Below are 56,668 nucleotides of genomic sequence, written 5' to 3'. Positions count from 1 at the left end.
CGCAGTCTGCCATAGTCCGCGGCGCGATTAAAGGCTTGCTCGGCCGCATCGTAGTTACCCATGTTGAAGTGCGCCATCCCCGCGAGGATGTTCGCGTTGCCCCGCTGCGACTCGGTCAGGTCGCCCTTTTCGAGGGCGCGGGTCGCGGCGGCGAGCGCCTCGGGCCACTCTTCCCGGTTCGTCAGGATGGACGCGCGCTGGAAATCGATCTTGCCGCTATCGGAGAGTTCGCCGGCGCGATCGTAGGCCGCCAGGGCCCTGTCCATCTCCCGCGCTTCGTACCAGGCACCCGCCGTCATTTCCCAATTCTGTGACGTGGCTTCGACCAGGCCCTTGCCGAGCCCGTCCTCGAGGACTTCGGCCGCCTGGCGCGGAGAGTCCATCTGCTGCAGGAGCCCGGCCAGCTGGACGTATTCGCTACCCCGATCCAGGATGCCGCGCCGCCAGGCAAGGCGCAACGCCGCCATTGCCTCGGCGTCGTCACCGAGCTCGATGTACGACCCCGACAGCTGGATCCAGTAGGCCTTGCGGTCCGGGTTCATCTGGATGAGGATCTTCAGAACGTCCGTCGCCGGCCGCCACTCCTCCAGCTCCATGTGCATGCCGAGCTTGACGCGGTACCAGCTTTCGGGCGGATCGTCGCGTAGCTCGATGGCCGTGTCGATCGACTCCAGCGCCATCCGGAACTCGTCACGCTGCATATGCAGATTGGCCTTCAGCAGCCAGACCGACGCCTGCTTCTTGGCATCTTCCGTGGACACGCAGAACCACAGATCCAGCTGCTCCAGCGCGCGGTCGTACTGTTCGATCGCGTTGTAGAGCTGAGCGATCTGCAGGATCATTTCGAAGTGCTGGTCGTTCGGCATCGCATTGATGCGGATCGCCTCCTCGAAGTGACCGATGGCGCGGCGATAATCTTCCTGCTGCGCGGCCGCGAAACCCATGGCCTGTTCGACCGACGCACGTTCGTAATCGGACAGGCGGCGGTCGCGCATGTCGTTCAGATCGCTGTAGGCCTCGGTGAACAGCTCTTCGCCGAACTTCTCGAAGATGTCGTTCAGGCGACGGTAGATCGGTTCCGACAGCATGCCGGCATCCACCTCGCGCTCGACGCCGCAAGTCACGGTGTCTTCGGCTTGGGCACTGGCCGTCATGGGCGCACTCAGCGCGATCATGGCGGCGACCAGAGCGGCGACGGGGGCCGTTGCGATGGACGAGATCGACGCGACCGGGGTGGCAGCACGGGAAAGGCACGCTTGGGGATCGGCGGCGACGGTCGTCGGGGAGGTCTGACTACGGTTCATGGTCCGTTCCGTTTCAAGTCTTTGGTGGGGTGACGGATCGATGCTGCGGCTCGGTTCGTCCGGGCCTCGTCCGGTCACGGTTCGCCGGGCGAGGGACGCCCGGCGATCGGGATCAGCTACCGTCGAGATTGAAGTCGATGGTCTGGGTCGCCGTACGGGCAACGGCCACGCCATCGACGATGCGCGGCTTGAACTTCCACCGGAGGATCGCCCGCAGGGCAGCCCGGTCGAACACCCTCGGCGGTTCGGCGTCGATCACCCGCGGATTGGTCACGGCCCCGGTTTCGGTGATCGTGAACTGAACCCGCACGTAGCCTTCGATCTGGTTCATGGCCGCATCGCGCGGATACTGCGGCTGGATCCGCACCAGCGGCACGACATCGCCTTCTGCGTTGCGGTTGGTGTTGAAGTTGCCGAGCACCGGGTTTCCGCCCGTCGGCGAAAAATTCAGGTCCGGAAGGTCGAGCTGAGGCATGTTCACCGGCGTCTGTTCGACCTGGGCGATCTCCAGGTCCGGCGGCGGCGGGGGCTCTTCGGGCGGCGGCGGCGGCTCGGGTCGCTTGCGCGATTCCTTGGTGATCGTGTCGTCGATCTCCACCGGCCCGAAGCGGATGCCCGGTGGCGGCTCGAGCACCTCGTTGTCGCCGCCGGCGTTGGAAATCAGCTTGTGCATGAAGTAGAACGCGGCCAGCGTGACCACCACGGCCAGCACCAGAGAGATGAGATAGCGAAGTCCTGAACCCATGCTGTTACCCCCCGCCTTCTTGTTCGGCGGAAATAGCCATACGAGTTACGCCGGCCGCCTGGACCTGGTCCATGACGTCGACCAGCGTTCCGGTTCGAGACCCCTTGTCGGAGATCAGGATCACCGACCCTTCGGGGTTCTCGGAACGTGCACGTGAAACCAGGGTGCGCACGTCACTGAGCTCGATCATGCTGCCGTTCATCCAGATGTCGTCGTTGACATCGATACCGATTAGGACATTGCCTTGCGGGCGTGGTTCCGACGTGAGCGCGGTGGGCTTGTCGACCTCGACGCCGGTTTCGCGAACGAAGGTCGTGGTGACGATGAAGAAGATCAACATGATGAACACGATGTCCAGCATCGGCGTGATGTTGATCTCCGGCTCGTCCTTTGCAGCGTGTCTGCGTGGCATGAAAAGTCGTCCTCAGATTCGGTCAGTCGTGCTGCAGCAGGTCTTCGAGCTTCTCGGCCTCGATATCCGCCTTGCGGTCGAGATAGGAGGCGAAGTACACCCCGGACAGCGCAGCGACCATGCCGGCCATGGTCGGAACCGTTGCCTTCGAGACCCCGGCGGCCATGGCGCGGACGTTACCGGTACCGAAGTAGGCCATGACGTCGAACACCGCGACCATCCCGGTCACCGTGCCGAGCAGACCCAGCAGCGGGCAGATCGCGACCAGCGTCTGGATGTTCCGGACGTTGGTCTCCAGGTTGCCCTTGAGCCGGCTGATCATCTCTTCCTTGACGCGGTGGGCGTGCCAGGACCGGTGATCGCTGCGCTCGTTCCACTGCTCGATCAGCGCCCGGCGCTCTCCCGGGAGGACCCGGAAGAGGTACCAGTACCGCTCGATGATCAGCGTCCACATCACCAGCAGGACGGCCATGATCGCCCACAGGACGTCGCCGCCGAGCTCGATGAAGCCGCGGATCGACTCGAGAAGGTTATACAGAGTGACCATGGCGCTCTTCCGCAGTGCGCGCGATGATGCCGGCGGCCTGCTCCTCGAGGATCTGGACCAGCTGACGGCTGCGCGACTGCAGGACGCTGTGGATCAGGGTCAGCGGGATGGCCACGACCAGACCGAGCACGGTGGTGATCAGCGCCATCGAGATACCGCCGGCCATCATGCGGGGGTCACCCGTGCCGAACAGCGTGATCTGCTGGAAAGTCTGGATCATGCCGACCACGGTACCCAGCAGACCGATCAGCGGCGCAACCACGTACAGCACCTTGATGAACGGCAGCCCCGATTCCAGCGGTGCGGTTTCGCGCAGGATGGCTTCGTCGAGCTTGAGCTCGAGGGTTTCCACGTCCGCGTCCGGGTTCTCTTCGTAAACGGCCAGGACGCGACCCAGGGCGTTGCCCTTGTCGGCCGAATCCCGCTTGACCTGGCGCTTGATGGCGTTTCCGCGGATGAACAGCATCACGCCCTTCCACAGCGCGAACAGCAAGCCGAGCACGCCGAGTGCGACGATGACCAGGCCGACGGGTCCACCCTGGCGCAGCCGCTCGCGGTAGGTCGGCGACTGGACCACGGATTGCAGGATGGTGCCGCGGGTGAAGTCCACCGCCATTTCTTCGACGGTGCCCGGAGCGGCGTTCTGGAAATCCTCGGCCATGGCCTGGTAGCGGCTGGCCGGCTGCCGGGGCAGCTCGACCAGGCGATCGCGGACCGAGTCCCAGCGCAGGAAGTTTCCGTCGGACACGGCGTTGAACACGCCGAGGCGCGCGACCGAGCGTCCCGTTTCCAGGTCGCCGTCCGCATTGGTGACGTCGGCCGTGAATTCCACGGTCTTGCCCGAGGCAGCGATCTCGCGAACGATCGCGGTCCACATTTCACGCAATTCTTCGACCCGGGGCAGGCGATCGCGCTGCGCGAGGTCGGACAGGAACTGCGAGCGACCCGGGTACTGCGCCGAGGTCATCGAGTCATCGAGGGTGGACGCGAAGTCCCCGGCGACCTGTCGAACGACGCCGAACAGTTCGCCGAGGTTGCCCTGGCGTTCGGCCAGGGTGGTTTCCAGGTCGGCCAGTTCGCGTTCGTTGTTGTCGAACTCGGTGTTGAGCCGGTCGGAACGCTGCTGCTGCGCCCGCAGTTCGGCCCGCGCCTCTTCGAGCAGCTGCTGCTGCCGGTTTCGTTCCGAGCGGAATTCCTGCAGACGCTGCTGGTCGATGCGCGCTTCTTCCGAAGCCGCCTGCTCGACCTGCTGGAGCAGTTCGTCGAGCGTCTCCTGAGCGGCGCCGCTGACCGGAAGCAGCAGGCAGGCGCTAGCCAGTAGAAGGGTCAGTCGATTCATCATTCACTCTCCGGTGCGGGCACGGGAAGACGCACCAGATCCGGTGCAACCTGATTCTGCGCGATCGCCAGGCCGTCGCTGACGGGCAGGCGGTAGTTGTCGTCGAGCTGTTCGAACTGGCGTGTGTTCGGATTCCACCAGCCGGTTTCGGTACCGTCCAGCGACTGATAGAACAGCAGCGTTCGGCCGATCCGCAGGAAATTCACTTCCTGGCCGTTCGGCAGGCTGGCACCGTAGGCTTCGGTGGTCCGGCCGAGCTCGACTTCATCGAGGTAGGCCTCGAGGATGCGGCGGTACTTTTCCGAGGTCGTCACGTCGGCCATGTCCAGCGCGTCGACGAGGTTCTCGGCCCGGCCCAGTCGTTCGTCGAGCCGGAACGGCACGTCGGCGCGGATCAGACGCGGCAGCGTCTCGGCCATCTCGATCATCAGCGGCACCACGTCGCGGTTGGTCGCCTCGAGGTTCTCGAGGTCGTCGTTGATCTGGACGATCTCCTCCTCCTGGCTCTGCACCACGCGCTGCAGCTGGTCGTTGTAGATCCGCAGGCTCTGGATCTCGTTGAGCAGCGCCCGGTACTCGCTGACGATGTCCTCGGTCTGGTCGGCCACCTGGTTGATCTGGGCCTGGACCTGGGCGGCGTTGCGCGTGATCCGGTTCTCGGTATCGATGCTGCGGTCGAGCACCTGGGCGCTGGCCGTCACGGCGAACGCGAGGCCCGCGCCGACGACCAGAGCCGCCGGCAGCGCGCGACGGGTGGGGTGATGTTTCGACATAGTTGAATTTCCGGTGTCTTTAAGGTTCGGATTCATCGGTCGGCGGCGCACATCCGGCGTCGCCATGGAGCCACGCGGAAAGAATACCGCGCCCTCCGGCGTTTGCAAAGCAGCCGTGTTCACCGGCCATGGCCACCGCCGGCCCGGCACGCCGGTCGAGAACGACCATCGAGCTGGGCGAACGATGCCCCCGCGAGCCCGGCCGTGATTCGAACGGTCGGGCCGGCGGATCGCGCGCGGGTTTCCGTTCATCGAATCCGCAGGTTCCCACTGCAGGATCCTGTTCCGGAACGCGGCGCGCGCGACGCATCGACCTGCCGGAGCAGGTCAAGTTTTCTACTATGCCACAATCACCACAGCGATCCAAACCACCGCACCCTTTGCCATGAACCCCGCTGACCATCGCCCCTGCTCGTTGACGAGACGCTTCGCCGCGATCGGCTACGACGGCCTGATCCTGGTCGGCCTGTGGATGATCGGTGCGGCATTGGTCGTGATTCCCAGCGGCGGTGCCGTCGATTCGGGCCAGCCGTTGTTCCAGCTCTATCTGCTCGCACTGGCCTATGCCTACCTGGCCGGCAGCTGGCGTATCGCCGGTCGCACCGTCGGCATGGGCGCGTGGCGGATCCAGCTGGTCTCGGTCGACGGCACGCACGGGCCGTCACCGACGCTCGGCCAGTTGACGACGCGATTCCTGGTCTCGCTGGCGTCGCTGGCGGTGCTGGGCGCCGGCTTCTGGTCCGCCCTGCTGCGCGCCGACGGCGCAACCTGGCACGACCGCGCCAGCCGGACACGGCTGCACGTCGTCGACTGAGGCGCCGGGCCCGGGCCCGGCATGCGGGGTGAGCGCGGTCAGCCCCGACGAAGGATGACGATGCCGACCGCACCGAACAACAGCGCCGGCAGCGCGTGGGTCAGTCCCAGCGGGAGCGGCAGCACGGGTGCCAGGCCCAGGCTGATTCGCTGTACGACGACGAAGCCGACGCCGAGCGCGACGCCGGCGAACACGTGCGTTGCCGTCGATGCGCTCCGGCCGGGACGGAACAGCAGCGGCAAGCCGACCAGGATCATCGCCAGCAGGTTGGCCGGGTACAGCGCGCGTCGCCAGAACGCTTCCCGGTAGGTCCGCGTGTCCAGCCCGTTGCGATCGAGGTAGTCCTCGATGCGCAGGATGTCGGCCATCGGCAGAAGGCGCGGTCGGGTGGCGAGGGCATCGAACACGTCGGGGTCGAGGCGCGAGTCCAGCGCGAGGTGGTCGAGGCGTTCCATGGCCCCGTCGGTGAGTCCAACCCGTAGGACCCGCCGCAGCTGCCACCGGCCACCGTCGTGGCGCGCCGATCGGGCGCGGATCAATTGGCCACCGTCGCCTTCCGGGTGGAAGGCGTAGATATCCAGGTCGGTCAGGTCCACCGTATCGTCCGGCCCCCAGGTCACCAGGCCCACGCGGACCATGCGCGGCCCGTCACGCAACCAGAGGCCTTCGCCGGACGCCGCACCGACGCTTCCGCTGCGGGCCTGTTCGCGAGCGACCCTGGCTTCGGTCTCCAGCCCCGGCACGGCCAGCTCGGCCATCGCGACCACGGCCAGCGTGGCCAGCAGCGCCCCGGCGACGACACGCGATGCGATGCCGCCGCGATCGAAGCCCGCCGCGCGCATCGCCACGAGTTCCCGGCCCGACGCCAGCCGGCCCAGCCCGACCAGGACCCCGATCAGTGCGGCGAAGGGGAAGATGTCGTAGACCCGGGTCGGCAGGGTCCGGGCGATGAACACCAGCATCTCGGGCACGCCGTAGTCCTGCTGAAGATCGCCGGCTTCGCGGACCACGTCGATCCCGGCGTACAACCCGACGAGCAGAGCGCTGACCGAGAGCACGCCACCCAGCGTGGCGGTGAGCAGGTAGCGAGTCAGCCGGGGCGCCGGCGGCGCGGCTACCACCTGGACCTCCACCACAACGCCGCAGCGATCGCGACCACGCCGACCGAACCATGCACCGCCCAGGCGACGGCCGGATCCAGGTCGGCACGGCCCAGGACCAGGTTCAGCGCGTTGGTGTAGACCAGATAGACCACCAGTGCCGGCACCACGACCCCGGAACGGCCGCCGCGCGGCGGCGAAACGGCCACGGGCAGCACCAGGAGCGCGAGCAGCAGCGCCGCAACCGGGGGCGCCAGCCGCCAGTGCAATTCACGCCTGGCCTCGTCGTCGCGTGCGACGAGCGCATCATCGAGCAGATCGATCGTCGATCGCTGTCGGATCGGGTCGTCGTCGCGCTGGCGCGTCGGCAGCGGCACTTCGAACTGGTTCCGGGCGAACTCGATGCGGCGCAGCGGGAGCCCGCTGCCGGAGGACGGATGGGTCAGGTGCACTCCGTCGAACAGGGACAGCAGCCGAACGCCGCTTCGCTCGTCGACGGTCAGCTCGCCACGGGCGGCGCGAATGACCTCGATCCGGTCCTCGCCGGCGCGATGGATGAAGACGCCGGTCAGTGCGGCGGTGCGCGGATCGGCGGTTTCGACGAACACGTTCAGCGCCCCGCCGCCCAGGGTCTGGAACTGGCCCGGCCGAATTCCGGACAGCAGGATTTCTTCGGCCAGCCGCTGGTCCAGCCGGGCCGCTTCGCGCGCGGTCCACGGCGCCGCCCACCCGGCGACGAGAAGCAGCAACGCCGCCCACAGCGCGGTCAGGACAACCAATGGCGTCAGCAAGCGGCCGGGCGGCAGACCGGAGGCCCTCATCACGCCAAGCTCACCGCCGGCGGCCGATTGGGCCAGCGTCATCAGCAGACCCAGCATCAGCGCCAGGGGACCGACCAGCTGCAGCGCCTCCGGGACACGCAGCGCCAGCAGGACGAAGACCGTGCGTGAAGCCGCCTCGCCGTCGGCCACCTGGCCGAGCAGTTCGGCCAGGAACAGCGCCAGCGTCACCCCGAGCAGGACCGCAAGGGTCGCCAGGGCCGCGCCGGCACTCATCCGCAGCAGGTAGCGCGACAGCGTCGGTGACGAGCCGACCGGGAGCGTCGAACCGGGCGCCAAGGAGGCCATTCAGCGCGGTAACGGCACGATCGGCAGGACGATCGACGGGACCGTCGATCGCAGGATCATCCGAACGGCCACCGATCCGTACATCGAGATGGGCTTCGTGATGAACATCGGGGCTCGGACCTGCGCGATGGGATGCCGACAGCGGGCACGGCCCTCAAGGGTACAATGGCCGCTTGTCCCGCGTGCGCAGCCGGACGCCGCCCGACGCATCGCTCCGGTGCAGCGCAGCCGTCGTTCCGGCGCACCGGCCGCGCCGGCCGCACGACGATCCGGTCGCGATCGCTCGCGCTCCGCACGCCCCGAACGTCAAAAAGGATTCCACGCATGACTTCCAATCGTATCCAGTTTTCGTCGACCGACGCCGACGCCGTCACCCTCGAGACCGACGCGCTCGTCATCGGCCTGTTCGCGAAGCAGGCGCTCCCGGGCTGGGCCACGCCGATCGACGACGCGACCGGCGGACTGCTCGAACGGCTGCGCAAGGCCGAGGAACTGCCGCCGGTGCCAGGCCGGAGCCTGGTGCTGCACGAACCGGCCGGACTGGGCGCGAAGCGTCTGGTCGTGATCGGCCTCGGCAAGCACGACAAGTGGAGCGAGAGCGGTTTCGCAGCGGTTGCCCGGGCCGCCGGGCAAGCCCTGCGCAGCACGCACGCCCGGAGTGCGCATTGCCTGCTTCCGTGGGTCGAGGTGGACGGCCGCGATGCGGCGTGGAAAAGCCAGCAGGTCGCGCTGGGTCTCGACAACGGCGACTACATCTATACCCAGACCCGCAAGCCGAAGCCCGAGGACGCGCCACCGACCGAACGCGTCTCGCTGCCCGAAGCCGACGGTGTCACCGACGCGCTCGAGCGCGCCGACGCGATCAATGCCGGCGTCCGGACGGCGCGCCACCTCGGCGACCTGCCGCCGAACATCTGCACACCCGCCTATCTCGCCGAGCACGCCGAATCGCTGGCCGACGAGATCGACGGACTCGAGGTCGAGGTGCTCGACGAGCACCGCATGACCGAGCTCGGCATGCACGCCCTGATGGCCGTGGGCAAGGGCAGCGCCAATCGTCCGCGCCTGATCCGGTTGCGCTGGCGTGGCGGCGAGGGCAAGCCCTACGCCCTGGTCGGCAAGGGGGTGACCTTCGACACGGGCGGCATCTCGATCAAGCCGCGCGACCTGATGGAGCAGATGAAGTTCGACATGTGCGGCGCGGCGACCACCATCGGCGCGCTGGAAGCGGTCGCCCGCATGAAGCTGCCGCTGAACGTCGACGGCGTGGTCGCGGCGGTGGAGAACATGCCCGACGGCGCGGCCTACCGGCCGGGCGACGTGATCACCACGATGTCGGGGCAGACCGTCGAGGTCCACAACACGGACGCGGAAGGTCGGATGATCCTGGCCGATGCCCTGACCTGGACGGCGCGGAACAGCGAACCGGTCGCGATGGTCGACATCGCCACCCTGACCGGTGCCTGCGTGGTCGCGCTGGGCCATCACGCCAGCGGCATCATGACCCAGGACGACGAGCTGGCCGAAGAATTGCTGGCGGCCGGCATCGAGGCGGCCGACCGCGGCTGGCGACTTCCGCTGTGGGACGAATACCAGAAGCAGATCGAGACGCCGTTCGCCGACATGAAGAACGTCGGCGGCATGCCGGCCGGGTCGATCACGGCCGGCTGCTTCCTGTCGCGCTTCACCGAGGGAACGCGCTGGGCCCATATCGACATCGCCGGTTCGGCCTGGCAGTGGGGCAAACCGGAATCGGCGACCGGCCGGCCGGTCGGCCTGCTGACCCGCTGGTTGATGGACCGCGCCGGCTGATCGAGCGCCGGGCGTCCCGATGCGCGTCGATTTCTACGAGCTGTCCGGCCGCTTCCAGGATCCGCTGGACGTGGCCGCGGTGCTGGTCGGCAAGGCCTGGCCCGCGCTGAATGACATCGCCGTCGTCGGCCCGCGCAGGGCCCTGGCGGAACTCGACGAGCGGCTGTGGCAGAAGCCGCGCGGACGCTTCCTGCCGCACGGCCTCGACGATCCGCAGGCGCCGATCCGGCTGGTCGAACAGGCGCCCGAACGCGCCGCGCTGCTGATCAACCTGGATCCGGCAGCTCCCCTGCCTAAGGGCCGGTACGAGCGTGTGCTCGAACTGGTCCCCGCCGACGAGGACGCCCGACCACGCCTGCGCCGGCGCTGGAAGGACTGGCAGCGTGCAGGTGCCGATCTGCACCACCACGTGCTGAAGTAGAGCGCCGCGGCCGGCGCGGCTCGAAGCGGCGGATCGCGGGCCGCTCCGGGCCTCCCGGGCGCCCGCCCGGGCGCCGCTCGCAGTACCATGGGCGCCCTGCTCATCGACCGGACCCGAACCGGGATCGCTGGCCGTCCGTCGGCCCGGTTCCGACGCAATGCGCCATGGACAAGACCTACGACCCCGACAGAATCGAATCCCGCTGGTACCCGACCTGGGAAGACGCCGGCTGCTTCCGGCCGTCCGGCGAAGGCGCGCCGTACACCATCCTGCTGCCGCCGCCGAACGTCACCGGCACCCTGCACATGGGGCACGCCTTCCAGCACACGCTGATGGACTGCCTGATCCGCGTCCATCGCATGAAGGGCTTCGACACGCTCTGGCAGGTCGGCGTCGATCATGCCGGCATCGCCACGGAGATGGTGGTGACCCGCCAGATCGAGGCCGAGGGCGGCAAGCGCGACGACTACAGCCGCCAGCAGTTCATCGACCGGGTCTGGCAGTGGAAGCAGGAATCGGGTTCGACGATTACCGGCCAGATGCGTCGGCTCGGCGCCTCGGCCGACTGGTCGCGAGAACGTTTCACGATGGACGACGACCTGTCCGAAGCGGTCATCGAGACCTTCGTCCGGCTGCACGACGAGGGTCTGATCTACCGGGGGCCGCGACTCGTCAACTGGGACCCGGTGCTGAAGACCGCGATCTCGGATCTCGAGGTGGTCAACAGCGACGAGCAGGGCAAGCTGTGGTCCATCCGCTACCCGCGGACCGACGGCCAGGGCGACGTGATCGTGGCGACGACGCGCCCGGAAACCATGCTCGGCGACGTCTGCGTCGCGGTCCACCCCGACGACGAGCGCTACACGGACCTGGTCGGCAAGACCGTCAGACTGCCGCTGACCGAGCGCGAGATTCCGGTGGTGGCCGACGACTACGTCGACCCGGAGTTCGGTACCGGTTGCGTCAAGATCACGCCGGCCCACGATTTCAACGACTGGGACGTCGGCGCGCGTCACGACTTCGAGCCGATCAACATCTTCACCCCGGAGGCCCGGATCAACGACCACGCGCCGGAGGTCTATCGGGGGCTCGATCGCTTCGACGCACGCAAGCGCATCGTCGATGATCTCAGGACCCGCGGCTTGCTGGTCGAGGAGAAGCCGCACGCCATGGTCGTCCCACGCGGTGATCGATCCGGGCAGGTCATCGAGCCCTACCTGACCGACCAGTGGTTCGTGAAGATGGACTCGCTCGGCAAGCTCGGCCTGGACACGGTCGAACGCGGCGACGTCGAGTTCGTGCCCGGCAACTGGATCAACACCTATCGCCACTGGATGGAGAACCTCCAGGACTGGTGCATCTCGCGGCAGTTGTGGTGGGGCCACCGCATTCCGGCCTGGCACGACGAGCACGGCAACGTCTACGTCGGTCGCAGCGAAGCGGAGGTGCGCGAGAAGCACGGTATCGCCGACGGCGTGGCGCTGTCCCAGGACCCGGACGTGCTCGAGACCTGGTTCTCGTCGGCGCTGTGGGCGCACTCGACGCTGGGCTGGCCGGACGCGGAACGGATGGCGTCCGAGGGCTACGACCGCTACCTGCCGAGCTCGGTGCTGGTCACCGGCTTCGACATCATCTTCTTCTGGGTGGCCCGGATGATCATGATGACCGGTCACTTCACCGGCAAGGTGCCGTTCGAGCAGGTCTACATCACCGGGCTGATCCGCGACCGCGACGGCCAGAAGATGTCGAAGTCGAAGGGCAACGTACTCGATCCCATCGACCTGATCGACGGCATCGGTCTCGACGACCTGGTCGCCAAGCGCACCGCCGCGCTGATGCAGCCGCAGATGAAGAAGGCGATCGAGAAGCACACGCGCGAGGAATTCCCGGACGGCATTCCCGCCTTCGGCGCCGATGCGCTGCGTTTCACCTTCGCCGCGCTGGCCGGCCACGGCCGCGACATCAAGTTCGACCTGTCGCGCTGCGAGGGGTACCGCAACTTCCTCAACAAGCTCTGGAACGCCTCGCGCTTCGTTTTCATGAACATCGGCGACGACGCCCTGCCCGACGCACCTGCCGACGACGTGATCTCGCGCTGGATCCGCTCCAGCCTGGCGCGCACGATCGAACAGGTCGATCGCGCTCTCGACGATTACCGCTTCGATCTCACCGCCCAGGCGCTCTACGAATTCACCTGGCACCAGTTCTGCGACTGGTACCTGGAACTGGCCAAGCCGGCGCTGGCCGACGATGCCGACCCGGCGACCGCCGCCGGCACGCGGCGGACGCTGGCCGAGGTGCTCGACGCCCTGCTCCGCCTGCTCCACCCCTTCGTGCCGTTCGTTACCGAGGAGATCTGGCAGAAGCTGCGCGGGCCGCTCGCCATCGACGAGGCGTTTCTCGCCGGCGCGGCCTGGCCCTCGGCGGGCGCCGTGGACGAAGCCGCCGAGGCCGACGCCGAGTGGCTCAAGCAGGCGGTCGGTGCGGTTCGCTCGGCGCGCACCGAGCTGGGCCTGGCGGCCGGCAAGCCGATGCCGCTGCTGGTCCAGAACGCGACCGACGCGGACCTCGACCGGATCGAGCGGTTCGACGGCCTGATCCGCAGGCTCGCGCGGCTGGAGACGATCGATGCGGTGAGCGACGATCGCGATACCGCCGACTGCGCCGTGCAGCTGGCCGGCGAGATGCGCCTGCTCATCCCACTGGCGGGCCTGGTCGACATGGGCGAAGAGATCGCACGTCTGGAAAAGCAGCTCGAGCGGGAGAGGAAGGGCCTGCAGGTCGCCGAGAAGAAGCTGGCCAACGAACGCTTTGTCGGCAACGCGCCGGCCGAGGTCGTCGACAAGGAGCGCCAGCGCCTCGCCGATCATGGCCAGAAGGTGGCCGAACTCGAAGCCCAGATCGAGAAACTCCGGGCGCTCGCCTGACGCCTTGACGCGCCGGCCGGGGTCGGCACACACTGATCGCGAGGGCATTCCGGCGGTCAGGTGCAATGAGCGAGAGACAAAGCGGCAGACCTTCGGACACGGCACGCGACAGCGACCCGCCCGCCGGCGCCGGGCGGCATCCGTCCGCGATCGAGCTCGAGACCGTCTACGAGGCGTTGCGCTCGATCGCCCGGCGCGAACGCGGTCGCAACCCCAGCCGCACCCTGAACACCACGGTCCTGGTCCACGAGGCGTGGCTCAAGCTCGGCGGCGACCGCGCCTGGAACGACACCCGCCAGTGCCTGGGCACCTACGCCATGGCCATCCGCCAGGTCCTCGTCGACTACATCCGGAACCGGACGGCGGCGAAGCGCACGCCGGACCCGGACTTCGAACACTTCCATCTCGAGCAACTCGGCACTCGAACCGCCGAGGAACTGCTGGAGATCGATCGCGCTCTCGACCGCCTCGAATCGCTGGACCCGCGACTGGCCCGGCTGGTCGAGCTGCGTTTCTTCGCCGGGCTGAGCGTGCCGGAGGCCGCGGCGAGTCTGGGCGTTTCCGAGCGCACGGCCACGCGGGACTGGCAGCGTGCACGGGCCTTCCTGCAGGCCGTGCGCGACGACGGGAGGCCCGGCCATGGCGCTGACTGAAGACGACTGGTCGCAGGTCACCGACTGGTTCGATCGCCTGGCCGAACTCGACCCGGCCGCCCGCCGGGACACGCTGGCCGGGCAGGAGCTGGCGCCCGACGTGCGCGAGTGGCTGGACCGCCTGCTCGCCGCGCACGATACGCCCGAACCCCTGCTGGTCGACCGCACGATCGACGCGGTTGCAGCCGAACTGGCGCGGGGCGACGGGCCCCCACCGCCGAGGGACTGGACCGGCCAGCGAATCGATGCCTGGCGGATCGTCGGGGAGATCGAGCGCGGCGGCATGGCCACGGTGGTGCTGGCCGAACGCGACGACGGTCGGTACGAGCGTCGGGTCGCGCTCAAGGTGCTGCATGCCGCCGTCGACGGGCCGGCCCATCGCAGCAGCCTGGAACGCGAGATCCGGCTTCTGGCCGGGCTGTCCCACCACGGCATCGTCCACCTGATCGACGGCGGGCTCAGCGAACAGGGCTGGCCCTACATCGCGATGGAGTACGTCGAAGGCGAGCCCATCGATGCCTGGTGCGACCGAACCGAAGCCAGTCTGGAAGTGCGGGTCGAGCTGCTGCGCCAGGTCGCCGAGGCGGTGGCCTACGCCCATTCGAGACTGGTCGTCCACGCAGACCTCAAGCCGGGCAACGTGCTGGTCGACGGCCGTGGGCGCGCTCGCCTGGTCGACTTCGGCATCGGGCGGCTGCTCGACTCGGACGCGCGCTCGCCGCGCCCGACGTTCCTGCGCTGTTCACCGGCCTGGGCGTCACCGGAGCAGCTCGCCGGCGAGGCGGCGGGCGTGGCCAGCGACGTGCACGGCCTCGGTCTCCTGATGGTTCGCCTGCTGACCGGGCGCAACCCGCGCACCGGCGGAGAAGTGACGCGGCTGCTGGCCGGACTGGCACCGCCGCGGGAAATCGCCCCCCTGTCGGCAGGGCCCGAGGTGCCCTATCCGTCCGCTCGCCTGCGCGGCGATCTCGAGGCGATCTGCGCCCGTGCCACCGCCGTCGACCCCGCACGGCGGTACCGGTCCGCCGAAGCCCTCGAACGCGACCTGGCGGCGTGGCAGCACGACCGCCCGGTCGACGCAAGAAACGGCGGAACCGGCTACCGGATCGGCCGCTGGCTGGCGCGCAACCGGCTGGCCGCGGCAGCCAGCGGCCTCGCGCTGGCCGCGATCCTCGCCGGATCGGGGGTGGCCACGTGGCAGGCGGTCCGGGCGCAGGCCGAGGCAGTCCGAGCGTCGGCCGAAGCGGCCCGTGCCGAGACCATCAAGGAGTTCCTGCTGACGATGTTCACCGCCGCCGACCCCTGGCTGGCCGGCGGCGCGGAGCTCGACCTCCGCGACGTGCTCGCCCAGGGAAGCCGACAGCTCGAGACCGACGAGTCGCTCGATCCCGGAACGCGGGTCGAACTGCTGACGACCCTCGGCGACGTCGAAGTCGCTCTGGGCTGGCACGAGCAGGCCGATGCCATGTTCGAGCGGGCGTCCCGGCTGCTCGACCGCCATCCCGATCTTCCCGATGTCCAGCGTGCCCGTCTGGGGTTGGAGCGCGCCGTTCTGGCCAGTATCCAGGGCGATTATCAAGCTCAGGAGGCCGCGCTGGGACGCGTGCTGGGCCTGCTGCCCGAGGCCCGCGACGCCGACGCGATCCGGCTGCACGCCCGGACCTGGGGTCTGTATGCGTCGCTCTACGCGCGTCAGAATCGAGCCGCGGACGCGGAGCGGGCGTTCGAACGTCTCGAGGCCCTGCTGGCCGCCGCCGACGATCCGATGACGGATCTCCGGATCAACCTGTTGTCGAGCCGCGCCGTACTTGCCTACAACCGCGGCGACATGGATTCCGCCTACCGGGCCATGCAGGCCGAGCGCGAACTGCAGCTGGCGCACTTCGGCGGTGGCGACCCGAAGATGGTCCGCACCCTGTCCAACCTGGCAGCCGTCGCCGCGCAGCTCGGTCGGCTCGACGAGGCCCTTGCTCACGATCAGGAGGCCGTGCGCCTGGCCCGTGACGTGTACCCGGAAGATCATCCCTCGGTGGCCCGCGCCCTCTATGCCCTGGGCGACACCTTGCGCCAGCACGGCCGCTTCGACGACGCGCTCGGCTACCTGGACGAAGCGCGTGCGATCCAGCACGCCGCCGACCTTCCGACCGAACGCGCCCTGACCGACCTGGTCCGGGCCCGTACCCTGCTTGCTCTGGGCCGCGGCCGCCCGGCCGCGGACATCGCGCGGGACGCTCGAGAGATTCTCGAGGAAGCGTGGGGACCGACCGAGCGATCGGTGATCCAGGCCCTGGAGTTCGAACTGCTCGGCCACGCGCTGGCCGGTGATGCGTCGGGACGGGAAGCGACCGAGGACGTCGCTCGGGCGAAGCTGGCCCGGCTCGAGCCCCCCGCACGCTGGCAGACGGTTGCCCAGATGCTGCGCTGGCGGATCGCGCGCGGCCGCCTCGAGAGCGGCGACCCGGACGGCGCCCTGGCACTGCTGGCCGAGGCCGCCGAGGCGCCGGATGATGTGGCCGTGCACCCCTCGGTCACGCTTCGCCTCTCTGCCCTCGGCCTGATGCTCGACGGGCCGCCGGGCGGAGGGACCGGGAGCGTGCGGACCGACCCCACGATGACCGATCGCCTGCTGTCCGCGCTCGACGAGCCTGCAGCCAACGACGATGCCCGAGCGTTCGCGTTGTGCGCGGTCGCTCGAGTGCATCCGGAACCCGCCGACCCGCACCGGATCGACGCGCTGGCGCAGCTGGCCGCCCTGCGCGAATCATCCACCTTGTCCTTCGAGGGCCGCCGCGACGCGGAGTGCCCTGCCCTTCAGAGCGAACCCGGCCCCTCGAAGCCGTCGGCAAACACGCCGGCATCGTCGTCGTAGATCGTCACCGGCAACGTGCTGGGCGCGCCCAGCGTCCCTGTGCCGCCGTCGATCGAAAGCTGGATCGTCAGGCGCTCGCGATCTTCGCCCACGCCGTCGTCGACCAGGCCCAGCACGACGCTCTTCGGGAGATTGTCGCCGTCGGCCCAGGTCACCACCGTATCGATCGGAGCAAAATCGCTGCCCGGCATGGCGCTGCCGGCCACCGTCTGCACCCGGATGCGGGCCTCGCCCTGCGCCGCACCGGTCCGGCGCAGCAGCAGTGTCCGCGCGGGATCGCCCTCGTTCATTTCCACAAGTAGGTCGATGAACGCGACCTCGCCGCCGTCGATGGTGCCGCGGAACTCGAGCGCGCCGAGATCGAAAGGTCCCAGCCCGTTGGTCACCCCGGCCGTGTCGACGCCGCGCGGCAGGTTTTCCAGGTCGGGCTCGAGGATCGGGTAGGTGGCCGCATCGCAGAAGTCGACCGCGGGCGAAACACCGGTGGGTCGCAGCCCGCCGTCGAGCATGGCGTCGGCGGCCACGCTGTCGGTGCTGCCCGGCGGTAGCGATGCGATCTCGTGGGCGACCACGCAGGCGGCGCTGCCGATGTTCGGAAAGCTCGGTGACCCCCAGATCCCCGAGAAGACGCGACCCGGACTCTCGGCGACCAGGTTGCCGAAAAAGTCGACGTTGTTGCTGGTATTGAGGAAGACCGCGGAATCGAATTCGGAGTCGGCATTGCCGGCGAAGGTGTTGTAGACGAGGCGGGCGTCGTTGCCGAAGTTCAGGGTCACGACCTCGGCATTCCCGGCCATGGGGTGGCCGGTGAACACGTTGCCTTCGAGGTAGACATCGACGGAGTCCGGTGGAAGTTCGCCGCCGGCCAACGTGGAATACAGCGCCGCCCCGCTGTCGGAGGCCGAGTTCAGCGTGAACCAGGTCTGGCGGACATCGACCTCGGTACCGTTTCCACGCACGAAGATTCCGCCGCCCTGCACCGCCGAGTTGCCGGCCACGTCGCTGCAGCGGACGACCGAGTGACAGGCTTCGTCGTCCAGCGTGCGATCGATCTCCAGGCGAGCCATGCTGCCGACCCACGCACCACCGCCGCTGCCGTCGCCGTCGCCGTCGTCATCGGCCCGATTGACCCGGAGAACGGCATCGGTCATGCGCACCAGGGTTCCGGCGCCGGTCACGAACAGGCCGCCTCCGTTCTCCGTCGCCGTATTGCCGTCCACCGTGGTTCGGCGATCGGCGTCGCCGAAGCCGAAGAATCCCTGCTCGCCGCCGACCACGTTGACGCGCCCGCCGTTGCTGGCAGCGATGCCGCCGCCCGTGCCCGCCGAATTCTCGTAGATGCCGTCCGGGAAGCTCGCGTAGACATCGGCGACGCAACCGGAGCGCACGCTCAGCCCGCCGCCGGAAATGGCCGTCGAGTTCCCCGACACGGACACGTCCGTATCGATCACCATGCTGGCCTGCGCGCCACTGCAGGAGATGCCGCCGCCGAACGCGGTCGCCGTATTCGCGGTGACGTCGGAATCCCCGAGTAGCCACAACAGGGTCTGGGTGCCGTCGTTCGTGTCGCCGACGGCGATTCCACCGCCGGAGCTCGCCGAGTTCTGGGTCGTCCTCACGTCGGTGGCGATCACGAAATTGTTGTTGCGGATCTCCATGCCGCCGCCGGCGCTACCGCTGCCGCCGCGCAGCTCGAGGTTCTCGAGGAACACGTTCTCCAGCGAGGCGACCTGATCGATCAACAGGACCGGTCCGGCCGATGCGGTGCCGCGATCGAGCACGGTCCGTGCACCGGTGGGGCCCGCCGACGCACAGTTGACGAAGCCGCCGACCAGGCGAACGGTCTGATCGGCCAGGTCGTTGATGAAGAAGCGCCGATTCACGTACTGGCCGGTGTTGGCCAGGCGGATTTCGGTTTCGGCCGCGCCGTTGGCGTCCGAGGCCGCCGCGTCGATGGCCTGCTGCAGTCCGTTGATCGAGGGCGAGGCGGTGAAGTCGCACGACGGATCGTTGCCGACGCGAAGGACGGGCACCCCGCGCGATGGGCCATCGTCGCCGACGCCGGGACGCCAGGGCGTTTCCATCAGTCGCTCGATCCGTTCATCGGCTGACAGCGGCAAGGCCGCGACGGCGGCCAGGATCAGCAGGATTCGATGCATCGTACGGCTCCACGAAGACCGGGGTTCACCCTGCAATCGGAATCCGTGGGCGAATCCGGCCAACGCGGGCCGCCGGTGCTGTCCGTGAACCCGCTGGAGCCGGCCTCAGTCGTCCTCGAACCGTCCCAGCCGCTGGCGCCGGCGATCGACGCGGAGTTCGAACACGTCGGGCCGCGAATAGTGGCCGGCCGCATCGAAGCTCTGGCGAGCGCGCCGGACCGCAGAGGAATCGATCTCGGCGACGAACACCCCGGAGGCGTCCAGCACCGGTTCGAGCACCCACTCGCCGTCGGGCCCGGCGACGCAGGAACCTCCGCGCGCCCACGGCAGGTCCCGGGATGCGGCGTTCAGGGCGTCGGCCTGCGGCAGGCCGGCGAGCCGTCGTGCATCGAGATCTCCGGCCCGCATCAGGCCCGAGACCGACAGCACGAAGCTGCGTCCTTCGCGCGCCATGAAGCGGGTGATGTCGGCCGTGTTTCGAGGATTGCCCGGCCAGATCGCGACGTGCAGGTCCTCGCCCTGGGCCTGCAGGCTGGCGCGGGCCAGGGGCATCCAGTTCTCCCAGCAGTTCAGCGCCCCGACCGTGAAGCCGTCGAGCGGCCAGGTCCGCAGGCCGTGACCGTCGCCCACGGCCCAGACCAGCCGCTCCTCGTGGGTCGGCATCAGCTTGCGATGCACGGCGCGGACCTCGCCCGACGGATCGATCGAGACCGCGCTGGCGTAGACGCTCTCGCCGCGCTCGGAAGGCCGTTCGAGCACGCCGAGGACCACGGCAATGGCGCTGCGACGCGCCGCCTCCACGACTCCATCGAGGTGGCCGGCATCGAGGTCCACGGCCTGGTCGACGTAATGCGCCCACAGCTCGGCCTGGACCGGGGACTCGAAGCGCGCGCCGTCGGTGCGCTCGACCCAGAACGGATAACCGGGAACCAGGCACTCGCCGAACGCGACCAGGCGGGCGCCCTCGGCGGCCGCCGTCTCGATCGCGGCGACCACCCGGTCCAGGGTGGACGCCCGATCCAGCCAGGCCGGAGCGATCTGCGCCGCCGCGATCCGGATTCGTCCTTCGGGGCTTCGACCGCTCATTCCACGTTATCCGGCCCGACGGCCCGGTCGTCGAGGTGACGGACCATGACCAGCGCGTCCTCGCGGCCGTCGTCGGCCGGGTAGTAGCCCGGTCGTTTGCCGATCACCCGGAAGTCGTTCCTTCGATAGAGCTCGATCGCGCGACGGTTGCTCGGCCGGACTTCGAGAAACAGGCGATGCGCCTTGAGCAGGCGAGCCTCGACCAGCGCGGTGTCGAGCAGGCTGCGCGCAAGACCGGTGCCGCGCAGTGAAGGTGCGACGCACAGATTGAGCAGGTGGGCCTCGCCGGCCGCAGCCGACAGGATCATGTAGCCGCCGATGCCGCGATCGACCTCCGCGACCCGGCAACAGTAGCCGACCCTCATGCAGTCGGAGAAGACGCCCCGGGTCCACGGGTAGGGATACGACGCCTCTTCGATCTCGTGGACGGTTCGCACGTCGTCCCGGCGCATCGGCCGGATGGCGATCTCGGGCTGGAGGACCGCGGCCATCGGGGCTCGCCGTCAAGCCGCCGGCAGCAGTGGACGCAAGGCCTGCCAGAGCGCCTTGCGCGCGGAACCGGACTCGCGGAGTTCGGTCAGCCGGGGCAGATTCAGCACCGCCGGATGCTCCACCGACCCGCCGCCGAAGTCGAGGACCCACTCGATACCGCGCTCGGGCCAGTCCTCGGCCGCGACCCCGGACTCGGCACTGTCGGACCAGCGCCCGAAGCGGACCTGGTCGATCCCGAGCAGACCGCGCAGGTCGTCGAGGAAGCGCTGGTCCTCGGCCGCGCCCGCATCATCGATCAGTAGCAGCCAGCGGCCGCGCCCGGAGGCCAGCCGGATTCGCGGGCCTGCCGCGGCCCTCGACGGCGCGCCGGTCGTTCCGCAGTCGACTCCAGTGCCGGTCGGTGACCCGCTCGCGGATCCGGAGGATGCCTGTGCGGCAGCGTCCGACGCGGTCCCGGCGGCGGGCTCGCGGTCCCGCCGGACCCAGACGTCGATGTCCATTGCCGCCAGGCGGCGACGCGAGCTCGGCGCGACGGTCATCGGCCGTCGCGGCGCCGCCGGCGCCGCTGCTGGTAGCGGCCGTGGACGGTCAGAACCAGGCCGGAGGTCACGTACAGCACCCCGATGGTGAACAGCACCGCTGGAACGTCGATCGCCAGCAGCACCAGGACTACCAGCAGCAGGAAGATCCAGGCGATCGGGACCCGTCGCTCCCGCGAACCACCGCCCTTGAAGCTCGCGTAGCGCACGCGCGAGACCATCAGCGCGCCGAGCACCACAGTCAGCACCAGCATCGACCAGGCGACGCTTTCGGCGTCGATGGCGCGGCTTTCGAAGAACCAGATCGTGGAAACCAGCGTCCCCGCGGCGGCGGGGCTGGCCAGGCCCTGGAAGTAGCGCTTGTCCGCGACTCCCGCCTGCGTATTGAAGCGGGCCAGGCGGAGCGCGCCGCAGGCCGTGTAGAAGAACGCCACCAGCCAGCCGATCTTCTGGCCGAGCGGGCCGGCGACTTCCAGCGTTGCCAGCGACCAGCTCCAGACCAGCAGCGCAGGCGCGAGGCCGAAGGACACGAGGTCCGACAGGCTGTCGTACTGCGTGCCGAACTGCGACTGGGTCCCGGTCAGGCGGGCGACCCGGCCGTCGAGCCCGTCCAGGACGCCGGCGATGACCACCGCGATGCAGGCCGCGACCGTGTCTCCGCGAACCCCGGCGATGATCGCGTAGAAGCCCGCCATCAGCGCGGCCGTGGTCAAGGCGTTCGGCAGCAGGTACGCGCCGCGCGCCAGCGGGCCGTTCGATTCCGAATTGGGTGCGTTCACGCGTCTCCTCGGCTGTTGGCCGTCGAGCGGGTTCGTACGCGCTCGGCGCATCGATCCGCACGCCTATCCTAAACGCAATTGCAGACGATGCCGCTGCGACGTGAACGCCCCTGCGGCCGCCGGGTGGACAGGAACGGGCCGAGGATGGAGTCGACGCCGTTGGCGACGAAGAGCGAGGGGATCGCGGCAACGTGCCCTTGCATCCGGCAACCGTCTGCCGCTACTCTCGACGTTCCTTCGATGACTACAGCGGGCGGTACTCGATGAACATCCTGAAGATCGCAGGGCTGGCCCTGGTGCTGGCGGCTTCGACGTCTGGATGGGGGCAGACCTTCTACAAGTGGACCGATGACGAGGGCACGACCCACTTCACTGCAAGCCCTCCGGACGACCGCGACTACGAGACGGTCAACACCTCGATCAGCGTGGTCAGCCGCGTCGGAGGTTCGACGGCGCCCGAACCCGCCCCCGAGGACGAGGAAGAGGCCGCCGACGAGGCGCAGATGCCACGTCAGGGCGAGCCCGATCCGGAGCAGGTCGCGGCCCGTTGTACCCAGGCCCGCGAGAACATGTTCTGGCTGCAGAACCGCCGGCGGATCGAGGTCGAGCGCGCCGACGGGACGATCGAGTACGTCGAGGGCGAGGACCGGGAAGCGATGATCGCCGAAACCCAGGCGTTCATCGACCAATGGTGCGACGAGCAGGCCGGCTGAGCGCCTCCGCGGTTCGAATCCACGGGGCCGGCCATCCCGGTCGGCCCACCCCGGCAAACTGGTAGACTTGCGGGCTTGTTCCCGCTATCCGGTTTCGTCCGATGAAGACCACCGCCTACCACCTCGCCACGCTGCGCGAGGTCCCCGCCGATGCCGAAGTGGTCAGCCACCAGCTGATGCTGCGCTGCGGCATGATCCGCAAGCTCACCTCGGGCATCTACACCTGGACGCCGCTGGGCCTGCGGGTCCTGCGGCGGGTCGAGCGGGTCGTGCGCGAGGAAATGGACGCCTCGGGTTGCCTGGAACTGCTGATGCCCTCGGTGCAGCCTTCCGAACTCTGGAAGGAAAGCGACCGCTGGGACAACTTCGGACCGCTGCTGCTGAAGATGACGGACCGCGCCGGGCGCGAATACGCCTTCGGACCGACGCACGAGGAAGTCATTACCGAGTTCGCCCGGGCGGAGTTGCGCTCCTACAAGCAGCTGCCGATCTGCTTCTACCAGATCCAGACGAAGTTCCGTGACGAGATCCGGCCTCGCTTCGGCGTGATGCGGGCCCGCGAGTTCCTGATGAAGGACGGCTACTCGTTCCACATGGACGAGGCCGGCCTGGACGCGTTCTACCAGGTCATGTACGCGACCTACACGAGAATCTTCCAGCGCCTGGGCCTGGAGTTCAAGGCGGTCAAGGCCGACTCCGGCAACATCGGCGGCGCGACCAGCCACGAGTTCCACGTGCTGGCCGAATCCGGCGAGGACCTGATCGCCCACGTCGAGAACGGCGATTACGCCGCAAACGTCGAGCTTGCCGAAGCCGTCTGCAACGACGAGCGCGCGGAGCCCTCGGAGGACCTGCGCGTGGTCGATACGCCGGACGCCCGTACCATCGCCGCGCTGGTCGAGCAGTTCGATGTACCGATCGAGAAGACGATCAAGACACTGGTCGTGCACGCGGCCGAGGATCAGGACTTCGACCTCGTCGCGCTGCTGGTGCGCGGCGACCACGAACTCAATGCGGTCAAGGCCGAGAAGCTCCCGCAGGTCGCCAGTCCGCTGGTCATGGCCAGCGAAGAGGAGATCCGCGCGGCGATCGGCGCGGGTCCGGGCAGCCTGGGCCCGGTCGAGCTGCCGATCCCCGCCGTCGCCGACCGCACCGTGGCCGCGATGAGCGACTTTTCCGCCGGCGCGAACGTCGATGGGCAACACCACTTCGGCATCAACTGGGAACGCGACGTGCCGCTGCCCGAAGTCGCGGACCTGCGCAACGTCCGGGCCGGCGACCCGGCGCCCGACGGGTCCGGGCCGCTGTCGCTGATCCGCGGCATCGAGGTCGGCCACATCTTCCAGCTGGGTACCAAGTACTCCGCGGCGATGAACGCCGTGGTCATGGACGAGAACGGCCGCGGCCAGCATCCCTGGATGGGCTGCTACGGCGTCGGGGTGTCGCGTATCGTCGCGGCGGCCATCGAGCAGAACCACGACGAGCGCGGAATCATCTGGCCGGAACCGCTGGCCCCGTTCTCGATCGCCCTGCTGCCGCTGAACCACCACAAGTCGACGCGGGTGAGGCAGTTCGCCGACGCACTGTACGAGAAGCTCACCGCCGCCGGCATCGACGTGCTGATGGACGACCGTCCGCTGCGCCCGGGCGTGATGTTCGGCGACGTCGAACTGCTCGGCATTCCCCACGCCCTGGTCATCGGCGACAAGGGCCTGGACAACGGCATCGTCGAATACCGCCGCAGGGGCGGCGAAGGCGGCGAGGTGAAGGTGGACGAAGTGGAAGCCTTCGCGCTCGAACTCGCGGGCAAACGCTGATCAGCGAAAGGCCGTTTACCGCAGATTACGCAGATAAACGCAGATTAAAACAACGAAGCTTGGTCGACAGCCGAGCACAACGGACGACATGCGGAGTGCAGTGCGTCGTTCATTCGGACCGGCAGGTGGCACTCTTCTTAAGCCACTGCTGCGACCGGAATCGCGCCGAAGAAGAATATGAAGAGAGGCCGCAGCCGCCGTACTGCAAGCAGCCTCGCTTGCCTTCATCTGCGTCCATCTGCGTTCATCTGCGGTAGAACATCCAGCGCTCAGGCTTCGTTCACGTCGCCGGCCCCCGAGCGCATCCAGACGTCGCGTTGCGGGAAGGGAATTTCGATGCCGGCGCGGTTCAGTTCCTTGTAGATCTTCATGTAGAGCTGGTGGCTGACCAGGCCGCGCAGGGCCGGTTGCTTGACCCAGCACAGCAACTCGAAGTCCAGGGAGGAATCGCCGAAGCCGCGCATCCGTACACGGGGCTTGGGGTCCTGGACCACCGTGTCGTGCTCGAACGCGATCGTCTCGAGCAGCTCGACGACCTCATCGACGTCCGAGCCGTAGGCCACGCCGATCTTGAGCCGGATCCGGAAGCGCTCCCAGCGCCCGCCCGACTCGTTGACCACCTTCGCGTTGGCCATCGCCGAGTTCGGCATGATCACCTCGACGTCGTCGCGGGTCAGGATCCGCGTCGAGCGCATGCCGACCTTGGTCACCTCGCCACGTTCTCCGGTGTCGAACACGATGTAGTCGCCGACCTTGTACGGCGTGTCGGCGATGATGAAGAAGCCCGCGAACAGGTTGGCCAGGGTTTCGCGCGCCGCGAAGCCGATCGCGATGCCGAGCACGCCGGCCGAAGCCAGCCATGCGGTCGGATCGATGTTCCAGACCATCAGCAGCGCATAGGCCGCGATGCCGATGACCAGCACGTTGGCCAGCAGGTCGAACAGCGGCAGCGTTCTCGCCTCGAACATCGGGTAGCGATTGCGCACGGCCGCCAGGACCTGCAGCCCGATGTGCGCCGCGCGCATGCCGCTGCGCATCAGGCGCAGGATCAGCACCGTGACCAGCAGCCGCGTGATGATCGTCTCGGCCTTCTCCGGCAGCCCCAGCACCTGGATCGCAGCGACCAGCGCGAGATAGCCGATGACGAAGGCGCCGACGTTGCCGACGACCTGCAGCATGCTCTCTGCCAGGTCGCCGGGCAGCGGCCGGACCAGGCGACCGACCGCGTGGAGCAGGACCAGGCGCGCGACCACGCCCACCGCGATCCCGACCAGCGCGATGGTCAGGGCAAGCGCGGCCGGATAGGCCGAGAGGAACTCCCAGGCCGGGTGCAGCACGCCCGGCAGCCAGCCGGGCACCACGTTCAGTTCATCGTTCACGTCGTGCTTCCGCCGCTCGTGGTTTCGAGGATCCGTGCTCCGACGCGCTCTTCTGCGCCCCGGGACCGAGATGCTCGGTGCCTCGCGCCCGGGCCAGGGCGACCTGGCGGGCACGCTCCCGGAGGCTGTTCAGGCGGTTCTCGTCGAAGACCTCTCCACACGCGAGGCAGCGGCGGTCCTCGATCGGCGGCAGGCCGGCCGGATCCAGCGCATCGGCCGGCCGCCGACAGCCGATGCAGACCGTACGGCCCGTGGGACGAAGGCGCGCATCGACGCTGACCCGGTCGTCGAACACGAAGCACTCCCCCGTCCAGCGCGACGCCTCGGGGGGTACGCGGGCAAGGTAGCCGAGGATCCCGCCGTGGAGCTGGTAGACCTCGGAAAAGCCCTCGCTCTCCATCCACAGGCTGGCCTTCTCGCATCGGATACCGCCGGTGCAGAACATCGCGACCGGACGGTCCGGATCCAGTTCGCGCCGGGCCCAGTCCTTGAACTCGGCGAAGCTCTCGGTCCCGGGATCGATCGCGCCGGCAAAGGTCCCCAGTTCGTATTCGTAGTGGTTTCGCGTATCGACCAGCTGAACGTCGTCCCTCGCCAGCAACGCGTTGAATGCGTCCGGGTCCAGCGCACGACCTCGGCCGCCCTTCGCCGGGCTCGCCTCCGGATCGAAGGTCACGATCTCGGGTCGGATACGGACCTTGAGCCGTCGGAACGGCGGTGTATCGACGCGCTGCCGGTTCAATACCGGCCGGTCCACGCCGAGACGCCCGGCCATCCAGGCCAGCGCCTCGTCGAGTGCGGCAGCGCGGCCGCTCAAGCTGAAGTTGATGCCCTCGGGCGCCAGCAGTACGGTTCCCCGCAGGTCGAGGCGTTCCAGCGCCTTGATCAGTCGCGCACGGGCCAGGGGAAGCTGGCCGAGGGGCAGGAACCGATAGCCGGCGACCAGCTCGAGGTCCGGAGCGGAAGAATCGATCATGGCGCCATTGTAACCAGCCGTACGAGGCCCGGGCCGGCGCCGAGGGCGCCTGTACCGTCGCTTCGAAGAGAGGCCGCCGGGGCGTCGACCGCCCCGGCGGATCGAGCCCACCGTTACTTGTAGGTCTGCAGGCGCCCGGCCTTGTAGTCGGCCCAGTAGGTCTTGAGTTCGCGCTTCACGACCGGCGCGAGGAGATATACGCCGATCAGGTTGGGCAGCGACATCGCCAGGATCATGGCATCGGCGAAGTCCATCACGGAGGCCAGGTTGATCGACGAACCGACCACGATCGCAGCCAGCACGATCAGTTTGAAGAGGTTCTCCTTCGACTTGCCCTCACCGAACAGGTAAGTGAAGGACTTCAGGCCGTAGTAGGACCAGGAAATCGTGGTCGAGAACGCGAACATCAGCACCGCGACCAGCAGCACGACCGGGAACCAGTCGAAGGCCGACGCGAAGGCGCGCGAGGTCAGCGCAACCCCTTCGATCGTGCTGCCGTCGGCCATCGAGCCGGTGATGATGATCACCAGCGCCGTGATCGTGCAGACCACGACCGTGTCGATGAACGGTTCGTACAGGGCGACCAGCCCTTCCGTGACCGGCTTGTCGGTGCGCACCGCGGAATGGGCGATCGCCGCCGAGCCGACGCCGGCCTCGTTGGAGAAGGCGGCGCGACGGAAACCGAGGATCAGTACGCCGATGAAGCCGCCGTAGACACCCGAGGGATCGAAGGCACCCTCGAGGATCGCCTTGAACGCGGTCGGGACCTGATCGACGTTCATGCCGATGATCAGCAGGCCCGAGGTGACGTACAGGATCGCCATCAGCGGCACGACCTTTTCGGTCACGCGAGCGATCGACTTGATTCCGCCGATGATCACCAGGCCGACCAGGGCCGCGATGACCAGCCCGAACAGCCAGCCGTAGCCGTTCAGCGCGCTCGTCTCGCCGCCGGTGACGTTGACCAGCTGGCTGAACGCCTGGTTGGTCTGGAACATTGCTCCGGCGCCGAGCGTGCCGCCGATGCAGAACACCGCGAAGACCATCGCCAGCACCTTGCCGACCACCTTCAGGGACGGATATTCGGCCGCCAGGCCTTTGCTGAGGTAGTACATGGGGCCGCCCGAAACGGTGCCGTCCTCGTACTCGTTGCGGTATTTCACGCCCAGCGTGCACTCGACGAACTTTGTGCTCATGCTGAGCAGGCCGGCCAGGACCATCCAGAAGGTCGCCCCCGGACCGCCGATCGAGACCGCCAGGGCAACGCCCGCGATATTGCCGAGGCCGACGGTGCCGGACAGCGCGGTGGCCAGGGCCTGGAAATGGGTGACTTCGCCGGCCGCGTCCGGCGGGGTGAAGTCGCCGCGAACCAGCCGGAACGAATGCTTCATCGCACGCAGATTGATGAACCCGAAGTACAGGGTGAAGATCAGCGCGGCGACGACCAGCCAGGCGACGATGAAGGGGACCCCCTGATCGACGAAGGGAAGCGGGATCTCCCAGAAGATCGCGGCGGAGAGACCGTCGGACAGCGGGGTGACGATGCGGTCGATGACGCTGTCGACGCCTTCCTGCGCCAGCGCGGGCGTCGACGCCAGCAGGGAGGCCATGAGCGCGGCCAGCATCGGGCCGCAGCGGAAACGTGTCATGGATCGATTCCTGTTCGAGGACGGAGAGTGATTCAGGGCCGGATCGGCAGCGATCACGGGACGACCAGCACCGGGCAGGACGCGGTCTGGACCAGCGCTGCGGCCGTGCCGCCGAAGAACCGGGTCTTCATCGGCGTGTCGCCGGAGCGGCCGATGATGATCATGGCCACGTCGTGCTCGTCGGCCAGGGCGGTCAGCGTCTTCGCCGGGTGACCGTGACGAGCGAGGCCGCGAGCCTTGACGCCGGCCCGGTCCAGGGACTCGAGGCGGGGCTCGAGAATCTTGGTCCGCGCGATCGACAGCTCTTCTTCCCGACGGCGGTGCCGCTCGGCATTTTCCTGCGCGGTCGAGAAGGTGAACGGCGACCAGGAAATCACGTAGCAGACCAGCAGCTCGGCGTCGGCCGCGGCGGCGTGCGCCCGTGCGGCATCGAGCGCCCGATCGCCGCATTCACTGCCGTCGATTCCAACCAGGAAACGGCTCATGGAAGTTCCTTTCCGTCAGGGATGCAAGCCGACAAAGCTACCCAAGGCGTGCAGCTTTTGCAAACCCACCGCGGGCGGCTTGGCCGACATTCCTGCCTCGCGGCGTTCGAAAGTCTGCCTAAATGATTGATTTTCACAAGACTGTCGAGGCATCATGCGATAAAACCGATGCACCGATCGGCAAAACTTCCGCGGAATCGCGCGGTCCGAGACGGGTAATGGAGCGTTACTGGACCAATTCGTGGGGGAACCGAGTCGCCGTGAGCGGCCTCGCGGCCTGCTGCGCGCTGTCAGCCGTCCTGGTCGCCGGCCCGGTGTCGGCCCAGGCGGATCACGGCGAAACGCCGCCGCCATCGTCCCTGTCCGCCACGGTCGAGAACGAAGCGGCGATCCTGCCGACGACCCGCACCACAAATCCATCTGCCTCACGCTCCGCGCTTCGACTGCCCGTCGACGCGGTCGTGGACACCGGCCGCGTTCGCTTCGACCCCGTCCGCCCGGTGGCCGACGGCCGTCCCCGCCTGGCCGCGACGCTGGCCTTCGACACGGTCTCCGACACCATTGCGGGCCCGGGCTTCGCGACCGGCGCCGAGCCGGCCTTCTCGTGGTCCCTGGACGCCTGGGAGATGAATACGGCCAGCCTCGCGCATGTCCAGTGCAGCCGGGCAACCCGACGGCTGGAGTCGTTCCTGGTCGAGGACTGCCGCATCATCGACCGGCCGCTCCCCGACAACGCGGGCAGCCTGGTCCAGGTCCGGGGCCAGTGGCTCGCCGCGCCCGGCCTGCAGATCGGCGCCGGCGCCTTCGCCGGTCGCGACGCTCCGGGCGGCCCGCTGCAGCCGGCCGCGATCACCTCGGCGATCGACCCGACGATTCCGGTCTCGGAATCGGTCGAGGGCGTGAACATGAACATCAGCTTCGGCCTGCAGACCCGCCGCGTCGGCGACCTGCTGCTGGATCTCCAGCTGGAGCGCTATCGCCGCTCCCAGCCGTCGTTCGCGACCGATCTCGGCCTCGTCCCGCTGGTCGAAGGCGGCCTACCGGTCGGCTACGCCGGCGACGACGTCCAGACCGCGGGGCGGCTCGGCATCGGCTGGCAACTCGATCGCTTCCGCGCCGACCTGACCGGTCAGTACCGCGAGCTTCCCTACTGGCTGGGCGAGCAGGCGCGCGGCCAGGGGTTCTCGTCGTTCGACATCGAACTGTCCTGGCGCGCTCCGGCCAACGCGTCGATCAGCGTCGGCGTGAGCAACCTGCTCGACCAGCGCCCCGACGACGTCGACGGAGCGGATGCGGCGCTGGATGCCTCGATCGACCGCATCTACGGCAGAATTCCCTACGTTCGCTACAAGCATGACCTGTAGAATGCCCGGTCATTGAACGCACCGAATCCCTGGACCCCACCGTGAAACGAATCGCAACCTTCGCCCTGGCGGCGTCGCTCCTGGCCGCAGCCGCTCCCCTGTCCGCGCAGGACGACATCGGCTTCTCTTCCCTGGAAGAACGCATGACCGCCGCCGAATTCCGCGCGGCCGGGCTCGACAAGCTCAGCGACGCCGAGCTCGCGGCGCTGAACGCGTGGATCCGGGCGCGTTCGCTGGCCGAGGAAGAGGCCCTGGCGCTGATCGAACGCCAGCGCGAGGAAGCGGCCGGACCGGGGCCGATCGACCGCATGCCCCAGGAGCCGTTCGAGGCCCGGATCGTCGGCGAGTTCTCCGGCTGGAGCGGAAAGACGGAATTCGTCCTCGACAACGGGATGGTCTGGCAACAGACCGGTAACGACCGCTACACCACCCCGCCGATGGAGAATCCCAGGGTGCTGATCCGCCCCGCCCTCCTCGGCAACTGGACGCTGCAGGTCGAAGGCTTCAACAAGCGCACCAACGTCGAACGGATTCGCTGACCGACCGTTCCCCGGCCCTGGATGCGCGAAGGGCCGTGTACCTCAGCCGCCCGTATCGGGGCGGCCGAAGAACTTCAGCCAGACCAGCCATCCCCAGGCGGCCAGGTAGCCGACCAGGCCGAGGCCCAGCAGTCCGCCGGCCACCGACGGCACCGGCAAGCCGAGGCCCTGTGGCGGCGCCAGCCACCACCACACCATGCCGACGACCACCAGCGTCATGGCCAGGTAGGTGAAATTCCGCGCGCGGTAGGCCTGGGCGCGCCAGCGGCGGATCGCGAGGCGATCGCGCTCCTCCTGGCTGAGCTGACCGATCGGGGTATGGCAGTTGGGGCAGGCCTGCGCCTTGGACGACATGCGCGAGGAGCAGGAGGGGCAGCGAATGATGGCCATGGCAGTCGTGGGGCGTGAATCGACCGACGATTATGCCTGACCGGCGTGGCCGTCCGGAGCTCGCTCCGACGCGCCTTCGATCGTATCCATGTCCGGATAGAACGCGACGTCGACATCCAGTCCGGAGCGATCGCGACGGTTCCGGAACGTGATTCGCCAGCCGTAGAGGTCGCTGAGGCGTTTGACGATCGACAGGCCCAGCCCGGATCCCTTGCCGCCGGATTCGCGACCGCGGAAGTGGCGATCGAACACGTGTGGAAGCTCCTCGGCCGGTATGCCGGGGCCGGTGTCGAGGATCCGGACGTGGCCGGGCACGATGCGCACTTCCACCCGCCCTTCGTGGGTGTAGCGCACCGCGTTGCCGAGAAGGTTGCCGAGCACCACGGCAAGCACCGCTTCCGGCGCGATCACGCTGAGCCGGGCATCGTGGACGACCTCGAGATCGAGTTCGCGATCGGCGACCAGCGGCCGATAGTTGTCCATCAACTGCTCGGCGACGTCACCGACGTCCTGCTTGGTCGCCTCGCCCGCCGAGCCGCGCTCGGCGCGGACCAGGTGCAGCAGCGCCGTGGTGATATCGGTCGACTGGCGTGCTGCGCGGGCGATCCGGAGCAGGCGCTCACGGGTCCGGTCCGGCAGGTCGGGCTGGGCCAGGAGCAGCTCGGTGGCGCCGGAGATCACCGCCAGCGGCGTGCGCAACTCATGCGACACATCGGCATTGAACGCCTTGTCCCGTTCGACCAGTTCATGCAGTTTCAGGGCGTACTCGTCGACCACGGCGGCGAGCTGCCCGACCTCGTCATCCGGGAAGTGCCGCGCCAGGTCCAGCCGCCCCTCGTTACCCTCCAGGGCCTTCAGCCGCCGGGCGAGGTTCGACACGGGCGCCATCACCCGGCCCGCGGACCACACGCCAAGCGCCAGCGAAAGCAGGGAGAACAGCGCGATCGCGACCAGCAGCGCGATCACCAGGCGCCGGGCCAGCTCGCGATTCTCCGAGACGTCGTAGGTCAAAAACGCCCAGACGTCGGGATCCTTTCGCACCGCGGCCTTGTACATGGCGCCGTTGTCGCGCACGTCGTGGACCCCCGTCGGCAGTTCCCGGAACGACTCGGGCACGATCTCGGCTCGACCGGGCCGGGTAACGTAGCCCTGGATGCGCGAGTAGAACGGTTCGACCAGCGACGGGTCCTGGCGCAGCTCGGTCAGGTACTGATCGAGCTCCTGTTCGAGGGTTCGCGCGATCAGGGCGTCCTCGAGCTGGCTCTGGACGAGCAGCACGGCAACGGCGAACAGCACGCTGAGCAGCGTGCCGAACAGCACGAACGATCCGATGATCCGGGATCGGAGCCTATGCCGGTAGGTCATCCGGATCGACGAGGCTGTAGCCGATGCCGTGGCGGGTGCGGATCATCGGCTGGTCGAAGGGCTTGTCGATGGCTGCGCGCAGACCGTGGATGTGCACGCGGAGGCTGTCGCTGTCGGGCAGTTCCTCACCCCAGACGTGGTGTTCGAGGTCACGCCGCGTGACCACGGCGGGCGACGCCGACATGAGCTTCTCGAGCAGCTTGAGGCCGATCGGGTTGAGGTCGATCTGCTTGCCGGCGCGCGACACCGTGAGCGTCTGCAGGTCGAAGTGGAGGTCCCCGACGTCGAGTTCGCGCGGCGCGATGCGCTGTCCGCGCCGCGCCAGCACTTCGAGCCGGGCCTCCACCTCCCGCAGCTCGAAGGGTTTCACCAGGTAGTCGTCGGCGCCCGAGTCGAAGCCGGCGAGCTTGTCGTCGATCTGGTCACGCGCGGTCAGCATCAGCACCGGGGTCTCCTTGCGGCCTTCCTCGCGCAGCCGCCGGCAAACCTCGAACCCGTCCAGACCGGGAAGCTGGAGGTCGAGCACCATGGCGTCGAATTCGTGCGCCAGGGCGAGCCGCAGGCCGGTCACCCCGTCGAAGGCGTAGTCGACTTCGTGGTCGCGGTCGCTGAGGTAGTCGCCCAGGTTGGCTGCGATATCCCGGTTGTCCTCGATGATCAGAATGCGCATGGTCCAGCTCCTGTTCCCCCGACACGGCCGTCGCATAAAAAAGCCCGGGCGCTCGGCCCGGGCTCAAGAATGCCCCGTTTCCGTAATCACTAGCAGTGCACTACAGTCACTCGACCGATCATGCTTCACGGTCTGCCGACAGCTTACGAAAGAAGCGGTTAAGCGACCGTTAACGCCTCGGACGTCAATCGTGGTCGAGCAGGTCCACATCGCGAAGCCCCTCGGACAGCGATTCGGCATCGCCGCCTTCGCTGAGCTTGACCGCGAGACGCACCTCGTTGGCCGAATCCGCGTGACGAACCGCTTCGTCGTACGAGATCAGGCCTTCCTGGTAGAGCTTCAGCAGGCTCTGGTCGAAGGTGACCATTCCATGGTGGGTGGAGTCCTTCATGATCTGCTTCAGCTCGTCGATCTTGCCCTTGCGGATCTTCTCCTGGACCAGCGGGCTGTTGAGCAGGATCTCCAGCGCGACATGGCGCCGCGAACCGTCGAGTGAGGGAATGAGCTGCTGGGCGACCACGGCCTTCAGGTTGAAGCTCAGGTCCAGCAGCACCTGCTGATGACGATCTTCCGGGAAGAAGTGCAGGATGCGGTCCATCGCCTGGTTGGCGTTGTTGGCATGCAGGGTGGTCAGGCAGAGGTGGCCGGTTTCGGCAAAGGTGATCGCGTGCTCCATCGCCTCGCGGGTCCGGACCTCGCCGATGAGGATCACGTCCGGCGCCTGGCGCAGCGTGTTGCGCAGCGCAATCTCGAACGATTCCGTATCGATCCCCACCTCGCGCTGGGTAACGATGCAGCGACGATGGCGATGCACGTATTCGATCGGATCCTCGATCGAGATGATGTGACCGGTGGAATTCTCGTTGCGATGGCCGATCATCGCCGCCAGCGTGGTCGACTTGCCGGTCCCGGTCGCACCGACCATGACGATGATGCCGCGCTTGGTCATGGAAATATCGGCCAGGCCCGGCGGCAGATCCAGTTCCTCGAAGCTCGGGATGCGGGTCTCGATCCGGCGGCAGACCACGCCGATGGAGTTGCGCTGGTAGAAGGCGCTCATCCGGAAGCGGGCGAAGCCCTCGATCGAGATCGCGTACTGCAGTTCGCGCTCCCGCTTGAACTGCTCGACCTGCTCTTCGTTCATCGTGCCGAGCACGATGCTGGTCGCCGCCTCCTTGCTCAGCGGTTCGCGATTGACCGGCTTGATCTTGCCATTGACCTTGATGCACGGCGGTGCACCGACCGTGATGAACAGGTCGGAACCTCGCTGCTCGTGCAGCATCTTCAACCAGCTGTCGATCACACTCATGGAGAACTCCGTCCTTCCGTGGATTGCGGCACGAGTCGAGGCTTGAACCGTCCGATCAGGCGAAGGCCTGCTTGTCGACCGCCTTGCGGCGCGCCTCGGGTTTGGCGACCAGGCCGCGGCGCACGAGCTCGCTCAGGCTCTGGTCGAGCGTGGTCATGCCGACGTTCTGACCGGTCTGGATCGCCGAGTACATCTGGGCGACCTTGTCTTCGCGGATCAGGTTGCGGATCGCCGGCGTCGCGATCATGATCTCGTGGGCCGCCACCCGACCGCCGCCGACCTTCTTCATCAACGTCTGCGAGATGACGGCGCGCAGCGACTCGGAAAGCATCGAGCGGACCATTTCCTTTTCCTCGCCGGGGAAGACGTCGATGATCCGGTCGATGGTCTTGGCCGCCGAGGAGGTATGCAGGGTACCGAACACGAGGTGACCGGTCTCGGCGGCGGTCAGCGCGAGCCGGACCGTCTCCGTATCGCGAAGCTCGCCGACCAGGATGATGTCGGGGTCCTCGCGCAGCGCCGAGCGCAGCGCCTGATTGAATCCCTTGGTGTCCTTGTGGACCTCGCGCTGGTTGATCAGGCACTTCTTCGAGGAATGGACGAATTCGATCGGGTCTTCGATCGTGAGGATGTGACCCGCCACGTTCTTGTTGAGGTGATCGACCATCGCGGCCAGCGTGGTCGACTTGCCCGAACCCGTCGGCCCGGTCACCAGCACCAGCCCGCGCGGCACATCGATGATGTCGCGGAATACGGGCGGCGCCTGCATGTCTTCGAGGGTCCAGATCTCGTTCGGGATGACGCGGAACGCCGCGCCGGTGCCCCGGTCCTGGTGATAGGCGTTGACGCGGAAGCGCGCGAGGCCCGGCACCTTGTAGGAGAAGTCGACTTCCAGCTCGGCCTCGAAATCGCGCCGCTGGTGATCGTTCATGACCGAGTAGATCAGGTCGGCCATTTCCTTGGTTTCGATCGCCGGAACGTTGATCCGGTGGATGTCCCCGTCGACGCGGATCATCGGCGGCAGGCCTGCCGACAGGTGGAGGTCGGAGGCGTTGTTCTTGACGGTAAACGCAAGCAGTTCGGTAATATCCATGACGGTCCCCGGTTCGGCCGCCGGAGCCGCTGCACGCTCGCACGCAGCCCGGCCAGATGCACTGGGTTCCGATCATACCCTCAAGCGGCTTCAACGACAAAATGCCCGGATCCGAAGACCTGATCGACCGATTGAACGAGGTGCGGGCCCGCATCGACGCGGCCTGCCGGGCCTGTGACCGGGACCCGGGGTCGGTGCGCCTGCTGGCCGTCAGCAAGACCCGCGGAAGCGACGAGGTCCGCGCGATGCACGAGCTCGGCGTCGAGGCCTTCGGCGAGAACTACGTCGACGAAGCGGTCGCCAAGCAGGACGCCCTCGGCCCGAGGCAACCCGAGTGGCATTTCATCGGCCCGGTCCAGTCGAACAAGACGCGCACGCTGGCCGAGCGCTTCGACTGGGTCCAGAGCGTCGATCGGGTCAAGATCGCGCGGCGCCTCGCCGACCAGCGCCCCGCGGACCGCCCGCCGTTGAACGTGCTGGTCCAGGTGAACATCGACGACGAGGCGCAGAAGTCGGGTTGCGCGCGGGACGACGTGGTCGAACTGGCCGCCGACGTGCTCGCACGCCCGACGCTGGTCCTGCGCGGCCTGATGGCCATACCCGCCGCGACCGAATCGCCCGAGGACGCGCGCCCCGCCTTCGCTCGCCTGCGCGCCCTGCTCGACCGGCTGCGGGACGAATTCCCCGAGCACCGCGCCCGGTTCGACACGCTGTCGATGGGCATGTCGTCCGACCTCGAATCCGCGATTCGCGAGGGCGCCACCGTGGTCCGCATCGGTACCGCCCTGTTCGGCCCGCGCCCCGGCTGATCACCCACCGTTCGTCCATCCTTCGCCCGTAGACCGTCCATCGTGGTCGACCGTCGTGCTTTAGAATCCCCGGCATGAAACAGACAATCACCTTCATCGGCGCCGGCAACATGGCCCAGGCGCTGATCGGCGGCTTGCTGGCCGACGGTCACCCTTCCGAGCGGTTGCGCGCCGCCGACCCCGACCCCGCGACGCGTCAGCGCGTGGGCGAGCTCGGTGCGATTCACGTGACCGACGACAACCTCGAGGCGGTCGATGGCGCCGACGTCGTCGTGCTGGCCGTCAAGCCGCAGGTCATCGACCGCGTCCTCGCGTCCATCGCCGATGCGCTGAGCCCGGAAGCCGTCGTGGCCAGCGTGGCGGCCGGGATCCCGGTCGAGCGCCTGCAGCGCGGCCTGGGCGGCCCGCGCCCGGTGGTCCGCGTGATGCCGAATACGCCGGCCCTGCTCGGCCAGGGCGCGACCGGGCTGTACGCCGCGCCGGCGTGCAGCGACGAGCAGCGCGCCGCGGTGCGATCGCTGTTCGGCGCGGTCGGCGCCGTGGTCGAGGTCGACGACGAAGCGCTGATGGACGTGGTCACCGCGATCTCGGGGTCCGGCCCGGCCTACTTCTTCGCGCTGGCCGAGGCATTGGCGCGCGCCGGGATCGACGCCGGCCTGCCGCCGGACGCGGCGCGCACGCTGGCCGACCGGACTGCCGCAGGCGCAGGCGCCATGCTGGCCGACGGCGAAACCGACGCCGGCACCCTGCGCGAGCGCGTGACGTCGCCGGGCGGAACCACGGCGGCGGCCCTCGACCAGTTCAGCGCCGACGGCCTGCCGGCGATCGTCGCCCGTGCCGTCGATGCCGCGATCCGGCGCGGCCGGGAGCTGGGGAGCGCCGACTGATGGGCGGGTCGGTCGGCAACGCCTTCGCCTTCCTCGTCGAAACGCTGTTCAGCCTCTACCTCGCCGCACTGATGCTGCGCGTGCTGGTCGAGGCGGTCGGTGCCGACTACTACAACCCCATCTGCCAGGTCCTGCTCACGATCACCGAACCGCTGGTCGCACCGCTGGCCCGGGTCGTTCCCCGCTTCGGCCGATTCAACACCGCCGCGGTGATCTGGTTGTTCGTCCTGCAGTTCATCGCGCTGGCGGCGGTGCTGGCGATCGGGGGCTACGCGCTGCCGGTGGCCGACATGCTGCTGGCCACCCTGCTGCGCCTGATCCGGATGCTGCTGATGATGTACCTGGTGCTGATCATCGCCGAGGTGATCCTGTCCTGGGTCGGCGGCGGCATGCGCCATCCGATCATTCCGCTCATCTACCAGCTCACCCGTCCCGTCCTGGAACCGATCCGCCGGGTGCTGCCGTCGCTCGGCGGCATCGACCTGTCGCCGCTGGTCGCGTTGATCGGAATCCAGTTCCTGATGATCCTCATCGGAATTCGCTGACGCGCGAAGGGCCGACGTCGCTCGCTTGCTTCGATCGGTCGCCGCGGAGTAGCATCGAAGGCGTAACGGTCGCTCCCTGCCATCGATGCGGGCCGTCGACGCAGGCCGTGCCTGTCGCACGGGACCGTCACCCGATTTCGCCATCCGACCGATCGTCACCGAAGGAGACCGCCATGCGCACCCTGCCCTCGTTCCGACCGATGCCCCCGGCGACTCGCTGGTTGCTGTTCGCGATGTTGTCGGCCGCGCTGACCGGTCCCGCCTTCGGCCAGCAGGCCGAGACCTTCGGTCCCTACCGGGTCCACTACAACGCCCTGAACACCAACATGCTGACGCCGGAGGTCGCCCGCGCCTACGGCATCCAGCGGGCCGGTACCCGGGCGATGTTGAACGTCACGGTGCTGGATGCCGACGCCGTGGAAGCCGTCCCGGCGCGGATCACCGCGACCGCCACCAACCTGACCGGTCAGCGCCGCGACATCGAGCTGCGCGAGGTCCGCGATCAGGATGCCATCTACTACATCGGAACCTTCCGCGTGCACAACGAGGAAACCCTGAACTTCTCCGTCCAGGTCAGCCCCGAAGGCCACCAGGGCGATCCCTACGCCTTCGATTTCCGCCAGCAGTTCTTCGTCGACTGACGCGAGGCCCGCGGAGCCCTCGCCGCGGCAAGCCCGCACGCCGACAGCGGTTCAGGCCGGGCCCGCCTCGTGCTTGCGTCGGATGAATTCCCGGTGCGGCACCCCCAGCAGGTCGGCCAGGCGCCGCACCAGGTGCTCCTCGTGCCGCCCCACCTCCCCGTCGGCCCAGGCGACCCGCCAGAGCCAGCCGACCAGTTCCGCCCGCTCGTCCACCGACAGGCCGGTTCGCAGCCGATGCGTGTAATCGTGCAGCGAGACCGCGTCTTCGCGCAGCCGCTCGGCCTCGCGCAGCAAGGCGTCGAGGTCCTCGGCCGGCAACTCGAAACGGGCGCGGATCGCACGCTCGATCACGGCCCGCTCGGCCTCGTCCCCGCCGGCATCGGTCACGGAAATCTCGAGCAGCAGGACCGCAGCGGCTCGCGGGAGCGCGTGCGGGTCATCGGCGCGCCGGTCGGCAGCGTCTCGGTCGTGCAGGAGGTCGCGAAGGTTCTGCAGGAAATCGGGCATCGATGAATCCGGGACAGTGGTCATGCGGTGAATCATGGAGGCCGACCGGTCGGACGATCGTTCGACCCATCGACCGCCGGCGGCCAGACAAGGCTACCATTCAGCCATGACGCCGGAACGACGACAACGCATCGAAGCCACGGCCTGCAGCCGCCAGATGGACCTGACCGTGTTCATGGAGCGGGTCCACAAGCCGCACAACCTCGCCGCGGTGCTCCGCACCTGCGATGCCGTCGGCATCCAGCAGGCGCACGCGGTGCCGGGCAGCCACGGCTTGCCGGCCCTGAACAACACCAGCCAGGGCGCCCAGCGCTGGATCGACCTCCACCGCCACGCCGACACCCCCGACGCGATGAAGGCGCTCAAGGACGCGGGCTTCGCCTGCTTCGCAGCGCATTTTTCCGATCGCGCGGTCGATTTCCGCGCCGTCGACTACACCCGGCCGACCGCGCTGGTGCTGGGCACGGAGAAGTTCGGCGTCAGCGACGAGGCCCTGGCGCTGTGCGACGGCGAGGTGATCATCCCGATGATCGGAATGACCCAGTCGCTCAACGTCTCGGTCGCCGCCGCGGTGATCCTGTACGAGGCCCAGCGCCAGCGTGAAGCCGCCGGCATGTACGCACCGCGGGACCCGTCCGGGTCGCCGCAGAAGGAACTGATCGACCGCTGGATCGCCCGCGACCTGGCCCGACGCAAGACGCCGCCTCCCGACAAGGACGAAAATTCGCCTTGATTCGAGTTGGTTACCGCAGATGAACGCGGATAAACGCAGATAGAACCATGTAAAGGGGCGTTGAGAATGCTTGACGGTCCGGCGCAGGAATTCGGGCTCCTGCGGAATCGTTCATGGGTCACCAGGTGGACGCCAGGACAGCGCCGAGATTTCCGGGGAGAACGGCGCCTTCAATCTCCAAACGACCGTTCCGTGGGGCCTTTCAGGAATGCACCGCGCATGAGCGCGACTCGCAGCCAGGCAGCGACGAGAACAGAAGTTTCGCCTTCATCTGCGTCCATCTGCGTTCATCTGCGGTGAATCCCGCAGTTCACGGATAGAGCAGCGACTCCCGCCATTCGCCGTCGGCGGCGGTGAAGCAGATCCGCTCGTGGAGCCGGTACTCGCGGCCGTACCAGAACTCGACGCGGTGCGGATCGACGCGGAAGCCGGACCAGTGCGGTGGGCGCGGGATGTCGCGGCCCTCGTACTCGGCCTCGAGCGCGCGAACGCGATCGAGCAGCTGCTGGCGGGTCTCGAGCTCGCTGGACTGGAGCGACGCCCAGGCGCCGATCCGGCTGCCGCGCGGGCGCGATCGGAAATAGGCATCGGCCTCGGCGTCGCCGACCGGCTTCGCGATGCCGTCGATCAGCACCTGCTCCTCGTGCTCGCGCCACCAGAACACCAGGCTGACGTTCGGATTCTCGGCCAGCTGCCGGCCCTTGCGGCTGCCGAGGTTGGTGTAGAACACGAAGCCGTCGGCATCGACCCCCTTGAGCAGCACCGTGCGCGAGGTCGGCCGGCCCTCGGCGTCGGCCGTGGCCAGGGTCATCGCGTTGGGCTCCGGCAAGCGTGCCTCGCGCGCCCGCGCGAAGCCGTCCTCGAAGCGCTGCAGGATGTCGTCGCTGAGTTTCATGTCAACAGGGCCTCGTAGCCGCGCTCGTAGTCCGGATACTGTAGACGAAGGCCCGTCGCCCGGAGGCGAGCGGACGACACCCGTTTGCCCTGCCCGGCCGACTCGTCAGCCGTAGCGCCGCCTTCGTCGATCGCTTCCGGCGCCGGGACCCCCAGGCGGCGCGTCAGCCAGGCAAGCACCTCGAACTTCGGCGCCGGCCGCTCGTCGGACGCCACCCAGATGCGCCGTTCGGCATCGAGCGTCAGCAGGTGGGCCAGGGCAGCAACAGCATCATCGGCATGAATCCGGTTGGTCCATTGCGGCGGCGTTCGCCGGCAGTCGACGCCGCCGGCACGGAGTTTCCGCACCAGCGCATCGCGGCCGGGACCGTAGAGGCCGGAGAACCGGACCACGAGACCGTCCGCGTCCAGCGCGATCCGCTCGCCGTCCAGCAACACGCGCCCGTTGAAGCGTTCGGGTTCGGTGACCGAGTCCTCGTCGACCCATTCGCCGCGGTCCTGGCCGTACACGGCGGTGCTGGAGACGAACAGCAGCCGGGGGGTACGCACCCGCTCCAGCAGGTGGGCCAGGCCGGTGCAGTAGGTGGCCCGGTAGGCCGCCTCGTCGAAGGCGCCCGGCGTGGCCGTGTAGATCACCGCGTCCCAGTCGCGCGCCAGGCCGTCGAGGGTCCCGGGGTCGAGCAGGTCGGCGCTCAACGCCCCCATCCCGCTCGGCAGCTTTCCGACGTTGCGGCGCAGGCCCGTGACCGACCAGTCGTCGCCCAGCCTCGCGTACAGGCGGGCGCCGAGATCCCCGCAGCCGGCGATCAGCAGCCGGCGAGCCATGTCACGCCGCTTCGGGGGCGGCACCGTCCGGCGGTCCACCGCCGTCGCCGTCGTCCTTGCGCTTCGGTGGCGGCAGCGTCCGCAGCCAGATCAGCCAGACGACCAGCGCGTCGAGAATGATCAACGCCTGCCAGAGGTAGAGATGGAACCAGTTGAACCAGGTCATGTTCCACTGGCCGAGGTAGAACAGGCTGATGATGCGGACCAGGTTCAGGGCCTGGATGGCCACGAAACCGATCGCGAAGCCGACCAGCTTGTTCTTCAGCGGCGCCGGAAACGCGAACATCGCCGCGAACAGGATGATCAGCGCTTCGACGCCGTTGCAGCCGGGTTCGATGCTCACCGCGAAGCCGGTCTCCAGGTCGCGGATGATCTTGCCCATCGAATCCACACCGTTGTCGAACAGCTCGATCAGCGTGACGCTGACCCAGGCAATCCCGGAAGTGAACGGCAGGATGACGTGCTCCTGGACCGGCCGCAGCACCTCGATGGTGAACAGCGAGACCAGCAGGACGATGAACAGGATGAAGAAGCGGACCATGGAATCCATCCGGGGCAACGATTCGGGCCGCTAGGATACCTGCATCGGAGAGGCCGCGCGGCGAGATCCTGCCCGCTCGAGCCAGGAGGGCGCATTCGCGCGGATCAGCGGTCGCCGTCGACGGGCGCCAGCGCCGGGCCGAGCTGCGCGTGCCAGGCGCGACGCTTGTCCTCGAGGCCGAGTCGCGCGTTGGCCGGGGAAGTCGAGGGCAGGCGGACGCGGCGGATCGCGCGGGCGCCGGAGCCGAGCCGCGGCAGCACGCGGCGCCGGAACTCCTGTTCGGCACGCGCTCCGTTGAACGCGATCAATGCCAGTTGCCGACAGCGGTCGATCAGGCCGGGGAGATCGTTGACCTCGACCGAATCGGCCTCGATGCTCGAATCCAGGCTGCCGGCGCGCCGGCAGCGCCCGATCACGTCCCACAGCGCGATGCCGCGTTCACGAAGCGCATTCAGCCGTGCCGCGTAGGGCCGCGACGGCGGCTGGCCGATCACGGGACCGACGATTGGCCAGAACGCGTTGCGGGGGTGGGCGTAGTAGCGCGCCTCGTCCAGCGAGCGCACCCCCGGCATGCTGCCGAGCACCAGCACCCGGGCGTCGTCGCGGACGACCGGCGGCAGGCCGGTCAGGAGGCTCGACGACCTGTCCGTATCTCGCGCCTCGGAAGCGTCGTCACCGCGATCGATCGCGGTGTCGGGACCTGCAGGGTCTGCAGGGTCGGGCGTCGGCGTGCGCGGCATCGAAGTACTGTAGCATTCGGGATTGGCCGTTCGACTTGCCGACCCGACTGTGGAACCCGTTGAGCTGGATCCAGTGGCGCCCGAACCCGCCGAGCGCGACAACATCTTCCTGATCGGACCGATGGGGTCGGGCAAGACCACGCTGGGCCGCCGCGTCGCCCCGGCGCTGGGTCGGGAGTTCATCGACCTCGACGAGGAGCTCGAGAAACGCTGCGGCGTCGAAGTGGCCGTGATCTTCGAGATCGAGGGCGAGGCGGGCTTCCGGGACCGCGAGCACGCGCTGCTCTCCGAGGTCGCGGCGGGCACCGGACGGGTGATCGCCACGGGCGGCGGCGCCGTGCTGCGCGAGGACAACCGGTCCCTGCTGCGCGCCGGCGGCCTGGTGGTCTGGCTCAACGCCAGCGTCGCCCAGCAGCTCAAGCGCCTCGAGCGCGACAAGCGCAGGCCGCTGCTGGCCGCGCCGGACCGTCGCGAGCGGCTGACCCGGATGGCCGAGCAGCGCAACCCGATCTATGCCGAGGTCGCCGACGTCGTGTTCGAATCCAGGAATCTCCCGCTGCACCGCATGGCCCAGGCCCTGGAGCAGACGATCCGCAACCACCGCAGGGACCGCAGGCGAGGCGATGACCGCACTTGAACTGAACCACGATCGCGGCCGCTGCGCGATCGACATCGCCCCCGGCCTGCTCGACGATCGCTCGGCGCTGGCCGATGCGGTGAGCGGCCGGGTCCTGATCGTCACCGACCGCAACGTGGCCGCCCATCACCTGCCCCGCGTCGAGCGAGCGCTCGCCGCGCACCGCCCATCGACGCTGGTACTTCCTCCCGGCGAGCCGTCCAAGACGCTGGCGTCCTGGACGCAGGCGCTCGATGCGCTGGTCGATCTCGGTGCGCAGCGCGACGCGACCATCGTGGCCCTGGGCGGCGGCGTGGTCGGCGACCTGGCCGGCTTCGCGGCAGCCAGCTGGATGCGCGGCATCCGCGTCGTCCAGGTGCCGACCACGCTGCTGGCCCAGGTCGATGCGGCAATCGGCGGCAAGACCGGGGTGAACCTGCCGGCCGGCAAGAACCTGGTCGGCGCCTTCCACCAGCCGGCCCGGGTGCTGATCGACCCCACCACGCTGACCACCCTGGACGGCCGCGAGTTCCGCGCCGGGCTGGCCGAGGTAGTCAAGTACGGTGCCATCCGCGACGCCGCGTTCCTGGACAGGCTCGAGTCCGACGCGCCCTGGCTGCTGGACCGCGACGCCGATCGACTGACCGCGGCGATCGAACGCGCGGTACGGCACAAGGTCGAGGTCGTCGCCGACGACGAGCGCGAGGCCGGCCAGCGCGCCCTGCTCAATTTCGGTCACACCTTCGGCCACGCGCTGGAAACGGAGACCGGCTACACCCGGTTCCTGCACGGCGAAGCGGTGGCCGTCGGCATGGTCCAGGCCGCGCGCCTCGGCGTGCTGCTCGGCGACCTGGCCGCCGACGATGCCGACCGCCTGGCCGGACTGCTCGAGCGGCTCGAACTACCGACCCGACGGCCCGACGACGTCTCGCCGGCCGCCCTGGCCGAGCACATGAAGCTCGACAAGAAGAACCAGGCCGGCCGGATCCGGCTGGTCCTTCTCGACGCACTCGGGGCGGCCCGGGTCCGCGACGATATCGACCCGGAACGAATCCTGGAGGTCCTCGAACAATGAACTCGTCCTCATCGAACCCGCCGTCCGCCAACCCCCGCCACGATAGCCGCTTCCTGAAGGCGCTGCGGCGCGAGCCGGTCGACCGCACCCCGATCTGGCTGATGCGCCAGGCCGGCCGCTACCTGCCCGAGTACCGGGCCACCCGGGCGAAGGCCGGCGACTTCCTGACCCTGGCCGGCACCCCGGAGCTGGCCTGCGAAGTCACCCTGCAGCCGATCCGCCGCTACGGCTTCGACGCGTCGATCCTGTTTTCCGACATCCTGATCCTGCCGCACGAGATGGGCCTGGGGCTGCATTTCGTCGCCGGCGAGGGGCCGAAGTTCCACACGCCGATCCGCGACCTGAAGCAGATCCACGCACTGCCGCGGCCCGACCCCAACGAGGCCACGGGCTACGTGATGGACGCGGTCCGGATGATCCGCGCCGAACTGCCCGAGGACACCCCACTGATCGGCTTCGCCGGCAGCCCGTGGACCGTGGCGACCTACATGATCGAAGGCGGCAGCAGCAAGGACTTCGCGCGCGCCAAGCGCCTGTTGCTGCAGCACCCGGACGACGCGGAGCGTCTGATCGCCCACCTCGCCGACAGCACCGCCGACTACCTCGTCGCCCAGGTCGAGGCCGGCGCGGATGCGCTGATGGTCTTCGACAGCTGGGGCGGCGTGCTGTCGCCGGCGCTGTTCCGGCGCTTCTCGCTGGCCGGCATGCGGCGGATCGTCGAACGGGTCCGGGCGGCCTGCCCCGACACCCCGATCGTCCTGTTCGCCAAGGGCTGCGGTGCCCACCTCGAGGCGCTGGCCGACACCGGCTGCCAGGGGCTGGGCGTGGACTGGACCACGTCGCTCGGCGAGGCCCGACGACGCGTCGGCGACCGGGTCGCGATCCAGGGCAACCTGGACCCGACCGTGCTGCTGACCCGGCCCGACGTGATCGAGGCGGAAACGAAGCGCGTACTCGCCGACTTCGGCGACGGCCCCGGACACATCTTCAACCTCGGCCACGGCATCACGCCGGAGGTCGACCCGGACCACGTCGACGTGCTCGTCGATACCGTGCGGCGCGAAAGCGCGAAATCCGCGACCTAGCGTCCAGCGGCCAGCGCGGCATCGATCAGCGCGCCGACCGACCGGCTCTCGTTCAGCGGCGCGCGCAGCCAGCCCGAACCGCATCGAGGCGGCTCCGGCGACAGGCACAGGCACAGGCATCGGCAGCCGGCCTCGCGCGCCTGCTCGAGCTTCGCGTCCGCACACCGTCCCGGATCGTGGATCAGCGCCGTGATCCCGGCCCAGTCCCGCCCGTCGCTCGGCGGGCGGACCAGTTGCAGCTGCCATCGTCGCGCCAGCCAGAGCAGCGCCCGGCGATCGGTCGGCTCCACGTCGACGGCCACCCGGCAGCCGCGCAACAGCTCGCCGCCCACCGGCGTCGGAGTCGGCGTCGCACCCGGCGTCAGGACGAGTACGTCAGGAATCTCGACGACGAACCGACTGCCGCCGAGACGCCGCGGCCCGACCTCGATCCGCCCCCCCATCGCGGCGGCCAGGCGCCGGCAGATCGCCAGGCCGAGGCCGACGCCGCCGGCGCGGCGGGTCATGCTCGGCGAAGCCTGCTCGAACGGCTCGAACATCCGCGCCCGCGCCGAAGAAGGGATCCCGGGGCCCGTATCCGTGACCGAGCAGACCAGCGCGCCGCCAGCGGCGCGGGCCTCCAGTTCGACCGCACCCTCGACCGTGAACTTGACCGCGTTGCTGAGCAGGTTGCCGAGAATCTGTCCGAGGCGCAGGGCATCGGCCATCGCCACGTTCGGCAGGTCGGGATGAATCCGCAGGCGCAGGGCCAGCCCCTTGCGGTGGGCATTGGCGGCGTGCAGGTCGACGATCCGCTCGAGCATCGGGACCAGCTCGAAGGGCCGGGGCTCGATGCGGATCTCGCGCGCCTCGATCCGGGACAGGTCCAGCACCTCGTCGAGCAGGCCGCGAAGCTGCCAGGTCGAGCGCGCCAGGGTCTCGACGATGTCCGCCTGCTCGCCGTCGAGCCGGGTCTCTCGCAGCATTGCCAGCATGCCGCTGAGCGCGTGAAGTGGGGTCCGGATCTCGTGAGAGACCGTGGCCACGAAGTCCGACTTGGCGGCGCTGGCATTCTCGGCCGCCTCGGCAAGGCGTCGCCCGTCGACCAGCGACAGCGACTGGTCGAGGAGCTGGGCCGACGTGGCCCGAAGCAGCGCGAGTCGACTGCGGATTTCCGGACGGCGCAGCCGATCGTCGCCTTCGATCGCGATCTCGGCGAGCGCGCCGCGCTCGCCGCGCAGCTCGAACACGTGGCGGCCGCCGGGCGACGAAGCAACGGGCCCGTCGGTCGCCCTGTCGCTTTCCGTCGATCCGGCCACGCCGCTCGCCCGGGGGAACCCTGGATGCAGAAAGCGGAACTCGACCCGGTCCGCGTGGGTCAGCGCCTGCACCACCTGGACGATCGCCTGGCGCAGCGCTTCGGGCTCGAGGCTGCGGGTCAGGCGAGCGAGCACCTTGCGCTGGGCATCGACCAGTTCGCGCTGGTCTCGCGCACGCCGACGCTGGACGGAGCGGAGCTGGCGCCTGCGCCACGCCATGCCCGATCCGCCGACGGCGACCAACCCGACCATCAGGTAGGCGGCAAGGGCCGGCGCCGCCCGCCACGGCGGAGGGGCGATCCGCAGGTCCACCGCGTCGCCGACCCGGTTCCAGCGACCGGCGGCATTCGCCGCCTGGACCTCGAAGCGGTACCGACCGGGCGACAGGTTGCCGAAGTACCGCCGACTCATGCCGGTGTCTTCGTACCAATCGTCTTCCCAACCGCTCAGGCGGACCCGGAAGCGGTTCCGGTGGGGGTTCAGGAACGACAGGGCAACGAACTCGAACTCGATCGAGTTCTCGTACCAGGCCAGCTCCAGCTCCTGGCGCGGTCCCGACGGCAGGGTCCAGCGGCGGTCCCCGGCGCGCACCGAGGTCAGGTGCACCGGCGGCGGCCGGACCGAGCCATCGATCAGGTCCGGTACGACGCGCAGCACGCCGTCGGTGGTCGCGGCGAGGAACCCGTCGTCCGTGGCCAGCGCCCCGCTCGCCTGGAACCGAACCGTGGGCAGCCCTTCGTGCGCGGAAAAGACCCGGAAGCGGCCCGATTCCGGCTCGAGACGGGACAGGCCGGTCGTCATCAGCAACCAGATCGAGCCCTTGTAGGCGAACATCCGCTGGATGCGCCCCGGCGGCAGCCCGTTTCCTGCCACGAAGCGGTCCTCGAGTCGCAGGCCGGCTCCGTCGATCGAGAACCGCTGCAACAGCGAATCTCCGGCCACCCAGAGGTCGTGTCCGTCGAACAGCCAGCTGTCGTTCAGCGCGCGTTCCGCGCGGTGGATGATACGGAAGTTCCCTGATCGGTCCTGCCGAGCGATCGTTCGTCGCCCCAGCAGCCACCACCGTGCATCGGGCCCCCGCTCGACGTCGAGCAACGCCGATTCACTCAATCCGGTGCCTTCGAGCTCCGCCTGCGACCAGCGCCGGATCACGTCGCCGCCGGCATCGATCTCGATCAGTTCGCGTTCGGACCCGAGCCAGAAGCGGTCGTCGTCTCCGGCCTCGAGGAACCGGAGGATGGCCGGCACGTCGCCGTCGGCTTCGTAGTGGACGGTCCGTTCACCGCGGTCGGGCCGGTAGTGGATCATCCGGCGATCGGTGAGCAGGCGCAGTCCATCGGCGCTCGCGACCACGTCCCGCAGGTCATGGGCGCGGCCCAGCCGGGCCGCCGCGTGCAGTTCTCCGATCCGACCGTCCGGGTCCAGATGCTGCAAGCCCCGCTGGGAATCCAGCAACCAGGCCCCGCCCGCGGGGTCGGCGGCCATCCGCTCGATCCGCGACAGGGCGAGCGGCCCACCGTAGGGGATGTGGCGGAAGCCCCGCCACGCCGGCGACAGGCGAGCCAGTCCGCGTCCACTGGTGCCGATCCACACACCGCCTTCGGCGTCCACGCCGATCGACGCGATCAGCAATCCGGCCAGGCGGGGTTCGCCGGCGGCGCTGGAGTCGGTCCGGATCACCACTTCGGGGCCGGCGGCGCCGGCCTCCCAGCGAGCCACGCGCCCGGGCTCGGCCAGCCACAAGCTGCGGTCGGGCGCCACGGCCAGCGCGGTGACCGTCCCGTCGACCGGCGCACTGGCCTCGAGCCGCCAGCGATCGGCGTGTCGGCGGAATCGCCGGGTCCCGCCCTGCCCGGCCACGACCAGCGCATCGGAATCGACGAACTCGAACACGATGCCGCCTTCGATGGCCTCGCCGTCGGGCTGGCGCACCGGGTGGAAGTCCGGCGCATCGGCCGATTTCGACCGGTACAGCGTGGTCAGGGTCATCAGCCACGGGTGACAGTCCGGGCCGATGCGCAGCTCGAGATTGAAGCCGTCATCGGGCACGGCCGGGTCGCCGGCCGGCCAGGTCTCGATCGAGTTTCGAGCCGAGTGGACGCGGGCCAGGCCACCGCGGGCGAAGGCAAGCCAGATCCAGCCGTCGCAGCCCTCGGCGATCGACCAGATGAACCGTCCCGGCAGCTCGCCGCCCGCCTCCGCGCTCGGCCAGTGACGCTCGACCGAGCGGCCGCGCAAGCGGACCAGGCCCTGGTCGGAGATGCCGGCCCAGACCGAGCCGTCCCGCGCGGCCAGCATGCTCATCACGTTGTTGCCCGGCAGGCTGTCGGCCCGGTCCGGGTCGTGGCGGAGCACGGTCAGCCGGTGGCCGTCGTGGCGCACCAGGCCGCCGCGGGTCCCGATCCACAGGTAGCCGAGGCGATCCTGGACGATCGTCTCGACCGCTTCGCTCGGTAGACCGTCGGCCGCATTCAGGAACGACACGGCCGGACGGGCGATCGCCTCGTCCGGGGTCGTGTCGGCCGCCGCGGCACACGGAACGAGCGCGGCCGCTGCCAGGCAGACGCGTATAATCCGCATGAAATTCAATCCCAACGCCAGCGTCGAGGATAGCGGATCGCGAAACGGCGTTCCAGCGGTCCCGGACGCTGCAGCCCGGAACCTGCCGATGTCCGATTCGCCCTCTTCCGCACGTCCCGAATTCCAGGTCGTGCCGACCTTCGCCGTGCCGCTGGTGATCTGCCACCTGCCCGACCCGGAGCCCCTGAACCGGGAGCTCAGGACCCTGTTCGCGTCGATCGAGGCCCAGGGCGACACCTACGCCAACCCCGAGCCCTTCGTGGCCCGGAACAAGGAACTCTACGAGAGCAACTTCACGCTCTTCGACTGGCCCCAGGCCTGCGTGCAGAAGCTGCGCGAGTTCTGCCTGCGGAGCCTGTACCGGGCCATCGGCGAGCTCAACGGCTACGACACGGCAATGCTGCAGCGCCTGCACATCGCCACCGAGTCGTGGTTCCACACGGCACGCAAGGGCGGCTACTTCGGCGCCCACAACCACCCGCTGCATTCGTGGTCGGGCGTGTACTGCGTACAGCACGACGGTGACGACCCGGAGACCGACAGCGGCAAGCTGACCTTCATCAACCCCCTGTCGATGGCGACCACCTACACGGACATGGCGGTGGCCAACCTGAAGATGCCCTACAGCTACGCGATGCGGAAGGACCGGCTGGTGCCGGGGCAGCTGGTGCTGTTCCCCTCGTGGCTGCTGCACGAGGTGATGCCCTACGACGGCGACACGCAGCGCATCACGGTCGCCTTCAACGCACGCTTCAAGCTGGCCGGCGCGCAGCCGGCGCAGGTTCCGCGGCCGTGACGACGAAGGCCTGAGGTCCAAGCCCATCCGGAGCCGGACGGCCCGTCGTTCGCCCGCAAGCGCCCTCCAACAGGCAACCCTCCAATCGAGGCCAGCGCCCGTTGGAGGGCGCTTGCGCTCGAATCCCTTTCAAGCAACCCTTCGATCCGACCCCGGCGCCTGTCGGAGGTCGATCAACCCCGGGAGACGTCGTTCCCCGGTTTCGAGAACAGGAAGCGATGACCCACGGCGTGGGTTCCGCGATAGGTCAGCGGGCCGTGCTCGTCCAGCACCAGGCCGGCCTGTTCGAAGTGCCCTGCGAACTGCTCGGGCGACGCGAGCAGGCGGTGAACGCCGAGCATCTGGTCAAGGCGGGAGCGGCCGTCCTCCAGCTGCTCGACCGCATCGATGACCGCCTTGCGCTGCGCCTGCAGCTGGCTCGTCGTCCAGCGGCCGACCTGGCCGGTCAGGCCCAGGACGTAAGCGAACAAAGGCGAGGCCGCGGCCCCTGAAGTCCGGCGAACGGCGGCATCGATCTCCCCAAGGGCCCGGACGAAGCGGTCGCCATCCAGCGCGCCGGCTCGCCAGTCCCGCGCGCGCTGGAACAGGCCGCAGTCGGCCAGCACTTCGTACTGTTCGAGCTCCTGCTCCATCGTCGCCCGCATCGCGCTGTCGGTCGCGTGCGTCAGCAGGGCCAGCCGCCCGCCCGGTTTCAGCACGCGCGCGCACTGGCCGGCCGCCGCATCCGGCTTGCAGTACTCGATGCCGTACTGGCTGGTGACCAGGTCCTGGCTGGCGTCTTCGAACGCGGCCTCCTCGAAGGGCCGACCGCCGACGAAACGGATCGAGTCGACGTGGCGAGCCAGCGCGGGAAAGCGCTGGCGAATCAGTTCTGGCCGAATCTCGGCCCGGTCGAGCGCGACGATCCGGGCCCCGACGCCGAGGTCGGAAAGCGCTTCGGCCAGCAGCAGGGCGACGGCCCCGTTGCCGGTGCACACGTCGAGCACCGCTGCACCGTCGGCCAGCGGAGCGCAGCGCGCGCGCCAGAACTCGCGGATCTCGCCGTCGTAGTTGGCCTGGAAGTCTTCGGGCAGCGACGTGAGGGCGCCGCTGGCCCAGTACCTGGACCAGGCGCGTTGCTGCAGCGATGGGGAGTCGGCGGGATCGGACGGGGCGACCATGGAATCTCGAACGTCTTGCGTGGCGGGATGATAGCAGTCCGCAGGCCGCGTCTGCCCCGAGTGATCGGGTTCGCTCGCGAGCTCACTCCCACAGGCGGCAGGGCCGGCCTCCTGCGGCAGCGGATGCTCCGATGGAAGAACGCTTCGGCAAGCGCGGAACGCGGTGGGGGTCCGGAGTGCGGGGAGGTCGGTGCGGGGTTCGCTCGCAAGCTCACTCCCACAGGCGGTAGGTCGATGCAGGAATGCTTCGGCAAGTCCAGGACGCGGAGGGAGTGCGGGTTCGCTCGCAAGCTCACTCACACAGACCCACTTCAGCGGAGACTCCAAAAAGGAAACGGCCCGGAAGGCCGGGCCGTTTCGTGGTGCTTCTTCAAGCCAGAACCCGAAGGTTCGGCCGACAAGCGAACTTAGAAGTTCTGCTTGTAGCGGACGTACGGGATGCGGCCGTAGCCGTCGTACAGGCTGAAGTTGAAGCCGCGACCTTCGCCGTTGTCGAGGACCGGATCCTTGTTGGCGATGTTATCGACACCAACGGTGACCTGGCCGTTCCACGGCGTGTACCAGTTGGCCTGCAGGTCGTGGGTGATCCACGACGGCAGCGGGCCGGTGTTGTCCAGCGAGTCGTTCTGGTCATCGATGTAGTTCATGACCCAGGCGAACGCGAAGTCGCCGATCCGGTACTCGGAGTTCAACGTGGCACGCCAGCGCGGCAGGCCGTTGTCGCCGGCGACGTTGGCGCCTGCATCGGTCTCGTAGACACCGACGTAGGTACCCTGGGCGTCGACGCGCAGGCTGCCCATGTCACCGAAGTTCCAGTTACCACGCAGGTTCACGTCGAAACCTTCCGTGTCGATCGTACCCAGCGACGCGAAACCGCGCTGCAGGTACAGGATCTGACCGGTGTCCGGGTTACGAGCGACACCCAGGCCCAGGCTCGGGTCCGGCGGCGAAGCGCCGGCCGGCAGGTTGGACAGTCCCGGCGGGCAGTTCTGCGAGGTGCCGTTCAGGCAGTTGATGATCTGCTGAGCACCGATGGCCGCGACGCGGTCTTCGATCTCGATCTTCCACCAGTCCACGGAACCCGACAGCCAGTCGAACGGCTCGAAGGCCGCACCGACGTTGAACTGCTCGGACTTCTCGGCATCCAGGTTCGGGTTGGCGATCACGAAACCGGTGATCTGGACCGCCTGGGTCGGCGGCACGCCGAAGGCAGCGGCGGTCGGCGGATCGATGACGCCGTCAGCGGAGAACGACGGACGGGCCGACAGGATGTCCAGGGTCGGAGCGCGGAAGCCCTCACCCCAGGACGCACGCAGCGTCAGCTGGTCCAGCGGCTGGTAGCGGATGGCCAGCTTCGGCGAGGTGGCATCCCCGAAGTCGGAGTAATCGTCGTAACGCAGGGCGCCCGAGATTTCCAGGTTGTCCAGGACCGGGACCAGGACCTCACCGAAGAACGCGGTGATGTCGCGGCCGCCGGACGCGGAGTTGCCCGCCGAACCGGTGATGTTGCCGTTGGCCTGCAGGTCGTCGTAGATGTCCTTGTAGTCCTCTTCGCGGTACTCGGCACCGAAGGCGAGACCGACCGGGCCTGCCGGCAGGTCGAACAGGTCGGTGCTGGCGTTGGCGTAGAAGTCCTTGGACAGGTAGTTCGCGTCACGACCGATCGTTGCGGTGAACGACTGCAGGACGTCCTGCGGCACGTTGAACGGATCGTAGATGTTGTACGCGCCGCTGGTGATCTGCGGCTGCGCCAGCGCGGACACGATGTAGTTGCGGCCGACTTCGGTGTACTGCGACTCGACACGGCGTGCGCCGAACTCGACGTCGAAGTTGCCGATGCGACCCTGCACACCCAGGTCGACGTCGTACAGCTGAGCGTCGGTCGAGGTGTCACGCGGGCCGTTGGCTGCGAAGCGGTGGGTCAGCAGCAGGATGTCGTCCGCGACGCCCTGGTAGGTTTCCCACAGCGGGTTCTGACCGCCGGCACTCGGCGGGGTCGCCGGGTGGTTCGGGGTGCCCGGCTCGAGCACGATGGCACCGAAGCCACCGACCAGCCACGGCGAGGACGGAACCGGCGCGTAGCGGCCGAACGACTTCACGCGGTTGACCTGGGCGTTCATGAACAGCGACCAGTCGGCGTTGATGTCGAAGCGCGAACGCGTGAACAGCGACTCGTTGCGGGTGGCGGCTTCGTCGGCCGAGACCAGCGTGAAGTCGTAGGCGCAGAGACCGGAGCTGGTCAGGCTGAAGCCCGGGCCGGTGCAGCCTGCCACGTTGCCCGGGCCGCCGTTCGGGCCCTGGCCGGTCAGGAAGCTGAAGCCGGAGGTCAGGAAGTTGTTCGAGAAGATCGACGCACCACCGCGCGACCACGGACGGTCGGCTGCGAAGATGATTTCACGCTCGTCGTAGGACACGCCGACCATGATCTGGCCGCGGTCGCCCGACAGGCCGAAGATCGCGGACGCTTCGTCACGATCGCCGCCTGCACGCTTCGGATCGGAGGTGCCGACCGTCAGCTCGACGCCGGTGAAGTCCTTGCGGGTGATGATGTTGACCACACCGCCGATGGCGTCGGAACCGTACACGGCCGAAGCACCGTCGGACAGGATTTCGATGCGCTCGACAGCCGCCAGCGGAATGGCGTTCAGGTCCTGCGCCGAACCGACGTTCGGAGCGACCGGAGCACGCTTGCCGTCGATCAGCACCAGCGTACGACCCGAGCCCAGGGCGCGCAGCGAAACGCCGGCGAAGGACTGGGCGGACGAACCGGACTGCGGACGGAACGATCCGGCGCTGTTGAACGGGGTATCGCGAAGCAGGTCGGCGACCGAGGTCTTGCCGGAGAACTCGATCTGCTCGCGGTCGATGACCGTGACCGGGAGCGCGCCTTCGATGTCGGTGCGCTTGATGCGCGAACCCGTCACCTCGACACGATCGAGGTCTGCTGCTTCGTCGTCCTGGGCAAAGGCCGGGGCGGCCGTTGCTGCCAGGCCGGCAACCACGCCCGCGCCCAGCGCGTAGTGGATTGCCGCAGCAAGTGGATTACGAATGTCTTTCATTTAAGACTCTCCATTTTGTCTTGATTTATCGCTTTCGATACTAGTATCGACGGCATGTCGACGGACTGCACCGAAGCCGCCCCTCGACTCGCGAGTCGGGACGGCCGGGTAGGTCCAGATTCGATACTAGCACCGTTGTTCGGGAATGAAAAGGTTTCGTTAAGGCCGCGTTCGGGCATCGAAAAACCCTGCGATTGAGCTACAACTCGCTGATCGAAATATTGTTTTTCCGGACCCTTCACGCACCCCGCCGATCTCGGTGAGCGCACCGGGCTGCCCGGCGCGCGGCACTCGGTGCCACGCGATCGGCGATCAGCGACCGAGCAGGTCGCGGACTTCGCGCACGATGCGGTCCGCGGTGAGGTCGAAGTGGCGAAACAGGTCCCCGGCCGGCGCCGAGGCGCCGAAGGTGTCGATGCCGACGACCCGGCCGCGATCGCCGACCACGCCGCGCCAGTAGGCGCTGACCCCCGCTTCCACCGCGATCCGCGGCACGTCGGCCGGCAGCACCCGGTCGCGCACATCCGCGGCCTGGGCCAGGAAGCGCTCGGGCAGCGGCATCGAGACCACGCGGGCGGCGATGCCGTCGGCGGCCAGGGCGGCCGCGGCCTCGACGGAGATGCCGACTTCCGAACCGGTCGCGATCAGCACGACGTCGGGCGTGGCGTCCGTATCGCGCAATACGTAGCCGCCCGTTGCGACGGCGGCCAGCTGCTCCGCCGTGCGCGGCTGGTGCTCCAGCCCCTGCCGGGTCAGCACCAGTGCGGTCGGCCGGTCGCGGCGAAGCAGCGCCTCGCGCCAGGCCACGGCGGTCTCGGCCTTGTCGCACGGACGCCAGACCTCGAGCCCGGGAATCATCCGCAGGCTGGCCACATGCTCCACCGGCTGGTGGGTCGGGCCGTCCTCGCCGAGGCCGATCGAGTCGTGCGTGTAGACGTGGATCGCCCCGGTCGGGATCAGCGCCGACATGCGCACCGCGTTGCGCGCGTAGTCGGAGAACACCAGGAAGGTGCCGGTGTAGGGAATGAAGCCGCCGTGCAGGTGCAGGCCGCTGGCGATCGCGGTCATGCCGAACTCGCGCACGCCGTAGTAGATGTAGTTGCCGTCGCCCGGGCGGTCGAGGATATCGACGCTGCCCGACCAGTCCGTGTTGTTCGAGCCGGTCAGGTCGGCCGAGCCGCCGAGCAGCTCGGGCAGCAGCGGGCCGAAGGCATCCAGCGCCTTGCCGGAGGCCTTGCGCGTGGCCACCTTGCCGTCGTCGGCCTGCATCGCCTCGACGATGCGCTCGGCCTCGGCGTCGAAGTCCTCGGGCAGCTCCCCGCGCATGCGCCGCTCGAATTCCGCGGCGGCGTCGGGGTGCGCCTGCCGGTAGCGTTCCCACAGCCGGTTCCACTCGTCTTCCAGGGCCCGGCCGCGCTCGCGCGCGTCCCAGGCCGCGCGCACGTCGTCGGGAATCTCGAAGGGCGCGTGGGGCCAGTCCAGCGCCTCGCGCGCCGCGGCGATCTCCTCGTCGCCGAGCGGCGCGCCGTGCGTCGCCGCGGTGCCCTGCTTGTTCGGCGAGCCGAAGCCGATCGTGGTCTTGCAGCAGATCAGGGTCGGGCGCTGGTCGTCGCCGCGCGCCTCGTCGATCGCCCGGCCAATCGCATCGGCGTCGTGACCATCGACCGCCTCGATGACCTGCCAGCCGTAGGCGCGGAAGCGGGCCGGCGTGTCGTCGGTGAACCAGCCGTCGGTCTCGCCGTCGATCGAGATGCCGTTGTCGTCGTAGAACACGACCAGCTTGCCGAGCTTCCAGGTGCCGGCCAGGGAGCAGACTTCGTGCGACACGCCCTCCATCAGGCAGCCGTCGCCGGTGAACACCCAGGTGTGGTGGTCGACCAGGTCCATGCCGTCGCGGTTGAAGCGCGCGGCAAGGAGCTTTTCTGCCAGGGCCATGCCGACCGCGTTGGCCAGGCCCTGCCCCAGCGGACCCGTGGTGGTCTCGACGCCGGGCGCCTCGCCGTGCTCGGGGTGGCCGGCGGTCGGCGAGTGGAGCTGGCGGAAGTTCTTGAGGTCGTCGATCGAGAGGTCGTAGCCCGACAGGTGCAGGGTCGAATACAGCAGCATCGATCCGTGCCCGTTGGACACCACGAAGCGGTCCCGGTCCCACCAGCCGGGATTGCCCGGGTTGTGCCTCAACACATTGTTATAGAGGACCTCGGCGATGTCGGCCATGCCCATCGGCATGCCG

The 56,668-nt window shown here is 68.6% G+C and carries 50 protein-coding genes (2 of these 50 cut by a window edge); 19 read left to right on the top strand and 31 right to left on the bottom strand.

What is annotated here, in order from left to right; genetic code table 11:
* The 6 genes from KUV67_13660 to KUV67_13635 form a co-directional block, all read right to left on the bottom strand.
* Positions 1-1,304, bottom strand: partial view of a hypothetical protein gene (locus tag KUV67_13660; GenBank protein MBY6205932.1) — the 5' portion only. Its footprint begins 64 nt before the window's first position; only the first 1,304 of its 1,368 coding nucleotides appear in the window; the start codon lies at positions 1,302-1,304; its stop codon lies off the left edge, out of view.
* A 112-nt stretch (positions 1,305-1,416) separates the two neighbouring features.
* The gene (locus KUV67_13655) at positions 1,417-2,049 is read right to left on the bottom strand and encodes an energy transducer TonB (GenBank protein MBY6205931.1); all 633 of its coding nucleotides are present in this window, start codon (positions 2,047-2,049) and stop codon (positions 1,417-1,419) included.
* Positions 2,050-2,053: 4 nt separating this feature from the next.
* Positions 2,054-2,461 (bottom strand): biopolymer transporter ExbD, encoded by a 408-nt coding sequence (locus KUV67_13650; GenBank protein MBY6205930.1) that lies wholly within the window; start codon positions 2,459-2,461, stop codon positions 2,054-2,056.
* A 22-nt stretch (positions 2,462-2,483) separates the two neighbouring features.
* Positions 2,484-3,008: a MotA/TolQ/ExbB proton channel family protein gene (locus KUV67_13645; protein MBY6205929.1), complete on the bottom strand. Its 525-nt coding sequence runs from the start codon at positions 3,006-3,008 to the stop codon at positions 2,484-2,486.
* Complete coding sequence (locus KUV67_13640; GenBank protein ID MBY6205928.1) at positions 2,992-4,350, bottom strand: MotA/TolQ/ExbB proton channel family protein; 1,359 nt, start codon at positions 4,348-4,350, stop codon at positions 2,992-2,994. The genes KUV67_13645 and KUV67_13640 overlap by 17 nt, the downstream gene beginning before the upstream one ends.
* The gene (locus KUV67_13635; protein ID MBY6205927.1) at positions 4,347-5,120 is read right to left on the bottom strand and encodes a DUF3450 domain-containing protein; all 774 of its coding nucleotides are present in this window, start codon (positions 5,118-5,120) and stop codon (positions 4,347-4,349) included. The genes KUV67_13640 and KUV67_13635 overlap by 4 nt, the downstream gene beginning before the upstream one ends.
* Before the next feature lie 385 nt (positions 5,121-5,505).
* Between KUV67_13635 and KUV67_13630 the strand changes: the two genes are divergently transcribed.
* Positions 5,506-5,934, top strand: a complete 429-nt coding sequence (locus KUV67_13630) for an RDD family protein (GenBank protein MBY6205926.1) — start codon at positions 5,506-5,508, stop codon at positions 5,932-5,934.
* Between the two features lie 38 nt (positions 5,935-5,972).
* On the opposite strand, the gene lptG is transcribed toward KUV67_13630, so the two are convergent.
* The gene (gene lptG, locus KUV67_13625) at positions 5,973-7,055 is read right to left on the bottom strand and encodes an LPS export ABC transporter permease LptG (protein ID MBY6205925.1); all 1,083 of its coding nucleotides are present in this window, start codon (positions 7,053-7,055) and stop codon (positions 5,973-5,975) included.
* The gene (gene lptF / locus KUV67_13620; protein ID MBY6205924.1) at positions 7,049-8,161 is read right to left on the bottom strand and encodes an LPS export ABC transporter permease LptF; all 1,113 of its coding nucleotides are present in this window, start codon (positions 8,159-8,161) and stop codon (positions 7,049-7,051) included. Before lptF ends, lptG begins: the two co-directional genes overlap by 7 nt.
* Positions 8,162-8,485: 324 nt before the next feature.
* Between lptF and KUV67_13615 the strand changes: the two genes are divergently transcribed.
* The 5 genes from KUV67_13615 (at position 8,486) to KUV67_13595 (ending at position 16,843) form a co-directional block, all read left to right on the top strand.
* A complete protein-coding gene (locus KUV67_13615; GenBank protein MBY6205923.1) occupies positions 8,486-9,973 on the top strand; it encodes a leucyl aminopeptidase in 1,488 nt (495 codons plus the stop codon).
* 19 nt (positions 9,974-9,992) lie between these two features.
* Positions 9,993-10,394: a DNA polymerase III subunit chi gene (locus tag KUV67_13610; protein MBY6205922.1), complete on the top strand. Its 402-nt coding sequence runs from the start codon at positions 9,993-9,995 to the stop codon at positions 10,392-10,394.
* Between the two features lie 164 nt (positions 10,395-10,558).
* Positions 10,559-13,321 (top strand): valine--tRNA ligase, encoded by a 2,763-nt coding sequence (locus KUV67_13605; protein ID MBY6205921.1) that lies wholly within the window; start codon positions 10,559-10,561, stop codon positions 13,319-13,321.
* A gap of 65 nt (positions 13,322-13,386) precedes the next feature.
* Positions 13,387-13,974: a sigma-70 family RNA polymerase sigma factor gene (locus tag KUV67_13600; GenBank protein MBY6205920.1), complete on the top strand. Its 588-nt coding sequence runs from the start codon at positions 13,387-13,389 to the stop codon at positions 13,972-13,974.
* Complete coding sequence (locus tag KUV67_13595) at positions 13,961-16,843, top strand: serine/threonine-protein kinase (protein ID MBY6205919.1); 2,883 nt, start codon at positions 13,961-13,963, stop codon at positions 16,841-16,843. The genes KUV67_13600 and KUV67_13595 overlap by 14 nt, the downstream gene beginning before the upstream one ends.
* Here the strand turns inward: KUV67_13595 and KUV67_13590 are convergent.
* From KUV67_13590 to pssA, 5 genes are all read right to left on the bottom strand, one after another.
* Complete coding sequence (locus KUV67_13590; GenBank protein MBY6205918.1) at positions 16,786-19,002, bottom strand: hypothetical protein; 2,217 nt, start codon at positions 19,000-19,002, stop codon at positions 16,786-16,788. The two genes, KUV67_13595 and KUV67_13590, sit on opposite strands and share 58 nt — an antisense overlap.
* Before the next feature lie 105 nt (positions 19,003-19,107).
* Positions 19,108-20,088, bottom strand: coding sequence for a carbon-nitrogen hydrolase family protein (locus KUV67_13585; GenBank protein MBY6205917.1), 981 nt, complete (start codon positions 20,086-20,088; stop codon positions 19,108-19,110).
* Positions 20,085-20,579: a ribosomal protein S18-alanine N-acetyltransferase gene (gene rimI / locus KUV67_13580; GenBank protein MBY6205916.1), complete on the bottom strand. Its 495-nt coding sequence runs from the start codon at positions 20,577-20,579 to the stop codon at positions 20,085-20,087. The genes KUV67_13585 and rimI overlap by 4 nt, the downstream gene beginning before the upstream one ends.
* A gap of 12 nt (positions 20,580-20,591) precedes the next feature.
* A complete protein-coding gene (locus KUV67_13575; GenBank protein ID MBY6205915.1) occupies positions 20,592-21,119 on the bottom strand; it encodes a hypothetical protein in 528 nt (175 codons plus the stop codon).
* On the bottom strand, positions 21,116-21,949 hold the full coding sequence (gene pssA, locus KUV67_13570) for a CDP-diacylglycerol--serine O-phosphatidyltransferase (protein MBY6205914.1): 834 nt from the start codon (positions 21,947-21,949) through the stop codon (positions 21,116-21,118). The genes KUV67_13575 and pssA overlap by 4 nt, the downstream gene beginning before the upstream one ends.
* 212 nt (positions 21,950-22,161) lie before the next feature.
* On the opposite strand from pssA, the gene KUV67_13565 reads away from it, so the two are divergent.
* Both KUV67_13565 and KUV67_13560 read left to right on the top strand, forming a co-directional pair.
* A complete protein-coding gene (locus KUV67_13565; protein ID MBY6205913.1) occupies positions 22,162-22,611 on the top strand; it encodes a DUF4124 domain-containing protein in 450 nt (149 codons plus the stop codon).
* Positions 22,612-22,712: 101 nt separating this feature from the next.
* Complete coding sequence (locus KUV67_13560) at positions 22,713-24,428, top strand: proline--tRNA ligase (protein ID MBY6205912.1); 1,716 nt, start codon at positions 22,713-22,715, stop codon at positions 24,426-24,428.
* A gap of 269 nt (positions 24,429-24,697) precedes the next feature.
* On the opposite strand, the gene KUV67_13555 is transcribed toward KUV67_13560, so the two are convergent.
* From KUV67_13555 to KUV67_13540, 4 genes are all read right to left on the bottom strand, one after another.
* Entirely contained in the window at positions 24,698-25,807 is a 1,110-nt protein-coding gene (locus KUV67_13555) for a mechanosensitive ion channel family protein (GenBank protein ID MBY6205911.1), read from the bottom strand.
* Positions 25,797-26,783 (bottom strand): hypothetical protein, encoded by a 987-nt coding sequence (locus KUV67_13550; protein ID MBY6205910.1) that lies wholly within the window; start codon positions 26,781-26,783, stop codon positions 25,797-25,799. Before KUV67_13550 ends, KUV67_13555 begins: the two co-directional genes overlap by 11 nt.
* 113 nt (positions 26,784-26,896) lie before the next feature.
* On the bottom strand, positions 26,897-28,408 hold the full coding sequence (locus tag KUV67_13545; GenBank protein MBY6205909.1) for an alanine:cation symporter family protein: 1,512 nt from the start codon (positions 28,406-28,408) through the stop codon (positions 26,897-26,899).
* A gap of 77 nt (positions 28,409-28,485) precedes the next feature.
* Positions 28,486-28,917 carry a universal stress protein gene (locus KUV67_13540; protein ID MBY6205908.1) on the bottom strand — a complete coding sequence of 144 codons (432 nt, stop codon included), beginning with the start codon at positions 28,915-28,917 and terminating at the stop codon, positions 28,486-28,488.
* Positions 28,918-29,177: 260 nt separating this feature from the next.
* Between KUV67_13540 and KUV67_13535 the strand changes: the two genes are divergently transcribed.
* Entirely contained in the window at positions 29,178-30,281 is a 1,104-nt protein-coding gene (locus KUV67_13535; protein ID MBY6205907.1) for a TonB-dependent receptor, read from the top strand.
* Positions 30,282-30,322: 41 nt separating this feature from the next.
* Positions 30,323-30,820, top strand: a complete 498-nt coding sequence (locus KUV67_13530) for a hypothetical protein (protein ID MBY6205906.1) — start codon at positions 30,323-30,325, stop codon at positions 30,818-30,820.
* A 42-nt stretch (positions 30,821-30,862) separates the two neighbouring features.
* On the opposite strand, the gene KUV67_13525 is transcribed toward KUV67_13530, so the two are convergent.
* The 5 genes from KUV67_13525 to KUV67_13505 all read right to left on the bottom strand — a co-directional run bounded on the left by KUV67_13525 (position 30,863) and on the right by KUV67_13505 (position 35,647).
* Complete coding sequence (locus KUV67_13525; GenBank protein ID MBY6205905.1) at positions 30,863-31,210, bottom strand: hypothetical protein; 348 nt, start codon at positions 31,208-31,210, stop codon at positions 30,863-30,865.
* 30 nt (positions 31,211-31,240) lie between these two features.
* Positions 31,241-32,575: a HAMP domain-containing histidine kinase gene (locus tag KUV67_13520; GenBank protein ID MBY6205904.1), complete on the bottom strand. Its 1,335-nt coding sequence runs from the start codon at positions 32,573-32,575 to the stop codon at positions 31,241-31,243.
* A complete protein-coding gene (locus tag KUV67_13515; protein ID MBY6205903.1) occupies positions 32,559-33,245 on the bottom strand; it encodes a response regulator transcription factor in 687 nt (228 codons plus the stop codon). Before KUV67_13515 ends, KUV67_13520 begins: the two co-directional genes overlap by 17 nt.
* 184 nt (positions 33,246-33,429) lie before the next feature.
* Positions 33,430-34,554, bottom strand: a complete 1,125-nt coding sequence (locus KUV67_13510; GenBank protein MBY6205902.1) for a PilT/PilU family type 4a pilus ATPase — start codon at positions 34,552-34,554, stop codon at positions 33,430-33,432.
* Between the two features lie 55 nt (positions 34,555-34,609).
* Positions 34,610-35,647: a type IV pilus twitching motility protein PilT gene (locus KUV67_13505; GenBank protein ID MBY6205901.1), complete on the bottom strand. Its 1,038-nt coding sequence runs from the start codon at positions 35,645-35,647 to the stop codon at positions 34,610-34,612.
* A gap of 101 nt (positions 35,648-35,748) precedes the next feature.
* On the opposite strand from KUV67_13505, the gene KUV67_13500 reads away from it, so the two are divergent.
* The 4 genes from KUV67_13500 to KUV67_13485 all read left to right on the top strand — a co-directional run bounded on the left by KUV67_13500 (position 35,749) and on the right by KUV67_13485 (position 38,529).
* Complete coding sequence (locus KUV67_13500; GenBank protein ID MBY6205900.1) at positions 35,749-36,456, top strand: YggS family pyridoxal phosphate-dependent enzyme; 708 nt, start codon at positions 35,749-35,751, stop codon at positions 36,454-36,456.
* 74 nt (positions 36,457-36,530) lie between these two features.
* Entirely contained in the window at positions 36,531-37,343 is an 813-nt protein-coding gene (gene proC / locus KUV67_13495) for a pyrroline-5-carboxylate reductase (protein ID MBY6205899.1), read from the top strand.
* Positions 37,343-37,888, top strand: coding sequence for a YggT family protein (locus tag KUV67_13490; protein MBY6205898.1), 546 nt, complete (start codon positions 37,343-37,345; stop codon positions 37,886-37,888). Before proC ends, KUV67_13490 begins: the two co-directional genes overlap by 1 nt.
* 173 nt (positions 37,889-38,061) lie before the next feature.
* A complete protein-coding gene (locus KUV67_13485) occupies positions 38,062-38,529 on the top strand; it encodes a DUF4426 domain-containing protein (protein MBY6205897.1) in 468 nt (155 codons plus the stop codon).
* A 51-nt stretch (positions 38,530-38,580) separates the two neighbouring features.
* Here the strand turns inward: KUV67_13485 and KUV67_13480 are convergent, their stop codons facing one another.
* On the bottom strand, positions 38,581-39,060 hold the full coding sequence (locus KUV67_13480; protein ID MBY6205896.1) for a TerB family tellurite resistance protein: 480 nt from the start codon (positions 39,058-39,060) through the stop codon (positions 38,581-38,583).
* 82 nt (positions 39,061-39,142) lie between these two features.
* Here KUV67_13480 and trmH point away from each other — a divergent pair, with 82 nt between their 5' ends.
* Positions 39,143-39,769, top strand: coding sequence for a tRNA (guanosine(18)-2'-O)-methyltransferase TrmH (trmH, locus tag KUV67_13475; GenBank protein MBY6205895.1), 627 nt, complete (start codon positions 39,143-39,145; stop codon positions 39,767-39,769).
* Positions 39,770-40,079: 310 nt separating this feature from the next.
* On the opposite strand, the gene pdxH is transcribed toward trmH, so the two are convergent.
* From pdxH to KUV67_13455, 4 genes are all read right to left on the bottom strand, one after another.
* Entirely contained in the window at positions 40,080-40,664 is a 585-nt protein-coding gene (gene pdxH / locus KUV67_13470) for a pyridoxamine 5'-phosphate oxidase (protein MBY6205894.1), read from the bottom strand.
* On the bottom strand, positions 40,661-41,488 hold the full coding sequence (locus KUV67_13465) for an SDR family oxidoreductase (GenBank protein ID MBY6205893.1): 828 nt from the start codon (positions 41,486-41,488) through the stop codon (positions 40,661-40,663). Before KUV67_13465 ends, pdxH begins: the two co-directional genes overlap by 4 nt.
* A gap of 1 nt (position 41,489) precedes the next feature.
* On the bottom strand, positions 41,490-42,029 hold the full coding sequence (xrtH, locus tag KUV67_13460; protein ID MBY6205892.1) for an exosortase H: 540 nt from the start codon (positions 42,027-42,029) through the stop codon (positions 41,490-41,492).
* A 104-nt stretch (positions 42,030-42,133) separates the two neighbouring features.
* Positions 42,134-42,769, bottom strand: a complete 636-nt coding sequence (locus KUV67_13455; protein ID MBY6205891.1) for a DNA-deoxyinosine glycosylase — start codon at positions 42,767-42,769, stop codon at positions 42,134-42,136.
* A gap of 73 nt (positions 42,770-42,842) precedes the next feature.
* On the opposite strand from KUV67_13455, the gene KUV67_13450 reads away from it, so the two are divergent.
* The 3 genes from KUV67_13450 to hemE are packed head-to-tail and all read left to right on the top strand — an operon-like array spanning position 42,843 to position 45,545.
* A complete protein-coding gene (locus tag KUV67_13450; protein ID MBY6205890.1) occupies positions 42,843-43,406 on the top strand; it encodes a shikimate kinase in 564 nt (187 codons plus the stop codon).
* On the top strand, positions 43,393-44,460 hold the full coding sequence (gene aroB / locus KUV67_13445) for a 3-dehydroquinate synthase (GenBank protein ID MBY6205889.1): 1,068 nt from the start codon (positions 43,393-43,395) through the stop codon (positions 44,458-44,460). Before KUV67_13450 ends, aroB begins: the two co-directional genes overlap by 14 nt.
* On the top strand, positions 44,457-45,545 hold the full coding sequence (hemE, locus tag KUV67_13440; protein MBY6205888.1) for a uroporphyrinogen decarboxylase: 1,089 nt from the start codon (positions 44,457-44,459) through the stop codon (positions 45,543-45,545). The genes aroB and hemE overlap by 4 nt, the downstream gene beginning before the upstream one ends.
* Here the strand turns inward: hemE and KUV67_13435 are convergent.
* Positions 45,542-49,423: a hypothetical protein gene (locus KUV67_13435; protein MBY6205887.1), complete on the bottom strand. Its 3,882-nt coding sequence runs from the start codon at positions 49,421-49,423 to the stop codon at positions 45,542-45,544. The genes hemE and KUV67_13435 overlap by 4 nt on opposite strands.
* An 88-nt stretch (positions 49,424-49,511) precedes the next feature.
* Between KUV67_13435 and KUV67_13430 the strand changes: the two genes are divergently transcribed.
* Positions 49,512-50,219 carry a 2OG-Fe(II) oxygenase family protein gene (locus KUV67_13430; GenBank protein ID MBY6205886.1) on the top strand — a complete coding sequence of 236 codons (708 nt, stop codon included), beginning with the start codon at positions 49,512-49,514 and terminating at the stop codon, positions 50,217-50,219.
* Between the two features lie 173 nt (positions 50,220-50,392).
* On the opposite strand, the gene KUV67_13425 is transcribed toward KUV67_13430, so the two are convergent.
* The 3 genes from KUV67_13425 to tkt all read right to left on the bottom strand — a co-directional run.
* The gene (locus KUV67_13425) at positions 50,393-51,379 is read right to left on the bottom strand and encodes a class I SAM-dependent methyltransferase (protein ID MBY6205885.1); all 987 of its coding nucleotides are present in this window, start codon (positions 51,377-51,379) and stop codon (positions 50,393-50,395) included.
* Positions 51,380-51,786: 407 nt separating this feature from the next.
* Positions 51,787-54,438: a TonB-dependent receptor gene (locus tag KUV67_13420; GenBank protein ID MBY6205884.1), complete on the bottom strand. Its 2,652-nt coding sequence runs from the start codon at positions 54,436-54,438 to the stop codon at positions 51,787-51,789.
* A 312-nt stretch (positions 54,439-54,750) separates the two neighbouring features.
* On the bottom strand, positions 54,751-56,668 hold the 3' portion of the coding sequence (tkt, locus tag KUV67_13415; GenBank protein MBY6205883.1) for a transketolase. Its footprint extends 104 nt past the window's final position; 1,918 of the gene's 2,022 nt are visible here — the last part of the coding sequence; the start codon falls outside the window, past its right edge; its stop codon occupies positions 54,751-54,753.

It is taken from the genome of Halomonas denitrificans (assembly GCA_019800895.1).
In the GTDB taxonomy this organism is placed as follows: Bacteria; Pseudomonadota; Gammaproteobacteria; order Xanthomonadales; family Wenzhouxiangellaceae.
This window is presented reverse-complemented; position numbering and strand designations above follow the sequence as displayed.

Excerpts from the sequence above, each read along its gene's own strand:
- proC (MBY6205899.1), top strand. The coding sequence starts at position 36,531 with ATGAAACAGACAATCACCTTCATCGGCGCCGGCAACATGGCCCAGGCG.
- KUV67_13650 (MBY6205930.1), bottom strand. The coding sequence starts at position 2,461 with ATGCCACGCAGACACGCTGCAAAGGACGAGCCGGAGATCAACATCACG.
- KUV67_13505 (MBY6205901.1), bottom strand. The coding sequence starts at position 35,647 with ATGGATATTACCGAACTGCTTGCGTTTACCGTCAAGAACAACGCCTCC.
- KUV67_13610 (MBY6205922.1), top strand. The coding sequence starts at position 9,993 with ATGCGCGTCGATTTCTACGAGCTGTCCGGCCGCTTCCAGGATCCGCTG.
- lptF (MBY6205924.1), bottom strand. The coding sequence starts at position 8,161 with ATGGCCTCCTTGGCGCCCGGTTCGACGCTCCCGGTCGGCTCGTCACCG.
- rimI (MBY6205916.1), bottom strand. The coding sequence starts at position 20,579 with ATGGCCGCGGTCCTCCAGCCCGAGATCGCCATCCGGCCGATGCGCCGG.
- KUV67_13435 (MBY6205887.1), bottom strand. The coding sequence starts at position 49,423 with ATGCGGATTATACGCGTCTGCCTGGCAGCGGCCGCGCTCGTTCCGTGT.
- KUV67_13600 (MBY6205920.1), top strand. The coding sequence starts at position 13,387 with ATGAGCGAGAGACAAAGCGGCAGACCTTCGGACACGGCACGCGACAGC.
- KUV67_13420 (MBY6205884.1), bottom strand. The coding sequence starts at position 54,438 with ATGAAAGACATTCGTAATCCACTTGCTGCGGCAATCCACTACGCGCTG.
- KUV67_13515 (MBY6205903.1), bottom strand. The coding sequence starts at position 33,245 with ATGCGCATTCTGATCATCGAGGACAACCGGGATATCGCAGCCAACCTG.
- KUV67_13490 (MBY6205898.1), top strand. The coding sequence starts at position 37,343 with ATGGGCGGGTCGGTCGGCAACGCCTTCGCCTTCCTCGTCGAAACGCTG.
- aroB (MBY6205889.1), top strand. The coding sequence starts at position 43,393 with ATGACCGCACTTGAACTGAACCACGATCGCGGCCGCTGCGCGATCGAC.
- KUV67_13510 (MBY6205902.1), bottom strand. The coding sequence starts at position 34,554 with ATGAGTGTGATCGACAGCTGGTTGAAGATGCTGCACGAGCAGCGAGGT.
- KUV67_13640 (MBY6205928.1), bottom strand. The coding sequence starts at position 4,350 with ATGATGAATCGACTGACCCTTCTACTGGCTAGCGCCTGCCTGCTGCTT.
- KUV67_13425 (MBY6205885.1), bottom strand. The coding sequence starts at position 51,379 with ATGGTCGCCCCGTCCGATCCCGCCGACTCCCCATCGCTGCAGCAACGC.
- KUV67_13590 (MBY6205918.1), bottom strand. The coding sequence starts at position 19,002 with ATGCATCGAATCCTGCTGATCCTGGCCGCCGTCGCGGCCTTGCCGCTG.
- KUV67_13595 (MBY6205919.1), top strand. The coding sequence starts at position 13,961 with ATGGCGCTGACTGAAGACGACTGGTCGCAGGTCACCGACTGGTTCGAT.
- KUV67_13635 (MBY6205927.1), bottom strand. The coding sequence starts at position 5,120 with ATGTCGAAACATCACCCCACCCGTCGCGCGCTGCCGGCGGCTCTGGTC.
- KUV67_13500 (MBY6205900.1), top strand. The coding sequence starts at position 35,749 with ATGCCCGGATCCGAAGACCTGATCGACCGATTGAACGAGGTGCGGGCC.
- KUV67_13575 (MBY6205915.1), bottom strand. The coding sequence starts at position 21,119 with ATGACCGTCGCGCCGAGCTCGCGTCGCCGCCTGGCGGCAATGGACATC.
- KUV67_13615 (MBY6205923.1), top strand. The coding sequence starts at position 8,486 with ATGACTTCCAATCGTATCCAGTTTTCGTCGACCGACGCCGACGCCGTC.
- KUV67_13545 (MBY6205909.1), bottom strand. The coding sequence starts at position 28,408 with ATGCTGGCCGCGCTCATGGCCTCCCTGCTGGCGTCGACGCCCGCGCTG.
- KUV67_13520 (MBY6205904.1), bottom strand. The coding sequence starts at position 32,575 with ATGACCTACCGGCATAGGCTCCGATCCCGGATCATCGGATCGTTCGTG.
- KUV67_13585 (MBY6205917.1), bottom strand. The coding sequence starts at position 20,088 with ATGAGCGGTCGAAGCCCCGAAGGACGAATCCGGATCGCGGCGGCGCAG.
- KUV67_13565 (MBY6205913.1), top strand. The coding sequence starts at position 22,162 with ATGAACATCCTGAAGATCGCAGGGCTGGCCCTGGTGCTGGCGGCTTCG.
- KUV67_13465 (MBY6205893.1), bottom strand. The coding sequence starts at position 41,488 with ATGGCTCGCCGGCTGCTGATCGCCGGCTGCGGGGATCTCGGCGCCCGC.
- pssA (MBY6205914.1), bottom strand. The coding sequence starts at position 21,949 with ATGCGCCGAGCGCGTACGAACCCGCTCGACGGCCAACAGCCGAGGAGA.
- KUV67_13525 (MBY6205905.1), bottom strand. The coding sequence starts at position 31,210 with ATGGCCATCATTCGCTGCCCCTCCTGCTCCTCGCGCATGTCGTCCAAG.
- KUV67_13655 (MBY6205931.1), bottom strand. The coding sequence starts at position 2,049 with ATGGGTTCAGGACTTCGCTATCTCATCTCTCTGGTGCTGGCCGTGGTG.
- KUV67_13485 (MBY6205897.1), top strand. The coding sequence starts at position 38,062 with ATGCGCACCCTGCCCTCGTTCCGACCGATGCCCCCGGCGACTCGCTGG.
- KUV67_13605 (MBY6205921.1), top strand. The coding sequence starts at position 10,559 with ATGGACAAGACCTACGACCCCGACAGAATCGAATCCCGCTGGTACCCG.
- KUV67_13540 (MBY6205908.1), bottom strand. The coding sequence starts at position 28,917 with ATGAGCCGTTTCCTGGTTGGAATCGACGGCAGTGAATGCGGCGATCGG.
- KUV67_13645 (MBY6205929.1), bottom strand. The coding sequence starts at position 3,008 with ATGGTCACTCTGTATAACCTTCTCGAGTCGATCCGCGGCTTCATCGAG.
- KUV67_13550 (MBY6205910.1), bottom strand. The coding sequence starts at position 26,783 with ATGATCGATTCTTCCGCTCCGGACCTCGAGCTGGTCGCCGGCTATCGG.
- KUV67_13430 (MBY6205886.1), top strand. The coding sequence starts at position 49,512 with ATGTCCGATTCGCCCTCTTCCGCACGTCCCGAATTCCAGGTCGTGCCG.
- KUV67_13560 (MBY6205912.1), top strand. The coding sequence starts at position 22,713 with ATGAAGACCACCGCCTACCACCTCGCCACGCTGCGCGAGGTCCCCGCC.
- pdxH (MBY6205894.1), bottom strand. The coding sequence starts at position 40,664 with ATGAAACTCAGCGACGACATCCTGCAGCGCTTCGAGGACGGCTTCGCG.
- KUV67_13480 (MBY6205896.1), bottom strand. The coding sequence starts at position 39,060 with ATGACCACTGTCCCGGATTCATCGATGCCCGATTTCCTGCAGAACCTT.
- KUV67_13455 (MBY6205891.1), bottom strand. The coding sequence starts at position 42,769 with ATGCCGCGCACGCCGACGCCCGACCCTGCAGACCCTGCAGGTCCCGAC.
- hemE (MBY6205888.1), top strand. The coding sequence starts at position 44,457 with ATGAACTCGTCCTCATCGAACCCGCCGTCCGCCAACCCCCGCCACGAT.
- trmH (MBY6205895.1), top strand. The coding sequence starts at position 39,143 with ATGACGCCGGAACGACGACAACGCATCGAAGCCACGGCCTGCAGCCGC.
- KUV67_13630 (MBY6205926.1), top strand. The coding sequence starts at position 5,506 with ATGAACCCCGCTGACCATCGCCCCTGCTCGTTGACGAGACGCTTCGCC.
- xrtH (MBY6205892.1), bottom strand. The coding sequence starts at position 42,029 with ATGGTCCGCTTCTTCATCCTGTTCATCGTCCTGCTGGTCTCGCTGTTC.